Genomic DNA, 54,429 nt, shown 5'->3' on the forward strand with positions numbered 1-54,429 from the left:
GCAGCCCACAAAGCTCAGGGGGACGCGGCCCCTCCACCGACAGCCCGCCTGGTGCTGCGAACATCAGGCGGGCGTCCCGGAAGACACCCCACAGTAGACCTCTTCCGTCAAACAAGGGGGACCATGCGCAGCAGGGTGGAGGGGTCGCTGGCTCCGCGGACAGCCCCCCTCCACCGCCTCCGGCGGTCCCCCTCCCCCTGCGGGGGAGGACTGCGCCACCCCCTCTCGCTTCGCGAGCTCCCCCAAGGGGGGGACCATCTGCGGGGCGGGTCTTCCGTACGGACGCCGCAGGCGCTCGATTGAACCGCGGAGGACGCGGAGAAGAGCGCAGAGATCGCAGAGGCCTCTGCGCCCTCCGCGAAATCCTCCGCGATCTCTGCGGTCAAATGCGGCGGCTCCACCGTCCTCACGCTGCGGGGGAGGACGGTGGAGGATTGGGCCCCGCTACCGCCGCTTCGGGGCCGGGCAGCTCCAGGCGCCGCCGGCGTCCTTGCGGGCGACCGAGGGGTACGGGCAGAGCTGCTGGGTGGCGCCGCCGGCGCCGGTGGCGGTGAGCCCGCCGGGCGCCTTGCCGTCGACGACCCAGGCGTCCAGCGTCGCCAGCCAGTCGACGTTGGCCGGCGCCGCCCCGCCGCCGCAGTGGAGCATCCCGGGGACCAGGTACATCCGGTAGAACTCGCCTACGTCGCCCATCGTGCGACGGACGTCCTCGTAGTAGACGATCGACGAGGCGGCCGGGATCGCGGGGTCGTTCCAGCCATGGTACTGGATCAGCTTGCCGCCGCGCCGCTTGAACGCCGCCAGGTTCGGATCGTCGGAGTCGATGATCGGGCTCATCTTGGCCTTCGCCCGGTCGAACTGCGCCCCCAGGTCCAGCGTCAGGAAGTCGAACGCGGGGTCCCCGAAGGCGAAGTACTTGAAGGCGTTGGAAGCGAACTGGTAGCCGGCCGCCTGCCAGTTCCGGTCCTGGCTGGGCCCGGTGATCCAGGCCTGCCAGCCGCCGGTCAGCGCCTCGGCCCCCGGCGAGATCCCGGGCAGCGCGATCCGCCCCGTGCGCGGGTCCTTCCGGCCGGCGTAGATCTCGCGGGCCGCGCGCACCTGCGGCGCGGTGAGGCAGCCTCCCGCCTGACCGGCCTTGCACTGGAGCACCCCGGGATCGAACCGGCACGCGGCGGGATCGCGGACGAAGGCCTCGCCCCCGCAGTCCTTCAGCGCGCGCGCCTGCAGCAGCTCCAGGGCCGGCTTGTCCAGGTAGGCCCCGGGCCGGGCCAGCGCCTGCTGCTGGGCCGCGCCGTTGCCGAACAGGAGGCTCATGTAGTTGGCCGGCGCGCCCGCCACGATGCCGTCGAAGTCGGCGGGGAACCGCTGGGCCTCCATCAGCGCCTCGCGGCCGCCGTCGGAACAGCCCATGAAGTACGAGAGCCTGGGCCCGCCCGCCTTCTGCGCCTTGATCAGCGCCTTGGCGGCGTCGGTGGTCTCCTTCAGCGAGCGCCAGCCGTAGTCCACCAGCTTCTCGGGATGGCCCAGCGCCCAGGACGCCGAGGTGCCGATGGCGCGGTGGCCGTTGTCGGTGCCCGCGACCGCATAGCCCGACTGCGCCACGCGGCGCAGGTAGCCCGAGTTGATCGAGCCCGCGAAGCCGCCGTTGCCCAGCTGGACGAACTTGCCGTTCCACGACGCGCCCGCCGGGATCCAGACCTCGATGCCGATCTCGGAGTCGCGGGTCGGGCGGCTGACCACCGAGACCTTGCACAGCTCGGCCCCGCCCGCCGTCTCCACGCTCGCCGCCGTCACCTCGGCGTGCGCCAGCTTCACGTCCTTGAGGTCCGCGCAGGCCGTCTCGGCGCTCGCCAGCCCCGGCGCCGCCATCAACGCCACGCCCGCGGCCGCCGCCATCGGAACCGTCTTCATCCCAGCCCTCCTCGTGTTTTGCGGGATTTCAGCATGGTTGGGGGCGGGGCGGGAGGTGGGAAGTTTGGCGAGGGGCGGGCGTTTCGACCAGACGTGGGGGTCCGAAGCCCTGACCCGTATCTCAGCGCGTCAGCCGGCGGTGAAATGCGCTGCCGCCTCTGGGGCAGCGTCTTGAAGGTCGTCCCCCGCGCCGGGGCCGCCGCTTGCCCTCTCCACCACCCGCTCTTCGGCGGGCGGTCCCCCTCTCCCGCGAGCGGGAGAGGAAGGGGGGCGCGGTGTTGGTCCCCATGCGCCAGCATGGTGGAGGGGTCTTGAGCGCCGAGCCTAGCCCCCCTCCACCGCCTTCGGCGGTCCCCCTCCCCCTGTGGGGGAGGACTGCTGGGTGAGCATCGCGACGCCCCTAATGAAAAGGAGCCCCCGTTGGCGCGGGGGCTCCCTCGAGGCGTCGCCGGGGCGGCGGCGCTAGTTGCGGAACACGGCCGCGGAGGCGCCGCGGTCGTCGGGCATCTCGCGGTACTGCTGCAGCTCGTTGCGGCCCACCACCATGTGGTGCACCTCGTCCGGGCCGTCGGCGATCCGCAGGGTGCGGGTGTTGGCGTACATCCGGGCGAGCGGCGTGTGCTGCGACACGCCCAGGGCGCCGTGCATCTGGATGGCCTGGTCGATGATCTGGCACACCTTCTCGGGCACCATCGCCTTGACCATGTGGATCCAGACGCGGGCCTCGCGGTTGCCCAGGACGTCCATCGCCTTGGCAGCCTTGAGCACCATCAGGCGCATGGCCTCGATCTCGATGCGGGCGCGGCTGACGCGCTCGATGTTGCCGCCGAGCTGGATGATCGGCTTGCCGAACGCCACCCGGCTCATGCCGCGGGTCACCATCAGGTCCAGCGCCTTCTCGGCCGAGCCGATGGCGCGCATGCAGTGGTGGATCCGGCCGGGGCCCAGGCGCAGCTGGCTGATCTCGAAGCCGCGGCCTTCGCCGAGCAGCATGTTCGAGGCCGGGACGCGGGCGTTGTTGAACCGGATGTGCATGTGGCCGTGCGGCGCGTCGGGGTCGCCGAACACCTGCTGGCCCTGGACGATCTCGACGCCCGGGCAGGGCAGCGGCACCAGGATCTGCGACTGCTGGAGGTGCGGCGGATCGTGGTCGCCGCCGGTCCGGACCATGCAGATCATGACCTTGCAGCGCGGGCTGCCGGCGCCCGAGATGTAGTGCTTCTCGCCGTTGATGATGTACTCGTCGCCCACGCGGACGGCGCGGGTGTCGATGTTCTTGGCGTCCGAGCTGGCGGTGTTGAGCTCGGTCATGCAGTAGGCCGACCGGATCTTCCCTTCGAGGAGGGGCTCCAGCCACTGCTTCTTCTGCTCGGGCGTGCCGACGCGCTCCAGCACCTCCATGTTGCCGGTGTCGGGGGCGGCGCAGTTCATGATCTCTGAGGCGAGGCGCACCTTGCCCAGCTCGACGGCGATGTAGGCGTAGTCGAGGTTGGAGAGGCCTTCACCCGTCTCGGCGTTGGGCAGGAAGAAGTTCCACAGGCCCGCGGCCTTGGCCTTCTCCTTGGCGGCTTCCAGCACTTCGAGCTGGCCCGGCGCGTACTGCCAGATGTCGGGACGGCCCTCGCCCAGGCGGTGCCACTCCTCGGAGGCCGGCTCGGCCACCTCGCGGATGAACTCCTTCACCTTGTTGTAGAGCGGGAGCGCCTTGTCGGACATCCGCAGGTCGTTGAGCTCGTCCTGCGGCGAGAGGCCGAAGCTGGACTGGGCCTGGGCGGCGGCGCCGGCGGGCCGGTCGGCGGTCATGGTCATGGGTCGCTCCCAACAGTTTTTCTCTGGCGTCCTTTGTCGCGCACTTTCGGGAGAATTCAAACAACTGTTTTAGGGATAGGCGCGGCGGCGCGCGGCGCCTGATCCGGCAAGGCGGAGTCCATGGGTCCCGGTCTTCGCCTGCGGCGAAACCGGGATGACATTGGGATAGGGGAGCGCTCACCTTTCGGCTGTCATCCCGGTTTCCGCGTCGGCGGAACACCGGGACCCATACGCGCCCGATGGCCGGCGTCGTGGCGCGGCGGTGGTGTTCGGGTGGTTCTGAAACGCGGAGTCTATGGATCCCGGTCTTCGCCTGCGGCGAAACCGGGATGACAGCCGTGGGAACTGGAAAAGAGACCTGTCATCCCGGCCGGACCCCGGCCTAAGCCGGGGGGAGAGCCGGGACCCATACGCGCCCGATGGCCGGCGTCGTAGCGCGGCGGTGGTGTTCGGGTGGTTCTGAAATGCGGAGTCTATGGGTCCCGGTCTTCGCCTGCGGCGAAACCGGGATGACAGCCGCTATTTCACCGGGACGTGGTCGACGTGGGGGCAGACGGCGGCGAGGAGGGCGGCGTTGTCGGCGCCTTCGGCCTTCTTCGGCGTGTCCTTGCGCCAGGTCGACTTGATGTCGAGCGGCTGGTTCGGCTTGTACGCGCCCAGGGTGATCATGTTCTTCTTCGCGCAGTCGATGGCGACCACGCTGCCGACGCCGTCGGGCTTGCCGGGGCCGGAGGGGCCGATCTTGGCGTCGGGCTTGGAGATCGCCTGCATCACGACGATGCGGCCGGTCTCGCGGTCCTTGTACGAGTAGTCGCCGTCATAGGACCACTGGATGCCGTTCGCGGCGTCCACGTACTTGGTCCACTTCTCGGCCGAAGCGGCGCCGGCGATGGCCAGGGGGGCGACGAGGCCCAGGGCGGTGGCGAGCGCAAGGGCGCGGCGCATTCTGTCTCTCCAAACGGTCGTTCGAGCGGTTCAGCCCGACCCTAGCGGCGGATTTTGGGCGCCTCCACACATTTCACGCGGGCGGCGCGGTCTGCCGCAGGCGTTCAGGCCGCCTTCCGCTTGGCCACGGCGTAGGCCTTCTCGGTCTCGCCGATGTAGTCGCGGGTGATGGGCAGCACGTCGACCCGCTTGGCCAGCTGGATCTGCCAGATGAACTGGCGCCGCGCCCGGAAGCTCTGCTCGGCGATCCCGAGGTAGAACTCGAACATCCGGCAGAAGCGCTCGTCGTAGAGCTGGGCGATGTCGGCGCGCGCCGCCGCGAAGCGCTCGCGCCAGTGGCGGATCGTCTCGGCGTAGTGCAGCCGCAGGATCTCGACGTCGGTCACGATCAGGCCCGCCCGCTCGATGGCCGGCAGCACCTCGGACAGGGCCGGGGAATAGCCGCCGGGGAAGATGTACTTGTCGATCCAGGCGTTGGTGGTGCCGGGCTCGGGCCGGCCGATGGCGTGCACCAGGCCGACGCCGTCGTCCTTCATCAGCCGCGCCACGCCGTCGAAGTACTCCTGATAGTTCGGCCGGCCGACGGCCTCGAACATGGCGACCGACAGCACCCGGTCGTAGGTCCCCTTCAGGTCGCGGTAGTCGGTGAGCGAGAAGCGGGCCTTGTGCGCCAGGCCGAGCGCCTCGGCGCGTTCCTTGGCGACCTTGAGCTGCTCGACCGAGAGCGTGATCGCGTCCACCTCGACGTCGCAGTCCTCGACGAGCTGCAGGGCGAGGCCGCCCCAGCCGCAGCCGATCTCGACGACGCTCATGCCCGGCTGGGCCTGCAGCTTGGCGGCGATGTGCCGCTTCTTGGCGAGCTGGGCCTCCTCCAGCGTCATGTCGGGCCGCTCGAAGTAGGCGCAGCTGTACTGCATGTCCTCGTCGAGGAAGCGCCGGTAGAGGTCGTAGGAGAGGTCGTAGTGGTGGGCGACGTTCCGGCGCGCCGCGACGCGGTCGTTGGCCTCGCGCAGCGTGCGCTTCAGCCAGCGGCGGAAGGGGTTGCGGCCCTTCTTCTTGCGGTTCTCGGCGTTGGCCCCGATGAGGTCGATGAAGTCGTCGATGGACCCCTGCTCGAGCACCAGGCCGCCGTCCATGTAGGCCTCGCCCACGCCGAGGCCCGGCTTGGCGGCGATGCGGGCGGCCCACGCCGCGGTGGTGATCCGCGCCGTCAGGGGCGGCCCGGAGCCGTCGCCCAGCTTCAGCGTGCGCCCGCCGGGCAGCTTGAGGGTCAGGTCGCCGGTGCGGACGACCTTCTCGAGCATGGCCTGCAGTCCCATCTACGCCTCCCCGCGTCACTTTGCGGCGAGAGTAGGTCGGCCTCCGCGAAAGCCAAGACCGCATGCGAATCCGGGGCCCCGTCTTGACTCGCGGCGGCGAGGTTCCTAACTGCCCCCCGACGTTGGCACTCAGGGGCTGGGACTGCTAACAGCCACGTCCTGCCCGGTCCGACGTCGCAGATTTGAACCCGTTCCGTACGGAAGAGAGAGAACAGACATGGCGTTTCGTCCCCTGGGAGATCGCGTCCTCGTCAAGCGCGTCGAGGAAGAAGAGAAGACCAAGGGCGGGATCATCATTCCCGACACCGCGAAGGAAAAGCCGCAGGAAGGCGAAGTGATCGCCGTCGGCCCCGGCAACCGCGATGAGGACGGCGACTACATCGCGCTGGACGTGAAGGTTGGCGACCGCATCCTGTTCGGCAAGTGGTCCGGCACCGAGGTCAAGCTCGACGGCCAGGACCTGCTGATCATGAAGGAAAGCGACATCCTGGGCGTGCTCGAGTCCGACAAGGTCGCGAAGGCCGCCTAAGCGCCGCACCGTCACAAGCATTCAAGGAAGAGAGACAGCATCATGGCTGCCAAAGACGTCTATTTCGCCTCCGACGCGCGCGACCGCATGCTGCGCGGCGTCAACACCCTCGCCAACGCGGTGAAGGTGACCCTGGGCCCCAAGGGCCGCAACGTCGTCATCGAGAAGTCCTTCGGCGCTCCGCGCTCGACCAAGGACGGCGTGTCGGTCGCCAAGGAGATCGAACTTTCCGACAAGTTCGAGAACCTGGGCGCCCAGCTGATCCGTGAAGTCGCCTCGAAGACCAACGACAAGGCCGGCGACGGCACCACCACCGCCACGGTGCTCGCCCAGGCGATCGTCACCGAGGGCCTGAAGTCGGTGGCCGCCGGCATGAACCCGATGGACCTGAAGCGCGGCGTCGACAAGGCGGTCGCCAAGGTCATCGAGGAGATCAAGTCCAGCGCCCGCAAGGTGTCGGCGAACAGCGAGATCGCCCAGGTGGGCACCATCTCGGCCAACGGCGACGTCGAAGTGGGCGAGATGATCGCCCGCGCGATGGAGAAGGTCGGCAACGAGGGCGTGATCACGGTCGAGGAGGCCAAGACGGCCGAGACCGAGCTCGACGTCGTCGAGGGCATGCAGTTCGACCGCGGCTACCTGTCGCCGTACTTCATCACCAACGCCGAGAAGATGGAGGCCGACCTCGAAGAGCCGCTGATCCTGCTCTTCGAAAAGAAGCTCTCCTCGCTGCAGCCCCTGCTGCCGGTCCTCGAGGCCGTGGTGCAGTCGGGCCGTCCGCTGCTGATCATCGCGGAAGACGTGGAAGGCGAAGCGCTGGCGACCCTGGTGGTCAACAAGCTGCGCGGCGGCCTGCGCGTCGCGGCGGTGAAGGCTCCGGGCTTCGGCGACCGCCGCAAGGCCATGCTCGAGGACATCGCGACCCTGACCGGCGGCACGCTGATCAGCGAAGACCTGGGCATCAAGCTCGAGTCGGTCACCCTCGACATGCTGGGCAAGGCCAAGAAGGTCACCATCACCAAGGACGACACCACGATCGTCGACGGCTCGGGCGACAAGGCCGACATCGAAGGCCGCGTGGCCCAGATCAAGAAGCAGATCGAGGACACCACGTCGGACTACGACAAGGAGAAGCTGCAGGAGCGCCTCGCCAAGCTCGCGGGCGGCGTCGCGGTGGTCCGCGTCGGCGGCTCGACCGAAGTCGAGGTGAAGGAGAAGAAGGACCGCGTCGACGACGCCCTGAACGCGACCCGCGCGGCCGTGGAAGAAGGCATCGTCCCCGGCGGCGGCGTCGCGCTGCTGAAGGCCTCGAAGGTCCTCGACGGCTTCAAGGGCGACAACGACGACCAGGAAGCCGGCGTGGCCATCGTGCGCCGCGCGCTGCAGGCTCCGATCCGCCAGATCGCCGAGAACGCCGGCGTGGAAGGCTCGATCGTGGTCGGCAAGGTGCTCGAGAACCCCTCGCCCACCTTCGGCTTCAACGCCCAGACCGAAGAGTACCAGGACCTGGTGCAGGCCGGCGTCATCGACCCCGCGAAGGTCGTGCGCACCGCCCTGCAGGACGCCGCCTCGGTGGCCGGCCTGCTGATCACCACGGAAGCCGCCATCGTCGAAGCGCCCAAGAAGTCGGCCCCGGCCGGCGGCATGCCGGGCGGGGGCATGGGCGGCATGGGCGACATGGACTTCTAAGTCCTGCCCCGGGCTTGACCCGGGGACTGCGCTCAGCTGAACGCGTCGGAGAGGGCGGGACCGCAGGGTCCCGCCCTTTTTCGTTCGGCGCTGGACCGGTGAGCGCTTCGCGCCCGTCCTCGAGTGACCTGGCCCGGCAGGCTCCCATCGACCATGAGATCGACGCCTTCCGGGAGGCGGTCGAGGACGGCCCTAGCCCTCCCGCCGCCCGTCCTTGATCGCGGCGTTGCCGATCCAGCTCGCGAAGCCGGTGACGATGGCCGCGAGCACGCCCGGCACGAGCCCGTGCACCTGGAAGCCCTGCAGCAGCACCGCCACGAGCCCGATCATCATCGCGTTCACGATCAGCAGGAACAGGCCCAGCGTGAGGAGCGTCAGGGGCAGCGTCAGGATGACCACGATGGGCCGCACCAGGGCGTTGACGATCCCGAGCAGCAGCGCCGCCGCGATCAGGCTTCCCGTGCTGGTCACCACCACCCCGGGAACGATCCTGGACGCCACCCAGAGCCCCAGGGCCGCGAACACGGCCCGCAGCACAAACCTCGCCAGCATCCGGGCGTCTCCTCTCCTCCGGCCGACCTTGGCCTTGGGCCGAGCCTAGAACAGTTCGGGGCGGATTGAACCGTCGCCGCGACGGGGACGCCGGGCGCTCGGAGAACAAGGGTCCGTTCATGATTCACGGGCAATGTGCGGCGGCCTGTCGCACTGGGGGGTGATCGGCGGGCGCAAGCAGGGGAAGGCGCAGCGTGGTCGGCGTCGCCGCAAGGCTGTTGGACGAGCGTCTGGACGCGGTGGCCGTCACCGCGCGCCGGATCTTCGGCGTCCGCATGGCCATGGGCGCCGGCGCCGCGGCGCTCACGACCTGGCTGTTCGGCCTGACCACGGCGGCCTTCTGGCTGGCGGGCTTCCTGGCCGCCGAGCTCGTCACCCGCATCGCCACCCGCCCGCTCAACGCCGGCGGGGCCCTGTCGCGGCGGGACCGGGCCGTCTACGCGCTGTCGATGGTGGCCTCGAGCACCGTCTGGTCGACGCTCGCCGTACTCTACTGGTCCACGGGCATCGAGCCCTATCGCCTGGCAGCCATGGCGGTGCTGGCCGGCCTGATGGTCCACGCCCAGGGCTTCTCGTTCCGGTCCCCGGTGGCGCTGGGCGCCCTGGGCCTGGTGCCCGCCGTCCTCTGGTTCCTGCTCCCCGTCGGCTTCGGCGGCTATGCCGGGGAGTCGATCGCCACGCTCGGCGTCGGGCTCCTGATGCTGCTGTCGTACGTGGTGGCGAGCGCCCGCGCCAACATCCGGTGCGCCGCGGAGCTGGCGTCGGCCCAGCGGTCCGCCGAGGCCGCCAACGAGGCCAAGTCCGCCTTCCTCGCCATGATGAGCCATGAGCTGCGCACGCCCCTGAACGGCGTCCTCGGCATGGCGCGCGCGCTCCAGCGCACCCCGCTCGACCATCGCCAGCAGAGCTACGTCGATACCATCCTGCGGTCCGGCGACGGGCTGCTCGCGATCCTCAACGACGTGCTGGACATCTCGAAGATCGAGGCCGGCCGGATGGACCTCGAGGTGGCGGGCTTCGACCTCCGCGCGCTGGCCGAGCAGTCGATCGAGCTGTGGTCCGAGACCGCCCGGGCGAAGGGCCTCGTGCTGCGGTGCGAGGTGGGACCCGACGTGTCGCCGCTCGTCACCGGCGACGAGACGCGGGTGCGCCAGATCGTGCTGAACCTGATCTCGAACGCGCTGAAGTTCACCGAGGCGGGAGAGGTCGTGCTGACGCTGCGCGCCGCGCCCTCGGCCGACGGCGACGGCGGCGTCGAGATCCTGGTGCGCGACACCGGCATCGGCATGTCCGCCGACCAGGTGGCGGCGCTCTTCCGACCGTACGCGCAGGCCGACGCCTCCACGGCGCGCCGGTACGGCGGCACCGGGCTGGGCCTGGCCATCTGCCGCAAGCTGGCGTCGATGATGGGCGGCGAGATCGCCGTCGAGACCGCGCCGGGGGCCGGCTCGACCTTCCGGGTGTTCCTGCCGCTTCCGCCGTCCCGTTCGCCCATGCCCGAGGAGGCGGCCCCCGCCGACCTGCCGACGCTGCGCATCCTCGTGGCCGAGGACAACCCCATCAACCAGGCCGTGGCGCGCGCCATCCTCGAGGCGGCGGGCGCCACGGTGGAGGTCGCGCCCGACGGGGCCCAGGCGCTGGAGCGGCTGAGGGTGGAGACCTTCGACGTCGTCCTGATGGACGTGCACATGCCGGTCATGGACGGCGTCGAGGCGGTGGGCCGCCTGCGCAGCGGCCAGGCCGGGCGCGCGGACGTCCCGGTGATCGCCCTCACGGCCGACGCCACGTCGGGCGAGGAAGGCCGCCTGAAGGCGCTGGGCTTCGACGCCCTGCAGCACAAGCCGGTCCAGCCGGCCGCCCTGATCGTCGCGATCGGCGAGGTCATCGAGGCCCGCCTCGCCAGCGCCGCCGCCGACGCCGAGGCGGCCGCGTAGCGGGCGGGGTCCTGGCTGCGATCTCAAGCGCTGTCATCCCGGTTTCCGCGGAGCGGAACACCGGGACCCATAGACTCCGCATCTCCGGGTGAAGCGCGGCGGCGCCGCCCGCGGGCCGCCACGGCCATCGGGCGCGTTCGAGGTGCTGGCGCGGCGGCGCGGCCCGGGGTTTGCCTGAGGCGCGGAGTCTATGGGTCCCGGTCTTCGCCTGCGGCGAAACCGGGATGACAAAGGGGGGGGGGAGGACTGTCCGTGTTCTTCCGTGGACCCGTTCACGCCCCCATCCCCCACGGCTGTCATCCCGGTTTCGCGAAAGCGAAGACCGGGACCCATACGCGCCCGCGTTCGAGGTCCTGGCGCGGCGGCGCGGCCCGGGGTTTGCCTGAGGCGCGGAGTCTATGGGTCCCGGTCTTCGCCTGCGGCGAAACCGGGATGACAAAAGGGGGAGGTCCTTCCGCGTTCTTCCGTGGACCCGTTCACGCCCCCATCCCCTAACGCTGTCATCCCGGTTTCGCGAAAGCGAAGACCGGGACCCATACGCGCCCACGTTCGAGGTCCTGGCGCGGCGGCGCGGCCCGGGGTTTGCCTGAGCCGCGGAGTCTATGGGTCCCGGTCTTCGCCTGCGGCGAAACCGGGATGACAGGGTTGGTGGCGGAGTGACGAGCGCGATAGCGCCGGACTAGGCTCTTGCGGGTTCCGGGGCGGGGACGGTCTGCTTCAGGCGGCCGCCCAGGCGGATGGGTTCGATCCGGCGCGCGAGGCCCGTGGCGGGGTCCGTCTCGACGAAGACGCCGCAGACCGTCGCCGGCCCCTCGGCCGGCTTGTAGCGGCCGCCAGAGATGCGGGTGGTGAAGCGCCGCAGCGGCTCTTCCTTCTGGTTGCCGATCACGCTGTCGTAGTCGGCGCAGGCGCCCGCGTCGGTCTGGTAGGCGGTTCCGCCCGGCAGCACCTGGGCGTCGGCGGTCGGCACGTGACTGTGGGTCCCCACCACCAGGCTGGCGCGGCCGTCGCAGAAGTGGCCCATGGCCATCTTCTCGGACGTGGCCTCGGCGTGGATGTCCACCACCACCGCGTCGGCGACGGCGCCCAGCGGACAGGCCTCGAGCTCCTTGTCGACGGCGGCGAAGGGATCGTCGAGCGCGTCCATGAAGACGCGGCCCAGCAGGTTCACCACCAGGATCCGGCGCCCCGCGTCGGTCTCGAAGAGCTGGGCCCCACGGCCCGGGGCCGCGGCGAGGGCGGGATAGTTCAGGGGCCGGATCAGGCGGGGCTCGCGGACGATGTAGGTCAGCGCCTCCTTCTGATCCCAGGAATGATTGCCCAGCGTCAGGCAGTCGGCGCCCGACTCGAACAGCTCCTTGGCGGTGCTCTCGGTGATGCCGAAGCCGGCGGCGGCGTTCTCGGCGTTGACGATCACGAACTCGAGCTCGAGCTGGCGGCGCAGCCCCGGCAGGTGCTCGGCCAGGCCCTCGCGGCCCGACCGGCCGACCACGTCTCCGAAAAAGGCGAACCTCATCACCTCTCTCTAGCGACGCGAAGGAAGCCCGTCTCCGTCAGAATGGCGTCGAGGGGTTCGTCGTGCGGCTCCATGGGCACCTGCGGCAGTTCCTGTCCGGCGTAGGCCACGCCGATCACCAGAACGGGCCGGGCGGCGCGCAGTTCGGCGATGGTCCGGTCGTAGCACCCCGCCCCCTGCCCCAGCCGCCCGCCCCTGCGGTCGAAGGCCAGGACCGGCGTGAACACGATGTCCGGCGAGACCCGCGGCGCGGCCGGCGCGGGCGCGAGGATGCCGAACGCGTCGGAGACCAGGGGATCGCCCGGCGCATGGCGGCGGAATTCCAGCGGCGCATTCCTGGCGACCGCGACCGGCAGGGCGACGGCGGCGCCGGCGATGCGGATCCCGCCCGGGTCGATCTCGGAGCCCACCGGATGGTAGAGGCCCACGACGCCGGCGTGCGGCAGGTCGGGGGGAACATGGGACGCCAGCCGCCCGGCCGCGTCCGGCGCCTCGGCGGCGAGGCGGCGGCGCAGGACCCGCATGCGGGCGCGGAGGTCGGTCTTGGACGTCACCCGCCGCTTCTAGCGCAGATGCCGCGCCCTATCGCCTGTGAAGGTCCGGGCGGCGCGAGGCGCGGCGGAGCCGGCCGGATCGCCGGAGGCGCGCGAGGGCTCGGGGAGGATGGGTGGCGGCGCCGCGGGAGCCGTGAAGGACTGTTCAATTCCCTCGACCTGGATAGACCAGGTGGGCGCCGTGTGCCTGAGACCACGATCCCGGGCAGGGACAGCTCCCGTTGAGTGAATTAAGGTCGCTGGAATTTGGTTGCCTTCGACGCGAGCCGCAGCAAGACCCGCCGAGGCGTAACGTAGGACGCCGGGCCCCAGGGCTCAAGCGTCGCCGGGGGACGGAATGACATCCGAGCGCATGCAGGCCCTGCTGGACGAGGCCGTGACCCGGGGCGCGGCGCCCGGGCTGGTGGCGGGGGTGCTGCGCGACGGCGAAGCCCGGTTCTGGGCGGCCGGGGCGCGCGGCGTGGCCGATCCCACGCCGATGGACCCCGACGCGGTCTTCTGGATCGCCTCGTGCACCAAGGCGATCACCTCGGCGGCGGCGCTGCGGCTGGTCGAACAGGGGGCGCTGGACCTGGACGAGCCGGTGGGCGTGCGCATACCCGCCCTCGCCGAGCCCCAGGTGCTGGACGGGACGGGCCCCGACGGACGGCCGCGGCTGCGCGCGGCGCGGCGGCCTTTGACGCTGCGGTCCCTGCTGAGCCACACGTCGGGGCTGGCGTACGACTTCTTCAGCGCCGAGCTCGCCGGCTACTTCGCGGCCACGGGCGGAAGCCTCGCCGGATCGCTGGCGTCGGGGCCGCCCCTGGTGTTCGAGCCGGGCGAGGGCTGGCAGTACGGCATCGGCATCGACGTGGCCGGGTGGCTGATCGAGCACGCCACGGGCCAGACCCTGGCGGCGCACCTGGACGAGGCGTTCTTCCGCCCGCTGGGCATGACCTCGTCCAGCTTCGAGCCGGGGCCGGACCTGACGTCGCGCATGGCCGGCATGCATCGCCGCGGCGCCGACGGCGGCTTCGAGCCGGCCGACCGCTTCCCCTCCGCGCCGGTCCTGCACGGCGGCGGCGGGCTGAACTCCACGGCGGGCGACTACCTCAGGTTCCTGGCCGCCGTGATCGCGGACGACGGCGGCGGCGTGCTGGGACCGGCGGCGCTGCGGGGGCTGCGCGAGCCGGCGGCCCATGCGGGACAGGCAGGCTGCCTGGCGACCACCATGCCGCCGCTCAGCCACGACTTCCGGCCGATGCCCGGGACGCCGCTGTCTTGGACCCTGGGGTTCCTGCGCAACGACGCCGACGTGCCGGGCGCGCGGCGGGCGGGCAGCCTGGCCTGGGGCGGGCTGGCCAACTGCTACTACTGGGCGGACCCGGCGAGCGGCGTGGCCGGGGTCCTCTTCGGCCAGTTCCTGCCCTTCGCCGACCCCGGCATGCTGGCCACGTTCGAGGCGGTCGAGCGGGCCGCCTACGAAGCCTGAGGACGCAGGCGGCGCGAAGGGGCTTGGGCGATCCGCGCGGCGGGCTTACATCGGGCGCCTTGAGCACCGCGACCACCACTGCCGAGCAGAGCCTGGCGCGCCAGGCGAACGAGATCGCCCGCGATCTGACGCGGGCGAACCCGCGCGTCTACTGGACGGACCTGGCGGTGACGGCGCTGGTCACCTGGCTGAGCTTCCTCGTCGCCGCCACGGCCGCCTCGCCCGGCTGGGCGCTGGCCGCCGGCGCGGTCTGCGTGCTGGCCCTCTACCGCGGCATCAGCTTCATCCACGAGCTGACCCACCTGCGGCGCGACGACATCCCCGGCTTCCACTTCGCGTGGAACGTGCTGATCGGCGTGCCCTGGCTCACGCCCTCCCTGCTGTACGAGGGCGTCCACATCCTGCACCACGCCAAGGACCGCTACGGGACCGCGCGGGACCCGGAGTACCATCCGCTCGCCCGGCGACCGGTGGGCGAGCTCCTGGTGTTCCTGGGGATCGCCCTGCTGGCGCCGGTCGGGACCCTGCTCCGGTTCGGCGTGCTGGCGCCGCTCGGCTTCCTGATCCCGCCCGTGCGGCGGTTCGCCGTCGCGCGCGCCTCGGGCATGGTCATCAACCCCGGCTTCGCCCGCGAGGACTTCGACCGCGCGCGCTCGCCCGCCTGGCTGGCGCAGGAGATCGGGGCGTGGCTCTGGAGCTGGTCCGTGGCGGGACTCGCGATCGCCGGGCTGCTCCCCTGGCGGGTGGTGGCCACGGCGGCGCTGATCTTCTCGCTGATGACCTTCCTGAACCAGCTGCGCACCGCGGTGGCGCACCGCTGGGACAACGACGGCGAGGTCATGGCGCCCCTGGACCAGTTCCTGGACTCGGTGAACGTGCCGCCGCCCGCGCTGCTGCCGTTCCTCTGGGCCCCGGTGGGCCTGCGCTACCACGCCCTGCACCACCTGATGCCGCGCCTGCCGTACCACAACCTCGGGATCGCCCACCGGCGCCTGGTCGACGCCCTGCCGGCCGACCACGACTACCGCCGCGCGGAGGAGCCCGAACTGTTCCCGGCCCTGGGCAAGCTTGTCGCGCGCATGCGCCGACCGCGAACGACGCGCGGCGCCTGATCGGACTCAGGTGTCCGCGGCCGCCAGGCGTTCGATCTTCTCGGCCGCGGTCTCCAGGGCCGAGACCGCCTTGGCCTCCATGCGGGCGCGGTCGGACTGCAGGCGGGTGACCTCCATCTGCATGGCCGCGAGCCGGCCGCGGACGTCGTAGAGCTCGTCGGCCAGCAGGAGGGCGCCCATCAGGAACAGTCGGGTGTCGCCGAGCTGTCCCATGTCCTGGCTGACCTGGCGCACCTGGTGGTCGAACATGCGCGCCAGTTCCTGGAGATGGCCCTCCTGACCGTCCTCGCAGCCCACCGCATAGGGCCGGCCGTTCACCTCGATGTTGAGCTGAGCCATGGTTTCAGACCTCCGGAGCCTGGCCGTTGAGGGCCGCGCGGATTTCCTGGATGGCGCGGCCGAGCGCCGCGGACGCCTGGGCGCCGGCCTCCTCCAGCTCGCGCTCCCGGGCGCGGGCCGCGTCGAGTTCCGACGCGAGCTTGGCGCGATCCTGGTCGAAGAGGCCGCCGGCGTCGGCGCTGGCCGCCTTCAGCCGCTGGCCCAGCCGCTGTTCCAGGACGTGAAGGGCGTTCTCGAGGCGTTTGGCCGCCAGGTCGAGGGCGCTGTCGCCGCCGTGCATGCGATCCTCCGAAGCCGTGGGCTCTCTATACCCGCGACGGTGAGTCTCGCGAAATCGCGGGGCGGTTTCTTGACCGACCGGCGCGCGCGTGCGAGGCGGCGCCACATTCCTTAACGCCAGAGATTCCGATGCCCGCGCCGATCCAGCTCATGGCGAACGCCATCCGCGTGCTCTCGATGGACGCCGTCGAGCAGGCCAACAGCGGCCACCCCGGGATGCCGATGGGCATGGCCGACGTCGCCACGGTGCTCTGGACGAAGTTCATGAAGTACGACGCGAGCCGGACCGACTGGCCCGACCGCGACCGCTTCGTGCTCTCGGCAGGCCACGGCTCGATGCTGCTCTACAGCCTGCTGCACCTGGCCGGCGTGAAGGGCGTGCCGATGCAGAGCCTGCGCGACTTCCGCCAACTGGGCTCGAACACCCCGGGCCACCCCGAGTTCGGCCACACGCCGGGCGTCGAGACCACCACCGGCCCCCTGGGCCAGGGCCTGGCCACCGCCGTCGGCATGGCCATGGCCGAGCGCAAGATGGCCGCCCGCTTCGGCGCCGACCTCGTGGACCACCGCACCTGGGTGGTGGCGGGCGACGGCTGCCTGATGGAGGGGATCAGCCACGAGGCGATCAGCCTGGCCGGCCGCCTGAAGCTCTCCAAGCTGACGGTGCTCTGGGACGACAACGACATCACCATCGACGGCCACGTGGGCCTCTCGGACGCCACCGACCAGCTGGCGCGGTTCAAGGCCGCGGGCTGGGCGACGAAGCGGATCGACGGCCATGACGAGGGGCAGATCCGCCGGGCGCTGGCGTGGGCGGTGAAGCAGGACCGGCCCAGCCTGATCGCCTGCAAGACCATCATCGGCAAGGGCTCGCCCACCTTCGCCGGCACGCACGACGTGCACGGCAAGGCGCTGGGCAAGGACGAGGTCGCCAAGACCCGCGAGGCCCTGGGCTGGAGCCACGAGCCCTTCACCCTGCCCGACGAGGCGGCGCGCGCCTGGAAGGCCGCCGGCCGCCGGGGCGGCAAGGTCCGCAAGGCCTGGCAGGCGCGGCTGGAGGCGTCGCCGCACCGGGCCGAGTTCGAGCGGGCGATGGCGGGGGAACTGCCGAAGCACGCCTTCGAGCGCCTCGACGCCTTCCTCGCCGAGACCGCGCCCGGCAAGCCCGCGGCCGCCACCCGCCAGCACTCGGGCACGGTGCTGGAGAAGATCTTCGGCGAGATCCCCGAGCTGGTGGGCGGATCGGCCGACCTGACCGGCTCGAACAACACCTTCGTCAAGAACACGCCGGTGTTCGACGGGCCCGACTACGCCGGCCGCTACGTGAACTACGGCGTGCGCGAGTTCGGCATGGGCACGGCCATGAACGGCCTGGCGCTGCACGGCGGGGTGATCCCTTACGGCGGCACCTTCCTGGTGTTCACCGACTACGCGCGGCCGGCGATCCGGCTGGCGGCGCTGATGGGCGTGCGGGTGATCCACGTGGGCACCCACGACTCGATCGGCCTGGGCGAGGACGGGCCGACGCACCAGCCGGTGGAGCACCTGGCGTCGCTGCGCGCCATGCCCAACCTGAACGTCTTCCGCCCGGCCGACCTGATCGAGACGGCCGAGTGCTGGAAGCTGGCGCTGGAGAGCCGGACCGCGCCGTCGGTGATGGCCCTTTCGCGCCAGAAGACCGCCGCCGTGCGGGACATGGCGGGCGAGAACCTGTCGGCGCGCGGCGCCTACCAGCTGGCGGGCGCGGGCCATCCGGCCCAGGTGACGATCTTCGCCACGGGCACGGAAGTGCCGGTCGCGCTGGCGGCCCGCGACCTGCTGGAGGCCGAAGGGATCGGCGCGCGCGTCGTCTCGGTCCCCTGCTTCGAGCTCTTCGAGGCGCAGCCGACCGACTACCAGGCGGCCGTGATCGGCGAGACCCCGGTGCGGGTCGCCGTCGAGGCCGGCGTGCGCATGGGCTGGGACCGCTTCATCGGCGCGGACGGCGCGTTCGTCGGCATGACCGGCTTCGGCGCCAGCGCGCCGGACAAGGCGCTCTACGAGCACTTCGGCATCACGCCCCAGGCCGTGGCGGCCGCGGCCAAGGCGAAGCTCTGACCATGCGTCTCGGCACGCCCAACTCGCCCACCGCCGTGCGCGTCATGCTCCTGGGCTCGGGCGAGCTCGGCAAGGAGGTGGTGATCGAGCTGCAGCGGCTGGGGTGCGAGGTGATCGCCGTCGACCGCTACGAGGGCGCGCCCGCCCAGCAGGTGGCCCACCGCAGCCACGTGATCGCCATGACAGACGCCGGGGCGCTGCGGGCGCTGGTCGAGCGGGAGCGGCCGCACCTGATCGTCCCCGAGATCGAGGCCATCGCCACCGACGAGCTGGCGCGCATCGAGGCCGACGGGCTGGCGACGGTGATCCCCACCGCGCGCGCCGCCCAGCTCACCATGAACCGCGAGGGCATCCGAAGGCTCGCCGCCGAGGACCTGGGCCTGCCGACCAGCGCCTACGCCTTCGCGTCCACCGAGGCCGAGCTGGCGAAGGCGGCGGCCGAGGTGACGGGCTTTCCCTGCTTCGTGAAGCCGGTGATGAGCTCGTCGGGCAAGGGCCAGTCGTACGTGGAAAGCGCCGACGGGATCGCCGCGGCCTGGCGCTACGCCCTGGAGGGCGGACGGGTCGAGCAGCCGCGGGTGATCGTGGAGGGCCGCGTCGACTTCGACTTCGAGATCACCCAGCTCACCGTGCGCAGCCTGCGGGACGGCGCCGTCGAGACCAGTTTCTGCGCGCCCATCGGCCACCGGCAGGTGAAGGGCGACTACGTCGAGAGCTGGCAGCCGCAGGCGATGAGCGCGGCCGCGCTCGCGAAGTCGCGGCAGATCGCCCGGGCCGTGACCGATGCCCTGGGCGGCCAGGGCCTGTTCGGCGTCGAGCTGTTCGTGAAGGGCGACGACGTGTGGTTCTCGGAGGTCTCGCCACGGCCGCACGACACCGGCCTGGTGACGCTCGTCACCCAGTACCAGAGCGAATTCTGCATCCACGCGCGCGCCATCCTGGGCCTGCCGGTGGACGTGACCCAGCGCGAGCCGGGGGCCAGCGCGGTGATCTACGGCGGCATGGACGCCCGGGGGATCGCCTTCGACGGCGTGGCCGAGGCGCTCTCCGTGCCCGGCGCGGACGTCCGCCTCTTCGGCAAGCCCGAGAGCTTCGAGCGCCGCCGCATGGGCGTGGCGCTGGCGCGCGCCGAAGATGTGGATCAGGCCCGCGAGCGGGCCCGCGAGGCGGCGGGCCGGGTGAAGCCCGTCCAACCATGAACGAGCCGGTCCCGCTTCCGCAGGCGGGCGGCTGCGCCTGCGGCGGCCTGCGGTACGCCCTCAACGCCGCCCCTCTGCTGGCGTACGCCTGCCACTGCCACGGCTGCCAGACGCGATCGGGCGCGGCCTTCAGCCTGAGCCTGGTGGTCCGCTCGGCGGACATCGGCATGACGGGCGCCCACGAGATCATCCCGCGCCGCACGCGCTCCGCTCGCGAGGTGGATGACATCGCCTGCCCGGCCTGCCGGACGCCCGTCCTCGCCAGCGCACGTGTGGCGCCCGAGTTCATGAGCCTGCGCGCCGGGACGCTGGATGATGCGGGTTGGGTACGACCTGTCGCCCAGACCTGCGTCGCGGACGCGATCCCGTGGGCGGTCATACCCGACCTCCGGATCGTGCCCTGGGCCGACTTCGACTTCGTCGCTCAGGGCGCCGAATGGCAGGCCAGCGCGCCGTTGTTCGCCAGGCGGTGAGCCCCGCGCCCGTTGGTGGGCGGGCGCGGGACCGTCACGAGCGTCAGGCGAGAGCCGTCCGCCGCCGCGCACGCAGCATCGCGCCCGCCCCGCCGAAGCCGAGGATGAGGAGCGCCCAGGTGGTGGGCTCGGGCACGGCCGTGCCGACGTAGATGTCGTCGAGGCCGATCAGGTCGCGGCCGTTCGAGGGGTTGGCGACGTTGGTGATGGTGATCGAGGTGATCAGGACGTCGGTGAGGCCGAAGAACAGGACGCCGCCGCCCGAGACCGAGCCCGGAAGGCCGAAATCCGTGACCGACCCGTCGCTGGAGGTGACCGAAATCGAGCCGAAGTTCGTCTCGACCCCAGTGAAGTACGCGCCGAACGAGCGCACGGCGCGGTCGAAGGAGAAGGTGAGCGTCGCCAGGTCGCTGAACTCGGACGTGAACCGCAGGAACCGGCTGCCGCCTGCGGTGGTGTTGTAGCCCAGGTTGGTCGTGTTCTCGTCGGTGACGCCGCTGAACGTCGGATCCGCGCCTGACAGCGAGGCGGTGACGCCCGAGCCCAGGTCGAGCGGGCTGGAGTAGCCCAGGGACACACCCTCGAAGTCGATGACCGGGCCGAGCGCGCCTGCGCTCGCCAGGAACGACGCCTGCGCGGCGGCCGAGTTCGGGCGGGCGTCCCCGGCGCCGGCGCCGTCGTCTTCGCCGTAGTACGTCGTTGCGTTCGCCGCCGTCCCCAGCAGGGACAGGCAGACGAGCGGGATGAGGTAGGCGCGCATGGTGAACTCCTCTGACTGGATGAACACCGTTCATTAACCTTTGCCGTGCGGCTTTGCACCTAAAAATAGAGTTGGCGCGGTCAGACTTTGGCATAGCCTGTTTTTTGAGCAGGCAATATTCGAAGAAAGATAGGCGCTTAGAACGATTCGCCGCGCACGGGATTAGCTCAACTCTGGATAGGAATTCTACGGTCGGCGTGTGGAGATGCCGGCGATCCGCCAGACCCGCCGCCCGGCGTCGGCGCCGGGAACGTCGTTGGCGCGGCGCAGGACGGCCTCGCCCTTCTCGTGCACCTCGGCGCCCGTGCGAAGCCGGCCATAGATGACCACCGGCACGCGCACGTAGACCGAGCCCGCCGCGCCTTCCGGCGCACCCGGCGCGCCGACCTGGGCGTCGTACTGCGCATAACGCTCGAAGCTGGCGGCGAAGGCCTGGGCGGTCGGGTAGCCCGAGGCCCTGCCGCCGTCGCGCCAGAGCGCCCACGCCTCGGCGTAGGCCTTCTGGCCGAGGTGGGCGTAGTAGGTCTGCACCACGTCGGCCGCGCCCTGCGGGCTGTCCGGCGCGAACGGCGCCTCGGAGATCGGCGTGCGGTCGTCAGGAAGGCCGCCGGGGGTCCCGGGCGCCGGCGGCTCCACCGGCGGCCAGTCCGTCCCGACCCGGGTGCAGGCGACGCCCGGATCGGTGGCCACGTCCTCCGCGGGCTTCAGCCGGGAAAGCCGTCCGTCGTCCGGGCCCTTCGTCCACCACTGCAGCCCCTCGCCGGCATAGCGGGCGCCGCTGGCCGAGATCGCCGTGGCCAGGCGATACGTCCGCCCGTCGAGCGTCACGGTCGCGGCGTTTCCGTCGTAGGCGGCGGTCAAGGCGCGGCCGTCCTCGCAGCGATAGGCCACCGGCGCGGCGGGCGCCTCGGCCCGGACCTGCGCCTGCGCCTGGGCGGGCGGCGGCGGCTCCGGCTCCGGGGTGCGGCTGCAGGCGAAGGTGAGCGCCAGCGTGGGGACGAGGACGGCGGCGGGCGCGACGTGACGGAGCTTCAGCGGCATGGGCCCGGAACGCGCTTCGCCCGAAATCGTCGCGTCGATCCGCCTCGCGTCCCAGGCGTCAGGGGTTGACTCGGACGCGCCCCGCCTCAAGAACCCGCCCACGAAAAAACCCCGAAGGAGCCCCGCCTCATGGCTGTCCGCGTCGCCATCAACGGTTTCGGTCGCATCGGCCGCCTGGTCCTGCGTTCGATCGTGGAGCATGGCCGCAAGGATATCCAGGTGGTCGCGATCAACGACCTGGGCCCGGTCGAGACCAACGCCCACCTGCTGCGCTACGACAGCGTGCACGGCCGCTTCCCGGCCGAGGTGAAGGTCGAGGGCGACACGATCGTGATCGCCGGCTACGCGCCGATCAAGGTCACCGCCATCCGCGACCCGAAGGACCTGCCGCACAAGGACCTGGGCGTCGACATCGCGCTCGAGTGCACCGGCATCTTCACCGCCAAGGACAAGGCTTCGGCCCACCTCGACGCGGGCGCCAAGCGCGTGATCATCTCGGCGCCGGGCGACGGCGTGGACAAGACCATCGTCTACGGCGTGAACCACGCCGCCCTCACGAAGGACGACGTGATCATCTCCAACGCGTCGTGCACCACCAACTGCCTCGCGCCGGTGGCCCACGTGCTGCAGGAGCTGTGCGGGATCGAGCGTGGCTACATGACCACGATCCACTCCTACACCGGCGACCAGCCCACGCTGGATACGATGCACAAGGACCTGTACCGCGCCCGCGCCGCGGCCATGTCGATGATCCCCACCTCGACCGGCGCCGCCAAGGCCCTGGGCCTGGTGATCCCGGCCCTGGCCGGCAAGCTGGACGGCTCGTCGATCCGCGTGCCGACCCCGAACGTCTCGGTGGTCGACCTGAAGTTCGTGCCCACCCGCGCCACCACCGTCGCCGACATCAACGCGGCGCTGGAAGCGGCCGCCAACGGCCCGCTGAAGGGCGTGCTGGCGGTGACCAAGGACCCGCTGGTCTCGATCGACTTCAACCACAATCCGGCGTCCTCGACCGTGGCCCTGCCGCAGACCCAGATCGTCGACGGCGGCCTCTGCCGCGTCCTCAGCTGGTACGACAACGAGTGGGGCTTCTCGACCCGCATGAGCGACACCGCCGTCCACATGGCGTCGCTGATCTAGGCGGGCGATCCCGGCGCTGCGTCCCCTTCGCCGTCATCCCGGCCGGAGCGCAGCGCAGAGCCGGGACCCAGCAAGTCCGGGCTGCGGCTGCTGGGTCCCGGATCGGCCTGCGGCCGTCCGGGATGACGAGCTTTGGGGAAGGCCATTGAGCCAGAACTTCAAGACCCTCGACGACGCGGACCTCTCCGGCAAGCGCGCCCTGGTCCGCGTGGACTTCAACGTGCCCATGCAGGACGGTGCGGTGACCGACGACACCCGCCTGCGGGCCGCGCTGCCGACCATAGACAAGCTGCGGCAGGGCGGGGCCAGGACCATCCTGCTCGCCCACTTCGATCGGCCGAAGGGCAAGCGCGTCCCCGAGATGAGCCTGAAGCCGGTGGTCGGGCCGCTCGCGAAGCTGGTCGGCGCGCCGGTCGCCTTCGCCGACGACTGCGTGGGCGACGACGCCGCCAGGGCCGTGGCGGCCATGAAGGACGGCGACGTCCTGCTGCTGGAGAACGTCCGCTACCACGCCGGCGAGGAGAAGAACGACGCCGAGTTCGCGGCGGCCCTGGCGGCCAACGGCGACCTCTTCGTCAACGACGCCTTCTCGGCCGCGCATCGGGCGCACGCCTCGACGGAGGGCCTCGCCCGCCGCCTGCCCGCCTACGCCGGCGAGCAGATGCGCAAGGAGCTGGACGCCCTGGACGCCGCGCTGGGCAATCCGCAGCGGCCGGTGCTGGGCATCGTCGGCGGCGCGAAGGTGTCGACCAAGCTCGACCTCCTGAACAACCTCGTCGGCAAGCTGGACTACCTGGCCATCGGCGGCGGCATGGCCAACACCTTCTGCTACGCGCAGGGCGCCGAGATCGGCGGCTCGCTCTGCGAGAAGGACATGGCCGACACCGCCCGCGAGATCCTGACGAAGGCGCAGGCCTCGGGATGCCGCATCATCCTGCCGACGGACGTGGTGGTGGCCCGGGAGCTGACGGCGGGCGCGCCCAGCCGCACCATCGCGCTGTCGGACGGGGTCCCCGCCGACGAGAAGATCTTCGACGTGGGCCCGCAGACGCTTCAGCGCGTGCTGGAGGCCATGGGCGAGGCCAGGACGCTGATCTGGAACGGCCCCTTCGGCGTCTTCGAGGTGGAACCGTTCGACAAGGCCACGGTTGAAGCGGCGAAGACCGCCGCGAAGCTCGCCGTGTCCGGGAAGCTTGTGGCGGTGGCCGGCGGCGGTGATACCGTGGCGGCCCTCAACGCGGCCGGCGTCGCGGGCGACTTCACGTTCGTCTCAACGGCGGGCGGCGCGTTTCTTGAATGGATGGAAGGCAAGGAGCTGCCCGGCGTGGCGGCTCTGGCCCGATAAAAGACAGCTGGGGACCCGATGGCCAGGATTACGCTTCGACAGCTTCTCGATCACGCCGCCGAGCACGGCTACGGCGTGCCCGCGTTCAACATCAACAACATGGAACAGGCGCTGGCGATCATGGAGGCCGCGGAGGCCACCAACTCGCCCGTGATCATGCAGGCCTCGCGCGGGGCGCGGTCCTACGCCAACGACATCGTGCTGAAGCACCTGATCGACGCGATGGCCGAGATGTACCCGGACATCCCGATCTGCATGCACCAGGATCACGGCAACAACGAAGCCACCTGCGCCACGGCGATCCAGTACGGCTTCACCTCGGTGATGATGGACGGCTCGCTGAAGGCCGACGGCAAGACGCCCGCCGACTACGACTACAACGTCAAGGTGACCCGCAACGTCGTGGACATGGCCCACTGGGTCGGCGCCTCGGTGGAGGGCGAACTGGGCGTTCTGGGCTCGCTCGAGACCGGCATGGGCGAGAAGGAGGACGGCCACGGCTTCGAGGGCAAGCTGGGCCACGACCAGCTCCTGACCGATCCCGACCAGGCCGTGGAGTTCGTGAAGGCCACCGAGGTCGACGCCCTGGCCATCGCCATGGGCACCAGCCACGGGGCCTACAAGTTCACGCGCCAGCCGGACGGCGACGTCCTCGCCATGCACGTGATCGAAGAGATCCACCGCCGCCTGCCGAACACCCACCTGGTGATGCACGGCTCCAGCTCGGTGCCGCAGGACCTGCAGGACCTGATCAACAAGTACGGCGGCCAGATGCCCCAGACCTGGGGCGTCCCGGTCGAGGAGATCCAGCGCGGCATCAAGCACGGCGTGCGCAAGATCAACATCGACACCGACAACCGCATGGCCATCACCGCGGCGATCCGCCAGGTCTTCACCGAGAAGCCCGGCGAGTTCGACCCGCGCGGCTATCTGAAGCCGGCGAAGGAGGCGATGCGCAAGGTGTGCATCCAGCGCTTCGAGGAGTTCGGCACGGCGGGCCACGCCGACAAGATCAAGCCGATCCCGCTCTCGGCCATGGCCAAGCGCTATCAGGCCGGCGAGCTCGCGCCGAAGATCGGCGTGACGAAGGTCGCCGCCGAGTAACGGAGCCAGCTGCGCCGTTCGCGCGTTAGCGTCGCCATGACGGCGACCGCTTCCGGCGAGGGCGACTACGCGCGCGGCCTGGCGAGGGCCGCCGCCGGGGCGCTGATCTTCGGCTTCCCGCTGCTGATGACCATGGAGATGTGGGAGCTGGGCTTCCACATGGACCGGGTGCGCCTGGCGCTCTTCGTCGTGGTGACCGCCGCCGTCGTCTTCGGCCTGGCCCGCTTCGCCGGCTTCCGGAACGAGACGTCGCTCGCCGACGACGCCCTGGACACCCTGGCGGCGTTGTTGGTGGGCTTCGTGGTCTCCGCGCTGCTGCTGTGGGTGTTCGGCCTGCTCGGGCCGCAGGCCGGCTTGCGCGAGGCGGTGGGCATGATCGCCGTGCAGGCCGCGCCCGCCAGCATGGGCGCGGTCCTGGCCAACAAGCAGCTGCAGCAGGGCGCCGTGCGCACGCCGGCGGAGGATCGGGCGGGCTACGCGGGCGAGCTGTTCCTGATGACCGCCGGGGCGCTGTTCCTCGCCTTCAACGTCGCGCCGACGGAAGAGATGATCCTCATCGGGTTCAAGATGAGCCCCTGGCACGCGGCGGCGCTGGTCCTCTTGTCGCTGACGACGCTGCACGCCCTGGTGTTCACCGTCGGGTTCGCGGGACAGCACGGCCACGAAAGCCATCTCCGCGCCTTCCTCCATTTCACGCTCGCCGGCTACGGCCTCGCGCTGCTGGTGAGCGTCTACGTGCTGTGGACCTTCGGCCGCTTCGAGAGCGGGCTCAGCGAGGCGGTCCGCGCCGTCGTCGTCCTGGGCTTCCCCTCGGCCGTCGGGGCCGCGATCGCCCGGCTGGTGGTGTGAGATGGCGACACGCCGGCCGACGTCGAAACCCGCCGCGAAACCCGCGGCGAAGCGGACCGCGGCGAAGCGGACCCCGGCCCTCGAATGGGCCGCCGCCGCCCTGGGCCTCGTCGCCACGGCCGGGGTGCTCGGCTATTCGGTGTGGGAGGGCCTGACGGACCATGCCGACCCGCCCCGGCTGAGCCTGTCGGCAGGCGCCCCCGAATCCACGCCGGCGGGCTTCGCCGTGCCGGTCACGGTGCGCAACGACAGCTACGCCACCGCGGCCGACGTCGAGGTGCGCGCCGTGCTCGAGGCCGGCGGACGGGTGGTCGAGGAGCGCCGCGCCTCGTTCGCCTATGTCCCGGGGCGCGGCGAAGCCCGGGGCGGCGTGCTCTTCCGGGCCGACCCCTCCGGCGGCCGCGTCAGCCTCGAGGCCGAGGGCTGGCAGGACCCCTGAGGCGCGGCGCCTTGATCCGCATCAAAACCGGCGGCGCAGGCAGGGCCTAGGCTGGCCGCATGTCCGTCGCGCCCGAACTTCCGACCCGCAGCCCGTACGAAGCCTTCGGCGGCGAGGCCGGCATCCGCCGCCTGGTGGACGCCTTCTACGACGTGATGGACGGCGACCCGGCGGCCGCGGGGATCCGGGCCATGCACGGCGACGACCTCGGCGCGATCCGCCAGCGCCTCGCCGACTGGCTGGTCGGCTGGATGGGCGGGCCTCCGGTCTACGGACAGCGCCACCCCGGCCGCCCCTGCATCATGTCGGCCCACGCGCCCTACGCCATCGGCGCCGAGGAGGCCGGGCAATGGATGGCCTGCATGCGCAAGGCGATGCTGCTGGAGCCGCCGCCCGCCGACTGGCGCGCGCCGCTCGAGGAGGCCTTCCGGCGCATGTGCGAGAGCCTGCGCAGCCACTGAGGCGCGAGGCTCCGAGCCTCACGCCTCGATCGGGTTTCCGCGCATCTCCCGGATGAAGAAGAGGCCCACCACGGCGGTGAAGGCCGCCACGGCGATGGGATACCAGAGGCCGAAGTAGATGTTCCCCGTCGCCGCCACCATGGCGAAGGCGGTCGTCGGCAGGAAGCCGCCCAGCCAGCCGTTGCCGAGGTGGTAGGGCAGCGACATGGACGTGTAGCGGATCCGCGCCGGGAACATCTCGACCAGCGCCGCGGCGATCGGGCCGTAGACCATGGTCACGTAGAGCACGAGCAGGAACAGCAGGCCCACGACCATGGGCCTGTCGACCTTGGCCGGGTCGGCCTTGGCGGGGTAGCCAGCGGCCGTGAGGATCGTGCCGAGCTGCTTGCCGAACGCCGCCTTGCGCGCCGCGGCGTCGGCCGGCGCGGCGTCGGGCGAGGCGATCTCGACCTGCCCGACCCGGACGATGGCGCCCGAAGTCCCCGGCGGCGCGGCCGCGTTCTCGTAGCTGACGCCCGCGGTGGCGAGCGTCGACTTGGCGATGTCGCAGCCGCTCGAGAAGACCGTCTTGCCCACGGGATCGAACTGGAACGAACAGTCCGCCGGATTGGCGATCACCGTCACCGGCGCCCGCGCCGTGGCGTGGGCGAGGTCCGGATTGGCCGCCTCGGTCAGCGCCTTGAAGATCGGGAAGTAGGTGAGCGCGGCGATGACGCAGCCTGTGAGGATCACCGGCTTGCGGCCGACCTTGTCCGAGAGCCAGCCGAAGACGATGAAGAACGGCGTCCCCAGCGCCAGCGCGATGGCGACCAGGGTGTTGGTGAGCGCCCCGTCGACCTTCAGCATGCGCTCGAGGAAGAACAGCGCGTAGAACTGGCCGGTGTACCAGACCACCGCCTGGCCCGCGGTGAGCCCCGCCAGCGCCAGGATCACCAGCTTGAGGTTCGACCACTGGCCGAAGCTCTCCTTGAGCGGTCTCTTCGAGGTCTTGCCCTCGTCCACCATCTGCTGGAACACCGGGCTCTCGTTGAGCCGCAGGCGGATCCAGAGCGAGACGCCCAGCAGCAGGATCGAGACCAGGAACGGGATGCGCCAGCCCCAGGCCTTGAAAGCGTCCTCGCCGATCTGGGCGCGGACCACCAGGATCACGATCAGCGAGAGGAAGAGGCCCGCCGTCGCCGTCGTCTGGATCCAGCTGGTGTAGAGGCCGCGCTTGCCCGGCGGCGCATGCTCGGCCACGTAGGTCGCCGCCCCGCCGTACTCGCCGCCCAGCGCCAGGCCCTGCACCAGCCGCAGGGTGATCAGCAGGATCGGCGCGGCCACGCCGATCGTCTCGTAGCTGGGCAGCAGGCCCACGACGAAGGTCGACAGGCCCATCAGCAGCATGGTCACGAGGAAGGTGTTCTTGCGGCCCCACAGGTCGCCCAGGCGGCCGAAGACGATCGCCCCGAACGGCCGCACCGCGAACCCGGCGGCGAAGGCCAACAGGGCGAAGATGTAGCCGGTGACCTCGTTCACGCCCGAGAAGAAGTGGGCCGTGATGAAGCTGGCCAGCGAGCCGTAGAGGTAGAAGTCGTACCACTCGAACACGGTGCCCACGGAGGCGCCGGCGATCACGCCGACGTTCCCCCGCCGCGCCGCGGGCGCCGCCTCCCCTGCCGCCGCCATGCCGTCCCTCCCCCGCTTTCGTTGGCGGGACGGTAGGGCCTCGCCGCGCCCGCGGCCAGCCCCCAGGGGCCGCGGCGGGGACGCTGCGGATCAGCCCTCGGGCAGCTCGCCCATGGCGCTCTGCAGGTAGTTCTGCTCGCCCAGGCTCTTCACCAGGCTGAGCTGGGTCTCAAGGTAGTCGATGTGCTCCTCGGTGTCCTCGAGGATCTCGCGCAGCACCTCGCGGGAGACGAAATCGGCCTGCGCCTCGCACAGCTTGATGCCCTCGATGAGCGTCTGGCGCCCGCCCACCTCCACCGCGAGGTCGGCGGTCAGTCCCTCGACCACGGTCTCGCCGATCGAGAGCTTGTGCAGGTCCTGCAGGTTCGGCAGGCCGTCGAGGAAGAGGATGCGCTTGATGAGCTTGTCGGCGTGCTTCATCTCGCCGATCGACTCTTCATAGGTGATCTTGCCGAGGCGGGCGAAGCCCCAGTTCTCGTACATCCGCGCGTGCAGGTAATACTGGTTCACGGCGGTCAATTCATTGGTGAGGACCGCATTGAGCATGCGGATGATCCCCTTGTCGCCCTGCATTGAAACCGCCTCCGATCAAATCAACCCGCCTCGAATGCCTTTGGCTCCGGGGCGCTGTCAAAGACAATGTCTGCGAGTGATTTGCGGTTGCTGCGAAAAGCCGGGATTCGGCTGAGAATGATTTGCGATTGCTGTGTTTTCGCCCCGTCTGGGCGAGCCGGAGCGTCGCGGGGCGCCTACTCGGCGGCGTAGCGCAGCGCCTCGCGATCCTCGTGCAGGATCTCGCGCATGTCGCAGACGCAGCGCGCGCACTGCGGCCTGGAATCGCACGCCTTGAAGATTTGCGCCGGGCGCGTGGCGCCCGCGGCGATGGCGGCCCGCACGTCGCGCTCCCGGATGCCATTGCAGTTGCAGACGTACATGGGGCGCGGAGGCTCCTGGCTGACCCGTCCCATGTAGCCCATTGCGAACGCGTTTGCAAGTCATTCGCAATACCGTTCGGGAGCTTGAAGCCGCCGCGGGCCTGGGCGTGTGGAGCGCTGGGCGGCGAGGCCCTGGTCGACGGCAAGCCCTACTCGCCCGCCGGGGCGCATGATCCAGATCAAGGCGCCGGCCCCCGCGCCGAGGCACGAAAGGCGCTTGTCCCGCGCGATCGAAGAGCGAACCCGCATGAGCATCGCCAAGGCCGGTCTGGGCCATCGTCCCGCAGTCCGCCCGGTGGAGCCCGAGCCGGCCCCCACCACCGAGCAGGTCACGAAGCTCGCCGTCGCCGGCGCGATCGAGGGCGCGCAGGACGCCGAGCTCGCGGCCCTGCGCGCGATCGGCGGCGCCGGCGCCGAGGGGGTCGATGCGATCCTGGAGGGCGACGCCCCCGACGACGCGGCCGCCATGCAGCGGGCCCTGGGCGCGCCGGTGAAGGCGAGGACGCCCCGCCGCACCCGTGACGACCTGGCCGACAACTGGCGGCAGGGCGGCTATCCCTACAAGTACAAGATGCTGCGCCGCGACTACGAGGAGCAGAAGTTCGTCCTGCAGACCGAGCTCCTGAAGCTGCAGGCCTGGGTGAAGGACTCCCGCCAGCGGGTGGTGATCCTGTTCGAGGGCCGCGACGCCGCCGGCAAGGGCGGCGCCATCAAGCGCTTCATGGAGCACCTGAATCCGCGCGGCGCGCGCGTCGTGGCCCTGGAGAAGCCCAGCGAGGTCGAGCGGGGACAGTGGTACTTCCAGCGCTACGTCCAGCACCTGCCGACGGCGGGCGAGATCGTCCTCTTCGACCGCAGCTGGTACAACCGCTCGGGCGTCGAGCGCGTCATGGGATTCTGCACGCCCGCCGAGTACGAGGAGTTCCTGCGCCAGGCGCCCGAGTTCGAGCGCAACCTGGTCCGCAGCGGCATCCACCTGATCAAGTTCTGGTTCTCGGTCAGCCGCGACGAGCAGCGCCGGCGCTTCAAGGAGCGGCAGGTGCATCCGCTGAAGCAGTGGAAGCTCTCGCCGGTCGACCTGGCGTCGCTGGACAAGTGGGACGACTACACCCGCGCCAAGGAGGCGATGTTCTTCCACACCGACACCGCCGACTCGCCCTGGACGGTCGTGAAGTCGGACGACAAGAAGCGCGCCCGGCTGAACGCCATGCGCTACGTGCTGCACTCGCTGCCCTACGCGGGCAAGGACATCGACCGCATCGGCGCCGTCGACGACCTGCTGGTGGGCCGCGCGAACATCATCCACGAGCGGGGCGAGCACGACCTCGCGAGCGGCCGGTACGTCTGAGGCCTACCCGCAGGCGATTGCCCGGGTCGGACCGGCGCGGCAGAGTGGCGGCCCGCCTGGCCTCAAGGACCCGCCGCGCATGGGCAGCCGCCATCTCGTCGACACCCAGCTGCTGCCGCTGCTGGACACCATCCCGCCCCTGCAGCTGAGCGTCGAGGCGCTGCCGGCCATCCGGTCGCGGCCGGTGATGTTCCAGCCCGACCCGGCGGACGTGGCGCGCACCGATCTCGAGGTCCGGACCATCCCCGGCCCCGCCGGCGCGCCCGGCGTCGAGGTGCTGATCTACCGGCCGCGGGAGGGCGCCGGACCGCGCCCGTGCATCCTGCACATCCACGGCGGCGGCTTCGTCACCGGCGACGCGCGGGGCCAGGAGGCGGCGCATCGGCGGCTGGCGGCGCAGCTGGGCTGCGCGATCGTCTCGGTGAACTATCGCCTGGCGCCCGAGACGGTGTTCCCCGGCGCCGTGGAGGACTGCTACGCGGCGCTGTCCTGGGTGATGGCCGAGGCGGACGGGCTCGGCGTCGACCGGGCCCGCGTCGGCGTCATGGGCGAGAGCGCGGGCGGCGGCCACGCCGCGGCCCTGGCCCTGCTCGCGCGCGACCGCGGCGAGCATCGCCTGGCCTTCCAGCACCTCATCTATCCGATGATCGACGACCGGACCTGCGTGGCCGCCGATCCGCATCCGTTCGTCGGCGACTACGTCTGGACCCGCGAGGCGAACCGCTTCGGCTGGGAGAGCCTGCTGGGCCACCCGCCCGGCCGCGAAGACGTCTCGCCCTACGCCGCCCCGGCCCGGGCCCAGGACCTGGCGGGCCTTCCGCCGACCTACCTCGCCACGGCCGCCCTCGACCTCTTCCTGGAGGAGAACCTCGAGTTCGCCCGCCGCCTGACCCGCGCCGGCGTGCCCGTCGAGCTGCACGTCTATCCGGGCGCCTTCCACGGCTTCCAATGGGCGGCCGCCTCGGACGTGGCCCGCACCGCCGCCCGCGACACCGAAGCCGCCCTGGCCCGGGCCTTCGCGGGGTAGGCCACGGGCCGACCTGCGTCCGCTTCTGGCGGCGGCGCGGCTTCTCCTGTGGACAGGTCGTGCGGGGAGTCGCCAAGGCCGCGGACTTCGGCGACGAAGCGCCCGGCCCGGGGATTCCACCAAGCGAGGTCGAGACGCCATGCGGGAGAGCGCCGCCGAGTATCACAGCCGCCACGCGGGCATGCTCGCCTGGAGCGGGGCCGACGAGGGCTGGAAGCGCCGGAGCGCCGGCGACGTCGCCTACGTCCTCGAGGCGCTGGGGGCCACGCCCGACGGCTTCGCCCGGGTGCTCGCCCTCGCCGCCGACATCACCCCGGGACACGTGCCGGCAGGGCTCGTCGACGTCGCGCCCGGGTTCCGGATCGGCGTCAACCGCCTCCCGACGGACCATCCCACCGGCGAGCCGCTCGGCGTCTACGGCCGCGCGGTCGTGGTCGCCTGGACCACCAGCCCGAGGTAGCCGCCGAGATCAGGGCCGGCGCAGCGCCAGCGCCACGACCGCCGCGCCCGCCGCGATCACCAGCGCGTCCTCGATCAGGCCGCTGCGCGTCTGCCCCATCCGGGCCATGGCGCGCCTGCGCCCGCCCAGGGTGAGGTAAGCCAGCGGGGCCGCGGCGCCGACGGCCAGGATGGCGCCGGCCCGCTCACGGCCGCGCGGCGCGAGGGCCGCGCCGGCGATGCCCGCGCTGAGCGTGCGGGCGAGCAGGCCCAGGGGCGTGGTCCGGTCCGGCGCCGACCTGAGCTTGTCGCCGAGCAGCTCACCCACGCCCAGGGCCAGGGCGCCCGATCGGAACAGGGGCCGGTCGAGCAGGAACAGCCGGCCCGGCGTGCGGCCGCCGGCGAGGCGGGCGGCCGCGAGCACCGCCATCGGGGTCATCGCACGCGCGCCGGCGACGGCGCCGATCAGGGCGGAGGGGATCAGTCCGGGAAGCGCCATGCCCTCGGAACACCGCAGCCGGGCTTCGGTTCAGCGACGCTTGAGCCAGATCAACGGCCGCGGGCTCCCGGGGCGCCAGACTGCGTGTCGGATCGTCCCGAAGCGGGGACCGAGGGAGTAGGACATGATCCTGGAGCATGGCGACGTCGTCGCAGTGGTCGATGGCGCGAAGTTCGAGCTGTACCGGAACCAGGGGACCGAGATCGAGCCCGTCCTGTCGCGCCTGCCGACGCCCGTGCTCCGCGAGACCAACAAGTCCGGGGGCGCGCACCACTACACGAGCTCGGGCAATCCGTCGGGCCACCTGCTGGACGAGGACGCCCACGCCGCCGCGGTGGTCGACTGGCTCAACCAGCAGGTGCTCGGTCACAAGATTGCGCGTTTGGTGGTGATCGCCGCGCCCCGTACACTCGGCGAGATGCGACGGCACTACCACAAGGCGCTGCGCGCCGCTGTGCTCAGCGAGTTCCCGCGCGACGTGGCGGGGCGCGGCGAGCAGGCGGTGCTGCGCACGCTGAAGGAAACCTGAGGCCGACCGGCCGCTCGCGGCCGCGCTGCCAAGCCGAACGCACACACGAGGGAGCCGCGAGATGTACAAGTCCATTCTCATACCGACCGACGGATCGGAGTTTGCGGGCAAGGGCGTCGAGGCGGGCCTCGCGCTCGCCAAGGCGCTGGGCGCGCAGGCGACGGTCGTGATGGTGACGGAGTCCATCCCGACCTTCGTGGGGCTGGACGGCGGGGCCTACGCCGCCGCCTTCGCCGACTTCGACAAGGATCAGTCCGAGAGCGCCGCCAAGGCGCTGGCGGCGGTCAAGCAGCGGGCCGACGCCCTCGGCGTCACCGCCCGGACGCAGCACGTCGGCCGCTCCCAGCCGGCCGAGGCGATCCTGGCCACGGCCAAGTCCGAAGGCTGCGACCTCATCGTCATGGCGTCCCACGGCCGCCGCGGGGTTCGCCGGCTCATCCTCGGCAGCCAGACCGCCGAGGTGCTGGCGCACAGCCCCGTGCCGGTGCTGGTCGTCCCCTAGCGACGAGGCGGGCGCGATCCGACCGGTCGTACGACCTCGCCGAGAGCGTCGTAAGACTCTGGTCGAATTGACGAATTTCCGACGACGACCCTGAATGGCGCCACTCGACGCCATCCAGAGGTCCCATGCGCACCGTCCATTTCGCGCTCGCCGCCGCACTGGCCGTTTCCGCCACGCCGGCCGCCGCGGCCGTCCATTTCACCCTGACCGGCGTGGTCACGTCCGGCTCGGACAACGGCTTCGCCCTTCCCGGCTTCGACGCCCCGTTCGGCACGCCGCCGTACGGCATCAACTTCGTGACGGGCGAGACGTACGGATCCCCCATCGGCCGGACCTTCACCCTGGCGATCACTGTGGACACCTCGCGCGGCGTGCACGAGAGCTACCCCTTCAGCGAGGTCTACTACGGCTCCGATGCCGACAGCCCCGGCGTGGCGGCCTTCACGCTGAACGGGATCACCTACGAGATGGGCCGCTACAGCGACTCCACCGCCTTCGCCGGCCTGGAGAAGTACAACGGGCCTGCCGAGGACAGCCTCGGGGGAAACTTCGTCTCCACGCGGAACCGTCCGCCGATGAGCGGCCCGTTCACCCAGTTCTCCGGCAACCTGACGTTCGGGCTGGGGCTGCCCGCCGACATCTTCGGAACCCCGGACTTCGGCGAGCCGATTTCCTGGAGCGGGGTCCCGACGGGCGGATCCGGCCACCTGCAGATCGCGCTGCAGAACACCGACGGCTCTCCCGGCTCCTTTGTGACCGCGGCGGCCCGCACCGCGGACCTCTACCTGCGCTTCGACAGCCTGACGGTGACCACGGACCCGATCGCCAGTCCCGGCGGCGTTCCGGAGCCTTCGGCCTGGGCGCTGATGATCCTGGGCTTCGGCCTGGCCGGGACCGTGCTCCGCAGCAGCGTGCGCGGAGGCCGTCCGCGCGCGGTTTGACCGGCTGCAACGCATCCGCTAACGGCGAAGGCTGAGCGCCGCCCCTGAGCCCCAGCCTGTCCTTGGACCCGTCATCCGGCCCAGACGACATCGCGCGCCGGGACTGGATCCGGGCCGAGCAGGTCCGCGCGCTCTATCGCGGCAGCCCGGTGGGCGTCACCCTGGGCGGCGTGGCCGCGGTCACGCTGGCCGTCTTCCTGGCGCGCGACGGGCGCATGGCGGCCGACGCCGCGGCGATCTTCTGCGGCCTGACGGTGGTGCTGGTGGCCGCGCTCCATGTGCTGTGCGCCGCCTTCCGCCGCCGCCAGCCGCCGGACGCGGCGTGGCGCCCCTGGGCCTTCGCGTTCACGGCCGTCATCGCGCTGCAGGGGGCCACCTGGATCCCGGGCGCGGCCTGGATGACCTCGCCGACCGACGTCGCCCAGACGCTGGTCGTCCTCTTGGTGTCTGGCATGGTGGTGCTGGGCGCGCTGCCGGTCTTCAGCGCCTACCTGCCGGCCTATCTCGCGCTCGCGATCCCGGTGGTGACGCCGCAGGTGGTGCTGGGGCTCTCGCGGACCTATCCGTTCCATGAGGTGCTGTCGGTCCTGACGCTCACCTTCCTGGTGGCCGCCCCGGCGCTCGCCGTCGTCCTGGGCCGCCAGTTCCGCAGCGGCCTGGAGCTGCGCTTCGACAATCTGCGGCTGATCGAGGACCTGCGCCTCCAGCGCGAGCGGGCCGACCAGGCCAACCTCGCCAAGTCCCGATTCCTGGCCGCCGCGAGCCACGACCTGCGCCAGCCGGCCCACGCGCTCGGCCTCTTCGCCGGCGCCCTGGCCGAGCTCCGGCTGTCGCCGCCGGCCCGGCGGCTCGCGGACCACATCACCGGCTCGGTGCGCGCCCTGGACACCCTGTTCGCCGTGCTGCTCGACGTCTCCAAGCTGGACGCCGGCGTCGTGGAGGCGCGGCGCGAGGTCCTGCGTCTCGATCCCCTGCTGGCCCGGCTCGTGACGGACTACGCCGAGCAGGCCGCCGCCAAGGGCGTCGCGCTGCGCCGGGCGCGCACGTCGCTGGTCGTGGTCAGCGACCCGGTGCTGCTGGAACAGGTACTGCGGAACCTGATCTCCAACGCCGTCAAGTACACCGACGCGGGCGGCGTGGTGGTGGGCGCGCGACGGCGCGGCGGGCGGGTGGCGGTCGAGGTCTGGGACACCGGCCGAGGCGTGGCGCCCGACCAGGCCGAGGCGATCTTCGAGGAATTCTACCAGGTCGACAATCCCGAGCGGGACCGCGACAAGGGGCTCGGCCTGGGCCTCGCCATCGTGCGTCGGATCACGCCGCTGATCGGCGCCGACCTGGACTTCGCCTCGGCGCCCGGGCGGGGAAGCGTCTTCCGGCTGCTTCTCCCGCGGGGCGCGCCCGAGGACCTCCCGGCGCCGGTGGCCGCCGCCCCCGCCGCGGGGGCCCTGCGGACCGGCTTCATCGTGGTGGTCGACGACGAGGACGCGATCCGGCGGGCCATGGCCGCCCTGCTCGCCCGGTGGGGCCATCGCGTGCTGACCGCGGGCTCGGCCGACGAGGCCCTGGCGCATCTCGGACGCGGCGACGGCCAGGGGGTTCCCGACCTGATCATCTGCGACGACCGCCTCCGCGGCGGCGAGACGGGCGCGGGCGCCCTGCGGCGGCTGCGCGCCGCCTGCGGCGCGGACACGCCGGCCCTTCTGGTCACAGGCGACGCCACCGCCGCCGCCGGCGAGGGCTCCGCCGACCTCGTGCTGCACAAGCCGGTCCCGCACGCCGTCCTGCGCGCCGCCATCGGCCAGCTGATGCGCGACCGCCCGGCCTGAGCCGCGTCAGGCCCCGGCCTTGCGCACCGCCTCGGCCCGGTTGGCGACGCCCAGCACCCGGAAGATGGTCGTCAGGTGCGCCTTCACCGTCGCCTCGGTGACCCCCAGCCGGTAGGCGATCTCCTTGTTCGACGCGCCCTCCAGGATCAGCCCCAGCACCGCGCGCTGGCGCTCGGTCAGGGTGTCCGCGGCGGCCGGCGCGGCGTCGCCGCCGGCCCGGGCCATGAACGGCGGCACGTAGACCTCGCCCGACAGCACCAGCCGGATCGCCGCGGCCAGGGTGGAGGCGTTGGCCGCCTTGGCCACGTAGCCCAGGGCGCCCAGCGCCAGGGCGGCGCGCACGTCGGCCGGCGCGTCCGACGACGAGACCACCATCAGCGGGATCGCGGGGTGGGCCGCCACGAACGCCGCCACGGCCGAGACCCCCGTCGCATCCGGCATGCTCAGGTCCATCAGGGTCAGGGCGATGTCCCGGTGGGCGGCCGCATGGGCCAGGGCGGACGCGCAATCCCCCGCCTCCAGCACCGTCGCGCCGGGCTCCACGCCGCGCAGCACGGCCGCCAGGCCCTCCCGCACCACCGCATGATCGTCGACGACCAGGAACTTCACGCCGCCACCCCCGCGCAGGCCTTCGCTCGTACGTCGCATACGTAGGGTGAATTTGGGGTTGGCGCAGCCGCCACGCCGGCATTCCCCGACAGCTCTTGCAAAGCTTGTCGCCCGGACCAATCTCAAGGCTGCGGGACCGGGCCCCTCTGACGATCGATGGCGATCGTGATGTCGGACCGCATAGGCTCGCCTAGGGGTCCGTGGACGCAACTCTCCCCCAAGGGGTCATCAGGCCCTGGCGCGCCTCTCAAGGAGGAGCGGATGAGTAATTCTCGGCCACTTTCGGAGCACGGCCCGGCCCGCGAAGGCGCCGCCACGCAGGGAGGCAGGCGATGAGAGACCTGCTGCTGCATGTGGCGAGCTATCCCGACCCGACGCCCGCTGAAGCGATCGACGATGCGGTTCGGTTCGCCGGGGCGACAGGCGCAAGCCTGACGACGCTGGCGGTCCAGGTCGACCTGAGGGCGCCCAGCAACTACCTGGCGAGCCGGCTGATCAACCTCGGCGGGGTCATCGCCGAACAGGAGGCGAAGAGCCTGGCCGCATGCCAGAAGGCGATCCGGAAGGCCGACGAAGCGCGGAGCCTGCATGGAGTCAGGGGCTGCAGCCTGTTGGCCAAGGTGGACCTCTACGCTGTGGGCCAGCACGTCGCCGTTCAGGCCCGGACCCGCGACCTCTGCCTTGTGCCGATGGTCGATGGGGCCGACGGCCAGCGGTCGGTGGCCGAAGCCGTGGTCTTCGGCTCGGGGCGTCCGGTGCTGCTCTTCCGACCCGGACGCGCGAGCCTCCCGGATGGCGCCCTGGGGACCGTCGTCGTCGCGTGGGACGGAAGCCGGACGGCGGCCCGCGCGCTGGCCGATGCGCTGCCGCTGCTTCCAAAGGCCAAGGAGGTGCGCCTGCTCACGGTCATCAACGAGAAGTCCGAGGCGACGCCGGGCATCGCGGCCGGGGCGGTCCGCCACCTCCAGACGCACGACATCGACGCCATCGCCGATGAGGTGGACGCCGCGGGCCGCAAGGTGGGCCGCGTGTTCTGCGACTATGCCGCCGAGCATCGAGCGGGCCTGGTTGTGATGGGCGCCTACGGCCGCTCGCGCACGAGCGAGTTCATCCTTGGGGGGGCCACCGAGTACATGCTCCACGACCCCGGCACGCCGCTCCTGCTGTCCCACTAGCCGGCGAGGCGGCGGCGCCGCGCAAGGGCCGGCGGATGGTTCGCGAAGCGCGGCCCGCCGTTGACTCCGCCCCGCCCGTCTGTATAACCGCGCCTCCTCGTCCCCGGGCCCGTCTCGGGGGCGCGAACACGCTTTCAATCAAGAAGAAATACAAAGGCGCGAGACGATGTACGCGGTGATCAAGACCGGCGGCAAGCAGTACCGGGTCCAGCCCGGCGACCTGCTCGTTGTCGAAAAGCTGGACGGCGAGCCCGGCGCCAAGGTGGCGTTCGGCGATGTGCTGATGCTGGGCGACGGCGAGGCCGTGACCGTGGGTTCGCCCACCGTCGAGGGCGCCTCGGTTGCCGCCACGCTGATCGAGACCCGCAAGGGCGACAAGGTGAAGATCTTCAAGAAGATCCGCCGCCAGGGCTATCGCCGCACGCGCGGCCATCGCCAGCCCGAGAGCGTCCTGCGCGTCACCGGCATCACCGCCGGCGGCAAGGAGACCAAGTGGGACGGCGAAGTCAGCCTGGTCACCAAGGCCGAGCTCGACGCCCGCGCCCGCGGCCTGGACTTCGCCACGCTGAACAAGCCGAAGAAGGCCGTGGCGGAAGCCGCTGCGCCGGCTCCGGCCGCCGCCAAGCCCGCGCCGAAGGCGAAGGCCGCCAAGGCCGCCCCGCCGGCCGAGGTCGTCGAGGAAGCCGCCGCCGCCGCCCAGGTGAACGCGCCGGTGGAAGCCGAGGCGAAGCCCGCCAAGAAGCCCGCCGCCAAGAAGGCGGCCGCCAAGAAGGACGAGGGCGCGGCCGAGTAATCGGGCGCCCGCAAGTTAAGGACAGGAGCACACCATGGCTCACAAGAAATCCGGCGGCTCCTCGCGCAACGGGCGCGACTCGGCGGGCCGCCGTCTCGGCGTGAAGAAGTTCGGCGGCGAAGCGATCAACGCCGGCGGCATCATCGTGCGCCAGCGCGGCACCAAGTTCTGGCCGGGCGAGAACGTGGGCATGGGCAAGGACCATACCCTCTTTGCGCTCGTGGACGGCGCGGTGCGCTTCGTCACCAAGGCCAAGAACCGTTGTTACGCGACGGTGGTGCCGGCCGAGAAGGTGATCGCAGCCGAATAGGCGGAACCCCTCTTTCTCCGGTTCCGCCCCACCACAAGAGGCGGACCGGACAGACGACCTTCGCGGGGAGTCCGGTCAGCCGGGCTCCCCGCAGTCGTTTTGGGCCCCGACAAGAGGGCCGGGAGGTTTGAAGATGTGCGCACTCGACATCAGGCCCGCGATCGCGACGGATCGGCTGGTGCTGCGTGGACCCGTGGCGGCCGACGCGCCGCAGATCGCCGAGCTCGCCGCCGACGGGGGCGTGGCGGCCATGACGGCGAAGATGCCGCACCCGTACGGCCTGGCCGACGCCGAGGCCTTCGTGGCGCGCTGCCAGGCGGCCGATGCGAACGCGACGCCGACCTTCGCCATCCAGCACCGCGAGTTCGGGGTGATCGGAGCTCTGGGCTTCGACGCCCGCGCCGACGGCCGCCCGGAAGTGGGCTACTGGCTGGGCCGCCCCTTCTGGGGGCGCGGCTACGCCACCGAGGCGCTGAAGGCGGCGCTGGTCTGGGCGAAGGCCGGCTGGGGCAGGAACGCCGTCTGGGCCGGCCACTTCGCCGACAACCGGGCCTCGGCCAGCGTCCTGATCAAGGCGGGCTTCCTCTACACCGGCGACGTGGAGCGGCCGTACAGCGTCGCCCGCGGCGACGTCGCGCCGACCCGCATGATGGTCTGGCTCGCCTGATCGTCAGCCCCTGGCTTGCCGCCCGTCGCGCGATCCTTCCCCAGAGGCGCGCGGGCGGCCGGCCGGATGAGGGACCATGGCTCCCCCCGCTCGTCTCCCCTCCCCGGCGGGCGGCGGGTCGAGCGGTCCCTCATCCGGCCTTTTCCGTGCTAAGGCCCGCCGCCATGACCGCCGCCGCGTCCCGCAAGTCACGAACCCGCGGCCTGCCGCCGCCGTACCAGGCCGCGGCGGTCGTCGCCGGGGCCCTGGCGCTGGCGGCCGCCGGCCGGGCGAGCTTCGACCTGGGGCCGGTTCCCATCACCCTGCAGACCTACGCTCTCTTCGTCGTGGCGGGGCTGTTCGGCGGACGGCTCGGGCTCCTGGCCGTGCTGGCCTGGCTGGCCGCCGCGGCCTTCGGGCTCCCGGTCCTGGCGAACGGCGCGGGCGGCTGGCGCGCGGTGACCGGGTCCACCATGGGCTTCCTGGCCGGCATGGCCGCGGCGGCGTGGGTCGTGGGCGAGGGCGCGGCCAGGGCCAAGGGCTGGATCGCGCTCACGCTCCTGGTGCTGGCGGGTCACGCCATCGTCCTGGCCGTGGGCTGGGCGGGCCTGGCCACCTTCATGGACCCGATGCCCGCGTTCACCGTCGGCATCCTGCCCCTGCTGCCGGGCGCGGCGATCAAGTCGCTGGCGGTCGCCGCGACCCTCCGGCTGCTGCCGCGGTGATCCTGCGCCGGCGGAGCATCGCGCCCGAGCCGCCGAAGCCCAGGATCATCAACGCCCACGCGGCCGGCTCCGGGATGCCCGGCGGCGGCGCATCGTTCGTGACGCTCACCGAATAGACCGACACCTGGGCCCAGCCGTAGAGGTCCTGCGGCGCGCGCTCGGAGATCCGCACCTGGCCGCCCCCGATCGGCGTGAGGCTCGCGTAGGTGAACGGCGTGCGGAAGTCCGCCGGGATCCCGGCGTTGGCCACCGTGAGCGCCAGGAAGTTGTCGGTCATGAAGGGCGCCGCTCCGCGCAGCCGCAGGGCGTGCCCCTCGAGCGAGGAGTACATCTGGCCGCCGCCCTGGGTGTGGCCGACCCAGCAGAACGGCGTCGTGCCCGCAAGGGCGTCGCACCGGAAGTCGAAGCCGACCCCGCCGATGGTCACGGCGACGCCCATGGGGCCGGCGTCGGATGGGAAGTTGTAGGCGTACTGCGACCCCGCCGGTCCGAAGCTGGAGGCGCCGAGGGCGTCGTCCAGCTGGAAGCGGGCGCTGAAGTCGGCGCCGGGCGTGAAGCGGCCGTCGAAGCCGAAGGGCTGTCCCGGGAGCAACGACCCCAGCTTGCGGTGTAGGTGATGGTGGTCACAGAGGCGTCGGCGGCGCCGGCGACGGCCCCGAGCATCAGGGCGACAAGGGCGGCTGCGAAGCGTCTCATGCGTGGTCCTCCCAGCGGACGACGCCCGACCATGCGCTCGTGCCCGCGGCGCGCCTTGCGATGGATCAACGGCCGCGCCCGGCGATCGCGGGCGGTTCATGCTCGGCGGGATGCGCTCCAGGCGCGGTTTTGTGCTATCGGCCCCGGCGATGAAGTTCCTCGATCAGGTCAAGGTGTACGTCCGCTCGGGCAACGGCGGGGCCGGCGCGGTCTCTTTCCGCCGCGAGAAGTACATCGAGTACGGCGGTCCCGACGGCGGCGACGGCGGCAAGGGCGGCGACATCTGGATCGAGGCCGTCGACGGCCTGAACACGCTGATCGACTACCGCTACCAGCAGCACTTCAAGGCCGGCACGGGCGTCCACGGGATGGGCCGCAGCCGCCACGGCGCCGCCGGGGCCGACGTGGTCCTGAAGGTGCCGGTGGGCACCGAGGTGCTCGACGACGACAAGCAGCTCATCGCCGACCTCTCGCAGCCCGGGCAGCGGATGCAGCTCCTCAGGGGCGGCAACGGCGGCTTCGGCAACGAGCGCTTCAAGGGCCCCATCAACCAGGCCCCGCGCCACGCCAACCCCGGCCAGGAAGGCCAGGAGATGGCGATCTGGCTGCGCCTGAAGCTGATCGCCGACGTGGGGCTGGTCGGACTGCCCAACGCCGGCAAGTCCACCTTCCTGGCCGCCTCCAGCGCGGCCAAGCCCAAGATCGCCGACTACCCCTTCACGACCCTGGCGCCGAACCTGGGCATGGTGGACATCTCGGAGGGCGAGCGCTTCATCCTCGCGGACATCCCGGGCCTGATCGAGGGGGCCAGCGAGGGCGCCGGCATCGGGACGCGGTTCCTGGGGCACGTCGAGCGCACCGCGGTGCTGATCCACCTGGTCGACGCGACGCAGGAGGACGTGGCCGGCGCCTGGAAGACGGTCCGCCACGAGCTGGTCGCCTATGGCGAGGGGCTGGAGGACAAGCCCGAGATCGTCGCGCTGAACAAGATCGACGCGCTCGACGCCGAGACCATCGCCCAGAAAGCCGCCGAGCTCGAGGCCGCGGTGGGCGCCAGGGTGCGCCGGGTGTCGGGCGTGGCGAAGATCGGCGTGACCGAGCTGCTGCGCGAGGCCTACGCCCTCGTGCGCGAGCGCAAGGCCGAGGCCGCCGCCGAGGCCGCGGGACCCCAGGAATGGCGGCCCTGATGCGCGAACTGGCCACCGCCCGGCGCATCGTCGTCAAGGTCGGGTCCGCGCTCCTCGTGGGTCCGGACGGCGCGGCGCATGCCGCTTGGCTGGCCGACTTCGCCGCCGACGTGGCGCGCCTGAAGGCCCGGGGCCAGCAGGTCCTGATCGTCTCGTCCGGCGCCGTGGCGCTCGGCCGGCGCCGCCTGGGCCTCGGCCGGCGCGCCCTCAGCCTGCCCGAGAAGCAGGCCGCCGCGGCCGCCGGGCAGTCGGCGCTGATGCGCGCCTGGGAGGAGGCCCTGGACCCCCTCGGCCTCGCCTGCGCGCAGGTGCTCCTGACCCGCGACGACACCGAGGTTCGCCGCCGCTGGCTCAACGCCCGCGCCACCGTCGAGACCCTGCTGGGCCTCAACGTGATCCCGGTGATCAACGAGAACGACACCGTGGTGACCGAGGAGATCCGCGTCGGCGACAACGACCGCCTGTCGGCCCGGGTGGCCCAGCTCGTGGGCGCCGAGGCGCTGGTGCTGCTCTCCGACGTGGAGGGCCTGCACACGGCCGATCCCCGGCGCGATCCCGCCGCGACCCTGATCCCCCGCATCGCGCGCCTGACGCCCGAGATCGAGGCGATGGCCGGCGGCGCCAACGCCGCTGCGGGCGTCGGCACCGGCGGCATGGCGACGAAGCTCGAGGCGGCCCGCATCGCCAGCCACGCCGGCTGCGCCACGATCATCACCCTGGGCGAGCGCCCCAGCCCGCTGTCGGCGGTCGAGGCCGGCGCGAAGGCCACCGTGATCGAGCCCGAGACCACGCCCCGGGCGGCCTACAAGGCCTGGATCGCGGGCTCGCTGGCCCCGGCGGGCTCCGTCACCGTGGACGCCGGCGCCGCCGACGCCGTGCGGCGCGGCAAGAGCCTGCTGGCCGCCGGGGTCCGCGGCATCGACGGCCGCTTCGAGAAGGGCGACGCCGTGGTGATCCGCGACGCGGCCGGGGTGGAGATCGCCCGCGGCCTGTCGCGCTATCCCGCCGACCACGCGGCCAAAATCTGCGGGCTCAAGTCGGACGCCATCGAGGCGGTGCTGGGCTACACCTCGGGGCCGCTGGTGCATGCCGACGACCTCGCGCTTTCCGCGGGCGCGGTGACGGCCTAGGTTAGGCTCAAGGCGAGCAAAAGGGGGAGCCGTGGACGACGGCGCGACAGGCAGGGAGGCGCAGGCGGTCCGCCCGATCGGTTCGGGGACGGGCCGGCTGGACGCGCTCGCGCCCGGCCAGGCGATCCCCTTCGCCGGCGACCGCGTGGCCTATGTGAGCCCCGACCTCGCCGCGGCCTTCCGCTCCGGCGACCGCCTGGTGGTCGTCCAGGACACCGGCGACCTGCTGCACATCCCCGCGGCGGAGCAGGCGGCCGCGGACGCCGCCGTCGGCCGTGCGGCCGCGGCCTTCGCGCGGATGGGCGAGACGCCCGACGCCGCCATCACCGCCTTCTTCGAGGCCTTCGCCCGCCGGCTCGAGGACGAGGCCGTCTGGTCCGCCATCGCCGCCGCCAACGCGGCGGACGTCGATCGGGCGCGCGCCCGCGGGCGCTCGACCACCCGCCTCGCCGCCACCGACGCCATGCGCCGCGACATGATCGCGGGCCTACGCGCCTGGCGCGACGCCGAGCCGCCCCGCGGCCGGGTCATCGAGACAGTCCGCCACGCGGGCTGGAGCGTCGAGCAGCTGGTCGCGCCGCTGGGCGTGGTCGGCTTCGTGTTCGAGGGCCGGCCCAACGTCTTCGCCGACGCCACCGGCGTGATCCGCGCCGGCAACACCGTGGTCTTCCGCATCGGCTCGGACGCCCTGGGCACGGCGCGGGCCATCGTGGCCCAGGCGCTGGATCCCGCGCTGGCCAAGGCGGGGCTGCCCGAGGGCGCCGCCGTGCTGGTGGACTCCGCCGCCCACGCCGCGGGCTGGGCGATGTTCGCCGACAGCCGCCTTTCGCTGGCCGTCGCGCGCGGCTCGGGCGCGGCCGTGGCGCAGCTGGGCGCCATCGCGCGCCAGGCCGGAACGCCGGTCAGCCTGCACGGCACGGGCGGCGCCTGGATCGTCGCCGACGCCACCGCCGATCCGGATCGCTTCCACGCCGCGGTGTTCCACTCGCTGGACCGCAAGGTCTGCAACACCCTCAACACCTGCTGCATCGCCCGCGACGCCGCCGACGCCCTCCTGCCGGTCTTCCTCGAGGCGCTGGAGCGCGCCGGCGAGCGCCGCAGGGGCGTGAAGCTGCACGTGGCCGAGGCCGACTGGGCCCGGCTGCCCGAACGCTGGCGCACGGCCCGCGCCACGGTGGTCCGCGCCGAGGGTCCCGTGGAAGAGCCGCTGGCCGAGCCCCTGTCGGACGCCGACCTCGGCCGCGAATGGGAGTGGGAAGAGACGCCCGAGGTCACGCTGAAGGTGGTCGACGACGTCGCCCACGCCGTGGCCCTGTTCAACACCTTCAGCCCGCGCTTCGCGGCCGCCCTGATCTCCGCGGACGCGGCGGCGCACGACCGCTTCTACGCCACCATCGACGCCCCCTTCGTGGGGGACGGCTTCACCCGCTGGGTCGACGGCCAGTACGCGCTGAACCGGCCCGAGCTCGGGCTCTCGAACTGGGAGAACGGCCGGCTGTTCGCCCGCGGCGGCGTCCTGGCCGGCGACGGCGTCTTCACCGTCAGGTCCCGGGTCCGGCAGGCGGATCCGCACCTCGACCGCGGGGGCGCGCCGACCCCGCCGCGCGCCCGGTAAGCCCCGCGCATGTGGTTCGCAGGCCCGGCGCGCCGCGCGCCCCTCGCCGGCCGTCCGCAGGCGCTCCGCCTGGGCTTCACCCTGTCGCGGGGCATGAAGGTCGGGCTCTACGGCGGTTCCTTCAACCCGGCCCACGACGGCCACGCCCACGTGGCCGAGACGGCCAAGCGGCGCCTGGGGCTCGACCGCGTGATCTGGCTCGTGTCGCCCCAGAACCCGCTGAAGCGCGGGCAGGACACCGCAGACCTCGCCGACCGCATCGCCGGGGTCGAGGCGCTCACGCGCGGGCCCGGCATGGTGGTGACCGCCGCCGAGGCCCGGCTGGGCTCCACCTACACGGTCGACACGATCCGCACGCTGAAGGCGCGCTTTCCCGGCGTCCGGTTCGTCTGGATCATGGGCGCGGACAGCCTGGCCTCGTTCCATCGCTGGAAGGGCTGGACGGACATCATGCGCGAGGTCCCCGTCGCCGTCGTCTCGCGGCCCTGGATCTCGCTGAAGAGCCGCTTCTCGCCCGCGGCCCAGCGCTTCGGCCGCTACCGCCGCGCGCCGCAGAGCGCGATCCGCCTGCCGGGCAGCCCGACGCCGGCCTGGGTGTTCCTGTTCGGCCGCTTCAACTTCCAGTCCTCGACGGCGCTGCGGGCGCGGGCGCGGGCGCAGCCGCCGCACAAGAGCTAGGCGGGAACCGGCGCGCGCCGCCCCGGCTTGAATGGGTGTTGCGTGGGCCCTGCCCGGCCGCCCCGGCCTGTGGTAGGATCACCGAAGCGTGGACACCAAAGGAGCAACCCGCTGAACCGTAACCCTGCGCCGTCGACGGCGCACGAGGCCCCGGCAAGCGCCGAAGCCTCCATCAACGATCCGGGCCGGATCACCGCGATCGAGGACCTCATCCTCTCGCGGCTGGACGAGGACAAGGCCCAGGACGTCGTCTTTATCGACCTCAAGGGCAAGAGCCCCGTTGCGGACGGGCTCATCGTCGCCTCGGGCCGTTCGCAGCGGCACGTGGGCGCGATGGCCGACCATCTGCTGCGCGCCCTGAAGGAGGCCGGGTACGGCAAGTGCCGGGTCGAGGGCATGCCGCATGCGGACTGGGTCCTGATCGACGCCGGCGACGTGATCGTCCACCTGTTCCGGCCCGAGGTCCGCTCGTTCTACAACATCGAGAAGATCTGGTCGGTCGAGCCGCCGGCGAACCGCGCCGCCGTCTGAGACTCGGGGCGTCTTCCGGAACCGGAGACCCGGTCCCCGGGTCGAGACGCGCTCAGTCTCCTCGTTCGATATCAGCGGTTCCAATATCTCCCGACCGTCCCGGCGAATGCCGGGACCCAGTTCTTCGTGCCCGATCGTGACGGGAAGGGCTCGGCCCCTTTAGAGCCTGCTTCGGAGCCATTCATCTGGATCCCGGCATTCGCCGGGATGGTCGGGCATCGGGAAGTTACCCTAAGCGGGTAGCCGCGCGCCGCGAAGGTCGGCGTCCTGCAGGACGGCGTCGGTGATGGTCGCGCCGTCCAGCCGGGCGTAGCGCAGCCGGGCGCCGGTGAGGTTCGCGGGCGTCGAGCGCCCCGGCCCCAGCGGCAGGGGGCCGAGGTTGGCCTTCGCCAGGTTCACGCGGGTGAGGTCCGACCGCATCAGGCGGCAACCGCGCAGGTCGGCGCCCTCGAGGATCGCGCCGCGCAGGTCGCAGCCCTCGAGATTGGCGCCCTGCAGCTCGACGCCCGTCAGGTCCAGACCGGCGAGGTTCGCGCCCCTGGCGCTCAGGGCGCTCAGCTTCAGCCCCCGCAGCGCCTCGCCGGCGGGGCGCAGGTCGGCCCCGTCGAGCTGAGTCGGCGCGCCATCGGCGCCGCCCGACGCCACCCAGGCGGAATGCGCCCGCGCCTGTTCGACCAGCTTCGCGCACCGGGCGATCACGTCGCGCGTCGGCGCCTCGACGGCGCCGTCCAGCTTCGCATTGCGCACCCCGGCCAGGTCTGCGGCGTGGAGGTCGGCGCCCGCGAACTGCGCGCCCTCCAGCTGCGCGCCGGAAAGCAAGGCCGACGCGAGCAGCGCCCCGGCGAAGTTCGCGCCCTTCAGGTTGGCGTCGGCGATCACGGCGCCGCGCAGCGAGGCGTCCGCGAAGTCGGCCTCGGCGGCATAGAGGCCGTCCAGGCGCGAGCGGTCCAGGGTGGCGCCGGACAGGTTCGCCCCGTCGATCTCGCCGCCGCGCCCCTCCTCCACCACCGCGGGCAGCCCCTTGGTGGGATGCGGCCGGCCGATCACGCCCGGTCGCAGGTCGGCCTCGGTCAGGTCGGCCCCCGCGAGGTTGGCGCCTTGCAGGCAGGCGCCGCGCAGGTCGGCCCGCCGCAGGTTGGCGGCCCGCAGGTTGGCGGCGCGCAGGTCGCAGCCCGCCAGGATCGCGCCCTCGAGGTTGGCGCCGGCCAGCTCGGCGCCGTCGAAGACCGAGCCGGTGAAGTCCGCCCCCGCCAGCTGGCGCCCGGCCAGGTTCAGCCCCCGGAAGTCGACGTAGCTGAGGTGCGCGCGCTTGCCGCCCTTGCCGGCCACGAAGCGGGCGTGGCCATCGAGCAGGATCGCAAGCTCGCCTTCGCTCAGGCGGCGGCGGCCCGGCAGGAACGGCTCCTGGCTTGGCGTCGCGAGCCGCATGGCGGTCAGATCACATCGTCCAGACCGCGGGCGCCCTGCCGGTGCGCCACGGCGCTGAAGTCGGCCTGCTTGACCATGGCCCCGGTGAAGTTCGATCGGCTGATGTCGGCGTCGGTGAAGACCGCGTGGCGGACGTCGGCGTTCGACAGGTCGGCGCCCTTGAGCTGCGCCCCGGCCAGGTTGCACGGCAGGACGCGGTCCGCCCCCAGCAGCAGGGGGCCCATCTGGGCGTCGCGCAGGTCCGCCCCCGAGAGCTTCGCGCCCACCAGGCGCGCGCCCCGCAGGTCGGCGCGCCGCAGGGTGCAGTTGCGCAGGTCCGCGCCCTCCAGGTGCGCGCCCTGAAGCTGCACGCCCTCCATGTCCAGGCCGTAGAACACCGCCCCCTTCGCCGACAGGGCCGTCAGGTTGTAGCCCTTGATCGATCCCAGGGCGCGAAGGTCGGCGTTGTCGAACGACGACGGCTTGCCCTCGCCGCCGCCGGTCTCGCACCAGCGGGCGTGGTCCTTGATCATCTGGTCGTACGGCAGATCGCTCAGCGGGCGCCCCACCGGGACGTCCGTCAGGGCGCCCGCCATGTTCGCGTTGGAGACGTTCCAGGCCACGGTGCGCGCGCCCACCAGGATGGCGTCCGTGAGGTCGGCCCCGGCGAGGTCGGCGCCCGACAGGTCCGCGCCCGACAGGTTGGCCCCCGACAGGGTCGCCTGCTTCAGGTTCGCACGGATGAGCTTGGCGTCCTTCAGCACCGCGTCGGTGAAGTCGGCGCGGACGGCCATGGCGCCCGACAGGCGCGAGCGCTCGAGGTTGGCGCCGGCCAGGATCGCGCCCTGCAGCTCGCCGAGGTTGGGCGCGCCCGTCTCCAGCTTGCGCAGGCCGAACTGGCGGTCGGCGGCCGCCAGGGTGCCCTCCCGCAGGTCCGCCTCGAACAGGTCGGCGCCCGTGAGGTCCACGTTGCGCATGCACGAGCCGCGCAGGTCCGCCCGCCGCAGCGAAGCCTCCCGCAGGTCGGACCCGGTGAGGTCGGCGCAGAAGAGGGTGGCGTTGTCCAGGCGCGCCCCGCGCAGCTGGCAATCGGTCAGGATCGCGCCCGTGAAGTCGGCGTCGCACAGGTTGCGGCCGCGGAGATCGACGCCGGAGAGGTCCTTGAAGGCGAACACCGCCCGGGCGCCGCCGGGCTTGGCGCTCCAGAGCCGGTCATGGCGCGCACAGACGACGTCGACCTCCGCCTGCGAGAGGCGGGACTGGACGAGGCTGCGTGCGCTGTTGGTCGACATCCGGCCGGCTGACGAGAAAGACTGCGTGAACCTTGTTAGGCCAGGTCGATTAACGGCGACTTTCCGTAGGTTTTGCCGGGCGATAGCTCGCGTAGAGGGACGCCGCCTCGGCGCCCAGCAACCCCAGGTTTGCAGTCACGCCGGCGGCCTGCAACCGACGCGCGCCGTCGCCGGCGGCGAACACCGACGGATCGGGGCAGGCGTAGGCCACGCGGGCGACGCCCGCGGCGACCAGCCGCTCGCTGCAGGACAGGCCGCCCGCCGATCGCTTCGCACAGGGCTCGAGGGTGACGTAGACCGTGGCGCCGCGCGCGCGCTCGCCGGCCTGGTCGAGGGCGACCTCCTCGCCGTGCGGCCGCCCGCCCTCGCCGGTGACCCCCTCGCCGACCACCACGCCGTCGCGGACGATGACGCAGCCGACCGCGGGGTTGTCGCCCGTGCGGCCGACCTGGGCCTTGGCGAGCGCGATGGCGCGGCGCATGGCGTCTTCGTCGGTCATGCGGCCATCATGACCCGCGATCGCGCCGGCGCGAAAGGCCGCTGTGGTCAGACCGGCGGCAGCGCCGTGGCGCGGGCCTCGTCGAGGTAGCGTGCGGCGGTCGGCTTCAGGCCTGCGTCCAGGTCGATCACCAGCGGATTGCCGGTGGGGATCTCCACGCCCACGATGTCGTCGTTCGACACGCCGAACAGAAGCTTGACGATGGCCCGCAGCGAGTTGCCGTGCGCCGCCACCAGCAGGGTCTCGCCGCGCTTCAGGCAGGGGACGATGTCGGCGTCCCAATAGGGCTGCACGCGGTCGAGCGTGGTCTTCAGGCTCTCGGTCACCGGCAGGCTGGCGCCGGCGTACCGGCGGTCGCGGGAGAAGTCGAACTCGCCGCCCGGCGCGAGGTCCGGCGGCGGGATGTCGTAGCTGCGCCGCCAGATCTTCACCTGGTCGGCCCCGTGCTTGGCGGCGGTCTCGGTCTTGTTGAGGCCGGTGAGGCCGCCGTAGTGCCGCTCGTTCAGCCGCCAGTCCTTCACCTCGGGCACGAACGTCTGGCCGGCGGCGTGCAGCGCGAGCCACGAGGTGCGGATCGCGCGGGTCAGGACGGACGTGAACACGCGGTCGATCGACAGGCCCGCGGCCTTGATCAGTTCGCCGCCCTTCTTCGCCTCGGCCTCGCCCTGGGCGGTGAGGTCGACGTCGACCCAGCCGGTGAAGCGGTCTTCCAGGTTCCACTGGCTCTGTCCGTGACGCAGCAGGATCAGGGTGGGCAAGGCGGCGGCTCCTCTGGTTGCGGACGGTGGGGCTAGATCGGCGGCCCTACCCCGTCAACCCGGCGCGGGCTATAGCGGGGCCATGTTCGACCGCTTCTACCTGGGCCTGCTTGCGCTCGCCGCCGCCGCCGCGGTGGCCCTGGCGCTGGTCTGGCCGCAGGGGCTGGGCGACCGCTCCCCGGCCCCCTTCGGCCACGATCCGGTGCTGCGCAGCCCCGAGATGCAGGCCCGCATGATGCGCGAGACCGAGGCCGCCCAGAAGCGGGTCGACCAGGCGCGCGAGGCGGTGCGCAACATCCAGAACCAGGCGATCGCGCCCTCGCAATGACCGAGAAGGACACCATCGCTGTCGGGCGCCGGGTGCTCGAGACCGAGGCCGAGGCCCTGACCCGCCTGGCGCGCGAGCTCGACGGAAGCTTCGCGGCCGCGGTCGAGATGCTGTTCGGCGCGAGGGGCCGGATCGTCTGCACCGGGATCGGCAAGTCGGGCCACGTGGCGCGCAAGATCGCCGCCACCCTGGCCTCCACCGGCTCGGCGGCGATCTTCGTGCACCCCAGCGAGGCCAGCCACGGCGACCTCGGCATGATCGGCCAGGACGACGTGATCCTGGCGCTGTCGAAGACCGGCGAGACCCGCGAGCTCGCCGACGTGATCGCCTATGCGGCGCGGTTCCATATCCCCCTGATCGGCATGACCACTTCGGCCGACAGCGCGCTGGGCCTGGCCGCCGACATCGTGCTGCGCCTGCCCGACGCGCCGGAGGCCGCGGACGCGGTCAATGCGCCCACCACCTCCACGACGCTCCAGATCGCGCTGGGCGACGCGCTGGCGGTGGCGCTGCTCGAGCGGCGGGGCTTCCGGCCGCAGGACTTCAAGGTCTTCCACCCCGGCGGCAAGCTGGGCGCCCTCCTGCGCACGGCGGCCGACCTCATGCACGGCCGCGAGGAGCTGCCGCTGGTGGCGCCCGAGACGCCGATGCGCGAGGCGCTCCTGGTCATGAGCGAGAAGCGCTGGGGGATCGTCGGCGTCGTCGATCCCAAGGGCGTGCTGCTGGGGGCCATCACCGACGGCGACCTGCGCCGCCACATCGAGGGCCTGCTCGACCACACCGCCGGCGAGGTGATGACGCCTGGGCCGAAGAAGGTGGCGCCCCCCGGCATGCTGGCCGGCGAGGCCCTGGCCCTGATGAGCGATCCGCCGCCCGCCGTCACGGTGCTCTTCGTGGTCGACGCCGGCAAGCCCGTGGGCATCCTGCACGTCCACGACCTGCTGCGCGCCGGGGTCATGTAGCGGCCGCTGCGGAACAGCGGGCTCCCGTTAAGGCTTCCTCAGTGGCGCTGCGGCTATCGGCCGCGCTAAACACCCAACGCCCAGCGTGCGATCCCGGAGTTCCGATGCTGCCTGCCCCCCGCGCCGACCTCGTCGCCAACACGTTCGACTACGAGAATGCGCCGCTGGTGAAGGCGACCGGCTTCCGGGAATACGACGCGCGCTGGCTGTTCGGGCCCGAGATCAACCTGCTGGGCATCCAGGCCCTGGGCCTGGGCCTGGGCACGCTGATCCACGAGATGGGCCAGACGCGCATCGTGGTCGGGCACGACTTCCGCAGCTATTCGCTCAGCATCAAGCAGGCGCTGACGATCGGACTGGTGGCGGCCGGCTGCGAGGTGCTGGACATCGGGCTCTCGGTTTCGCCGATGGCCTACTTCGCCCAGTTCGACCTCGACGCGCCGTGCGTGGCCATGGTCACCGCCAGCCATAACGAGAACGGCTGGACCGGCGTGAAGATGGGCGCCCAGCGGCCGCTCACCTTCGGCCCCGACGAGATGGGCCGGCTGAAGGAGATCGTGCTCGGCGGCAAGTGGGCCCAGCGCCCGGGCGGCTCGGTCGCGCATATCGGAGGCGTCGCCGAGCGCTACATCGCCGACGCGGCCTCGCGCGCGAGCCTGAGCCGGCCGCTCAAGGTGATCGCCGCCTGCGGCAACGGCACCGCCGGCGCCTTCGCCCCGCAGGCCCTGCGGCGCATGGGCGTGGCCGAGGTGGTCGAGATGGATTGCGACCTCGACTGGACCTTCCCGAAGTACAATCCGAACCCCGAGGACCACCACATGCTCTCCGAGATGGCCAAGGCCGTCCGCGAGCACGGCGCCGACGTCGCCCTCGGCTTCGACGGCGACGGCGACCGCTGCGGCGTGGTCGACGACGAGGGCGAGGAGATTTTCGCCGACAAGATCGGCCTGATGCTGGCCCGCGACCTGTCGGCGCTGCACAAGGACGCCACCTTCATCGTCGACGTGAAGTCCACGGGGCTCTTCGCCACCGATCCCGTGCTGAAGGCCAACGGCGCCAAGACCGTCTACTGGAAGACCGGCCACAGCTACATCAAGCGCAAGACCGCCGAACTCGGCGCGCTGGCCGGCTTCGAGAAGAGCGGCCACTTCTTCATGAACCCGCCGATCGGCCGCGGCTACGATGACGGCCTCGTGGCCGCCGCCGCGATCCTGTCGATGCTGGACCGCAACCCGGACAAGAAGCTCAGCGACCTGAAGAAGGCGCTGCCGGTCGCCTGGACGTCGCTCACCATGAGCCCGCACTGCGCCGACGAGGAGAAGTACGGGGTCGTCGACGACGTGGTCGCCGAGTACAGCGCGTTCGCCAAGGCCGGCGGCACGATCCTGGGACGCAGGATCGTCGACGTGATCACCGTCAACGGCGTCCGCGTGGCGCTCGAGGACGGCTCGTGGGTCCTGGTCCGCGCGTCGTCGAACAAGCCCGAGATCGTGGTCGTCGTGGAGAGCACCCGCTCTGAGGACGACATGCGCGCGCTCTTCCGCGAGGAGGTCAAGCCGCGGCTGGCGAAGCGCCCGCAGGTGGGGAAGTACAACCAGGAGATCTGAGGATCTCGTTGTGAGCGGCGCGAGTCTTGCTGACCCGCGGACCGTCTGTGCCGTTGCGGCGCCGCATCCTGCGTGGATAGAAGCGGTAGCCTCTTAGGGGAGTCTGGAATGCGCGTGGCGATGATCGGGACGGGCTATGTGGGCCTGGTGAGCGGAGCGTGCTTCGCCGACTTCGGCCATGTCGTGACCTGCATCGACAAGGACGCCTCGAAGATCGAGCAGCTGAGGTCGGGCGGCATCCCGATCTACGAGCCGGGTCTCGACGTGCTGGTGGCCAGCAACGTGAAGGCCGGCCGCCTGTTCTTCGACACCGACGCCACCCAGGCCATCCGGGAGGCGGACGCGGTCTTCATCGGGGTGGGGACGCCGTCGCGGCGCGGCGACGGCTACGCCGATCTTAGCTACGTCTATGCGGCCGCGGAGGAGATCGCCGGGCTGGTGCAGGGCTTCACCGTCGTCGTCACCAAGTCGACCGTGCCGGTGGGCACCGGCGACGAGATCGAGGCCATCTTCAAGCGGGTCGCGCCGAACGCGGACGTGGCCGTGGTCTCCAACCCGGAATTCCTGCGCGAGGGCGCGGCGATCGAGGACTTCAAGCGGCCCGACCGCGTGGTGGTCGGCACTTCGGACGAGCGCGCCCAGGCGGTGATGCGCGAGCTCTACCGTCCGCTGTACCTGAACGAGACCCCGATCCTCTTCACCAGCCGCCGGACGAGCGAGCTGATCAAGTACGCCGCCAACGCCTTCCTGGCGCTCAAGATCACCTACATCAACGAGATGGCCGACCTCTGCGAGGCGGTGGGCGCCGACGTGCAGCAGGTGGCGCGCGGCATCGGCCTGGACGGCCGCATCGGCGGCAAGTTCCTGAACGCGGGTCCCGGATACGGCGGCTCGTGCTTCC

At 71.8% G+C, this 54,429-nt stretch carries 56 protein-coding genes and 1 other RNA gene (1 of these 57 only partly in view); 35 read left to right on the top strand and 22 right to left on the bottom strand.

What is annotated here, in order from left to right; all coding sequences use genetic code 11:
- Window positions 1-444 precede the first annotated feature (444 nt).
- The 4 genes from AC2D8W_RS18965 to AC2D8W_RS18980 form a co-directional block, all read right to left on the bottom strand.
- Window positions 445-1,911: a tannase/feruloyl esterase family alpha/beta hydrolase gene (locus AC2D8W_RS18965; RefSeq protein WP_484672837.1), complete on the bottom strand. Its 1,467-nt coding sequence runs from the start codon at window positions 1,909-1,911 to the stop codon at window positions 445-447.
- A gap of 462 nt (window positions 1,912-2,373) precedes the next feature.
- Window positions 2,374-3,720 carry an acyl-CoA dehydrogenase family protein gene (locus AC2D8W_RS18970; protein ID WP_293483999.1) on the bottom strand — a complete coding sequence of 449 codons (1,347 nt, stop codon included), beginning with the start codon at window positions 3,718-3,720 and terminating at the stop codon, window positions 2,374-2,376.
- A 519-nt stretch (window positions 3,721-4,239) separates the two neighbouring features.
- Window positions 4,240-4,665, bottom strand: a complete 426-nt coding sequence (locus AC2D8W_RS18975; RefSeq protein WP_293482055.1) for a hypothetical protein — start codon at window positions 4,663-4,665, stop codon at window positions 4,240-4,242.
- Between the two features lie 104 nt (window positions 4,666-4,769).
- On the bottom strand, window positions 4,770-5,984 hold the full coding sequence (locus AC2D8W_RS18980) for an SAM-dependent methyltransferase (RefSeq protein ID WP_293482054.1): 1,215 nt from the start codon (window positions 5,982-5,984) through the stop codon (window positions 4,770-4,772).
- A 217-nt stretch (window positions 5,985-6,201) separates the two neighbouring features.
- Here AC2D8W_RS18980 and groES point away from each other — a divergent pair, with 217 nt between their 5' ends.
- Both groES and groL read left to right on the top strand, forming a co-directional pair.
- Window positions 6,202-6,513, top strand: coding sequence for a co-chaperone GroES (groES, locus tag AC2D8W_RS18985; protein ID WP_293482053.1), 312 nt, complete (start codon window positions 6,202-6,204; stop codon window positions 6,511-6,513).
- Window positions 6,514-6,555: 42 nt separating this feature from the next.
- Window positions 6,556-8,202: a chaperonin GroEL gene (groL, locus tag AC2D8W_RS18990; RefSeq protein ID WP_293482052.1), complete on the top strand. Its 1,647-nt coding sequence runs from the start codon at window positions 6,556-6,558 to the stop codon at window positions 8,200-8,202.
- Window positions 8,203-8,394: 192 nt separating this feature from the next.
- Here the strand turns inward: groL and AC2D8W_RS18995 are convergent, their stop codons facing one another.
- A complete protein-coding gene (locus AC2D8W_RS18995; RefSeq protein WP_484672957.1) occupies window positions 8,395-8,751 on the bottom strand; it encodes a phage holin family protein in 357 nt (118 codons plus the stop codon).
- A gap of 197 nt (window positions 8,752-8,948) precedes the next feature.
- Here AC2D8W_RS18995 and AC2D8W_RS19000 point away from each other — a divergent pair, with 197 nt between their 5' ends.
- Entirely contained in the window at window positions 8,949-10,688 is a 1,740-nt protein-coding gene (locus AC2D8W_RS19000) for an ATP-binding protein (RefSeq protein ID WP_484672838.1), read from the top strand.
- 679 nt (window positions 10,689-11,367) lie between these two features.
- On the opposite strand, the gene AC2D8W_RS19005 is transcribed toward AC2D8W_RS19000, so the two are convergent.
- From AC2D8W_RS19005 to ssrS, 3 genes are all read right to left on the bottom strand, one after another.
- Complete coding sequence (locus tag AC2D8W_RS19005) at window positions 11,368-12,204, bottom strand: TIGR00282 family metallophosphoesterase (RefSeq protein WP_484672839.1); 837 nt, start codon at window positions 12,202-12,204, stop codon at window positions 11,368-11,370.
- Complete coding sequence (locus AC2D8W_RS19010; protein WP_484672840.1) at window positions 12,204-12,758, bottom strand: 5-formyltetrahydrofolate cyclo-ligase; 555 nt, start codon at window positions 12,756-12,758, stop codon at window positions 12,204-12,206. The genes AC2D8W_RS19005 and AC2D8W_RS19010 overlap by 1 nt, the downstream gene beginning before the upstream one ends.
- 115 nt (window positions 12,759-12,873) lie before the next feature.
- Window positions 12,874-13,036, bottom strand: a non-coding RNA gene (gene ssrS / locus AC2D8W_RS19015) — 6S RNA.
- A 59-nt stretch (window positions 13,037-13,095) separates the two neighbouring features.
- On the opposite strand from ssrS, the gene AC2D8W_RS19020 reads away from it, so the two are divergent.
- On the top strand, window positions 13,096-14,229 hold the full coding sequence (locus AC2D8W_RS19020) for a serine hydrolase domain-containing protein (protein WP_484672841.1): 1,134 nt from the start codon (window positions 13,096-13,098) through the stop codon (window positions 14,227-14,229).
- 59 nt (window positions 14,230-14,288) lie between these two features.
- Entirely contained in the window at window positions 14,289-15,341 is a 1,053-nt protein-coding gene (locus AC2D8W_RS19025; RefSeq protein ID WP_484672842.1) for a fatty acid desaturase family protein, read from the top strand.
- Window positions 15,342-15,347: 6 nt separating this feature from the next.
- On the opposite strand, the gene AC2D8W_RS19030 is transcribed toward AC2D8W_RS19025, so the two are convergent.
- The gene (locus tag AC2D8W_RS19030) at window positions 15,348-15,680 is read right to left on the bottom strand and encodes a cell division protein ZapA (RefSeq protein ID WP_484672843.1); all 333 of its coding nucleotides are present in this window, start codon (window positions 15,678-15,680) and stop codon (window positions 15,348-15,350) included.
- A 4-nt stretch (window positions 15,681-15,684) separates the two neighbouring features.
- A complete protein-coding gene (locus tag AC2D8W_RS19035; RefSeq protein WP_484672844.1) occupies window positions 15,685-15,960 on the bottom strand; it encodes a DUF4164 family protein in 276 nt (91 codons plus the stop codon).
- 128 nt (window positions 15,961-16,088) lie between these two features.
- On the opposite strand from AC2D8W_RS19035, the gene tkt reads away from it, so the two are divergent.
- The 3 genes from tkt to AC2D8W_RS19050 are packed head-to-tail and all read left to right on the top strand — an operon-like array spanning window position 16,089 to window position 19,728.
- Window positions 16,089-18,056 carry a transketolase gene (gene tkt / locus AC2D8W_RS19040; protein WP_484672845.1) on the top strand — a complete coding sequence of 656 codons (1,968 nt, stop codon included), beginning with the start codon at window positions 16,089-16,091 and terminating at the stop codon, window positions 18,054-18,056.
- A gap of 2 nt (window positions 18,057-18,058) precedes the next feature.
- A complete protein-coding gene (gene purT, locus AC2D8W_RS19045; RefSeq protein ID WP_484672846.1) occupies window positions 18,059-19,255 on the top strand; it encodes a formate-dependent phosphoribosylglycinamide formyltransferase in 1,197 nt (398 codons plus the stop codon).
- Window positions 19,252-19,728, top strand: coding sequence for a GFA family protein (locus AC2D8W_RS19050; RefSeq protein ID WP_484672847.1), 477 nt, complete (start codon window positions 19,252-19,254; stop codon window positions 19,726-19,728). The genes purT and AC2D8W_RS19050 overlap by 4 nt, the downstream gene beginning before the upstream one ends.
- Window positions 19,729-19,771: 43 nt before the next feature.
- Here AC2D8W_RS19050 and AC2D8W_RS19055 read toward each other — a convergent pair whose 3' ends face one another.
- Both AC2D8W_RS19055 and AC2D8W_RS19060 read right to left on the bottom strand, forming a co-directional pair.
- Entirely contained in the window at window positions 19,772-20,488 is a 717-nt protein-coding gene (locus AC2D8W_RS19055; RefSeq protein WP_484672848.1) for a PEPxxWA-CTERM sorting domain-containing protein, read from the bottom strand.
- A 186-nt stretch (window positions 20,489-20,674) separates the two neighbouring features.
- A complete protein-coding gene (locus AC2D8W_RS19060) occupies window positions 20,675-21,529 on the bottom strand; it encodes an MliC family protein (RefSeq protein WP_484672849.1) in 855 nt (284 codons plus the stop codon).
- 129 nt (window positions 21,530-21,658) lie between these two features.
- Here AC2D8W_RS19060 and gap point away from each other — a divergent pair, with 129 nt between their 5' ends.
- From gap to AC2D8W_RS19090, 6 genes are all read left to right on the top strand, one after another.
- Window positions 21,659-22,669, top strand: a complete 1,011-nt coding sequence (gene gap / locus AC2D8W_RS19065; protein WP_484672850.1) for a type I glyceraldehyde-3-phosphate dehydrogenase — start codon at window positions 21,659-21,661, stop codon at window positions 22,667-22,669.
- 145 nt (window positions 22,670-22,814) lie between these two features.
- A complete protein-coding gene (locus AC2D8W_RS19070) occupies window positions 22,815-24,014 on the top strand; it encodes a phosphoglycerate kinase (RefSeq protein ID WP_484672851.1) in 1,200 nt (399 codons plus the stop codon).
- Window positions 24,015-24,032: 18 nt separating this feature from the next.
- Complete coding sequence (gene fba / locus AC2D8W_RS19075; RefSeq protein ID WP_293482262.1) at window positions 24,033-25,118, top strand: class II fructose-bisphosphate aldolase; 1,086 nt, start codon at window positions 24,033-24,035, stop codon at window positions 25,116-25,118.
- Between the two features lie 36 nt (window positions 25,119-25,154).
- Window positions 25,155-25,967, top strand: a complete 813-nt coding sequence (locus AC2D8W_RS19080; RefSeq protein WP_484672852.1) for a TIGR02587 family membrane protein — start codon at window positions 25,155-25,157, stop codon at window positions 25,965-25,967.
- A 1-nt stretch (window position 25,968) separates the two neighbouring features.
- Window positions 25,969-26,406 (top strand): hypothetical protein, encoded by a 438-nt coding sequence (locus tag AC2D8W_RS19085; protein WP_484672853.1) that lies wholly within the window; start codon window positions 25,969-25,971, stop codon window positions 26,404-26,406.
- 59 nt (window positions 26,407-26,465) lie between these two features.
- Window positions 26,466-26,867, top strand: coding sequence for a group II truncated hemoglobin (locus AC2D8W_RS19090; RefSeq protein ID WP_484672854.1), 402 nt, complete (start codon window positions 26,466-26,468; stop codon window positions 26,865-26,867).
- 18 nt (window positions 26,868-26,885) lie between these two features.
- On the opposite strand, the gene AC2D8W_RS19095 is transcribed toward AC2D8W_RS19090, so the two are convergent.
- The 3 genes from AC2D8W_RS19095 to AC2D8W_RS19105 form a co-directional block, all read right to left on the bottom strand.
- On the bottom strand, window positions 26,886-28,535 hold the full coding sequence (locus AC2D8W_RS19095; RefSeq protein ID WP_484672855.1) for an MFS transporter: 1,650 nt from the start codon (window positions 28,533-28,535) through the stop codon (window positions 26,886-26,888).
- Window positions 28,536-28,625: 90 nt separating this feature from the next.
- Window positions 28,626-29,108 (bottom strand): bacterioferritin, encoded by a 483-nt coding sequence (gene bfr / locus AC2D8W_RS19100; RefSeq protein WP_484672856.1) that lies wholly within the window; start codon window positions 29,106-29,108, stop codon window positions 28,626-28,628.
- A gap of 176 nt (window positions 29,109-29,284) precedes the next feature.
- A complete protein-coding gene (locus AC2D8W_RS19105; protein ID WP_484672958.1) occupies window positions 29,285-29,470 on the bottom strand; it encodes a (2Fe-2S)-binding protein in 186 nt (61 codons plus the stop codon).
- Between the two features lie 247 nt (window positions 29,471-29,717).
- On the opposite strand from AC2D8W_RS19105, the gene ppk2 reads away from it, so the two are divergent.
- The 3 genes from ppk2 (at window position 29,718) to AC2D8W_RS19120 (ending at window position 32,305) form a co-directional block, all read left to right on the top strand.
- Entirely contained in the window at window positions 29,718-30,818 is a 1,101-nt protein-coding gene (gene ppk2, locus AC2D8W_RS19110) for a polyphosphate kinase 2 (protein WP_484672857.1), read from the top strand.
- A gap of 79 nt (window positions 30,819-30,897) precedes the next feature.
- Complete coding sequence (locus AC2D8W_RS19115) at window positions 30,898-31,845, top strand: alpha/beta hydrolase (protein ID WP_484672858.1); 948 nt, start codon at window positions 30,898-30,900, stop codon at window positions 31,843-31,845.
- Between the two features lie 139 nt (window positions 31,846-31,984).
- Window positions 31,985-32,305 (top strand): hypothetical protein, encoded by a 321-nt coding sequence (locus AC2D8W_RS19120; RefSeq protein WP_484672859.1) that lies wholly within the window; start codon window positions 31,985-31,987, stop codon window positions 32,303-32,305.
- A 9-nt stretch (window positions 32,306-32,314) separates the two neighbouring features.
- Here the strand turns inward: AC2D8W_RS19120 and AC2D8W_RS19125 are convergent, their stop codons facing one another.
- Complete coding sequence (locus AC2D8W_RS19125; protein ID WP_484672860.1) at window positions 32,315-32,782, bottom strand: hypothetical protein; 468 nt, start codon at window positions 32,780-32,782, stop codon at window positions 32,315-32,317.
- A 124-nt stretch (window positions 32,783-32,906) separates the two neighbouring features.
- Between AC2D8W_RS19125 and AC2D8W_RS19130 the strand changes: the two genes are divergently transcribed.
- The 4 genes from AC2D8W_RS19130 to AC2D8W_RS19145 all read left to right on the top strand — a co-directional run bounded on the left by AC2D8W_RS19130 (window position 32,907) and on the right by AC2D8W_RS19145 (window position 36,580).
- Complete coding sequence (locus AC2D8W_RS19130) at window positions 32,907-33,311, top strand: host attachment protein (protein WP_484672861.1); 405 nt, start codon at window positions 32,907-32,909, stop codon at window positions 33,309-33,311.
- A 61-nt stretch (window positions 33,312-33,372) separates the two neighbouring features.
- Window positions 33,373-33,813 carry a universal stress protein gene (locus tag AC2D8W_RS19135; protein ID WP_484672862.1) on the top strand — a complete coding sequence of 147 codons (441 nt, stop codon included), beginning with the start codon at window positions 33,373-33,375 and terminating at the stop codon, window positions 33,811-33,813.
- Between the two features lie 125 nt (window positions 33,814-33,938).
- Window positions 33,939-34,754 (top strand): PEPxxWA-CTERM sorting domain-containing protein, encoded by an 816-nt coding sequence (locus AC2D8W_RS19140; protein WP_484672863.1) that lies wholly within the window; start codon window positions 33,939-33,941, stop codon window positions 34,752-34,754.
- A 62-nt stretch (window positions 34,755-34,816) separates the two neighbouring features.
- The gene (locus AC2D8W_RS19145; RefSeq protein ID WP_484672864.1) at window positions 34,817-36,580 is read left to right on the top strand and encodes an ATP-binding response regulator; all 1,764 of its coding nucleotides are present in this window, start codon (window positions 34,817-34,819) and stop codon (window positions 36,578-36,580) included.
- Window positions 36,581-36,586: 6 nt separating this feature from the next.
- Here AC2D8W_RS19145 and AC2D8W_RS19150 read toward each other — a convergent pair whose 3' ends face one another.
- Entirely contained in the window at window positions 36,587-37,228 is a 642-nt protein-coding gene (locus tag AC2D8W_RS19150) for a response regulator transcription factor (RefSeq protein WP_484672865.1), read from the bottom strand.
- 293 nt (window positions 37,229-37,521) lie between these two features.
- Between AC2D8W_RS19150 and AC2D8W_RS19155 the strand changes: the two genes are divergently transcribed.
- From AC2D8W_RS19155 to AC2D8W_RS19175, 5 genes are all read left to right on the top strand, one after another.
- The gene (locus tag AC2D8W_RS19155; RefSeq protein ID WP_484672866.1) at window positions 37,522-38,364 is read left to right on the top strand and encodes a universal stress protein; all 843 of its coding nucleotides are present in this window, start codon (window positions 37,522-37,524) and stop codon (window positions 38,362-38,364) included.
- A 166-nt stretch (window positions 38,365-38,530) separates the two neighbouring features.
- Window positions 38,531-39,157 carry a 50S ribosomal protein L21 gene (gene rplU, locus AC2D8W_RS19160; protein WP_484672867.1) on the top strand — a complete coding sequence of 209 codons (627 nt, stop codon included), beginning with the start codon at window positions 38,531-38,533 and terminating at the stop codon, window positions 39,155-39,157.
- Between the two features lie 34 nt (window positions 39,158-39,191).
- Entirely contained in the window at window positions 39,192-39,467 is a 276-nt protein-coding gene (rpmA, locus tag AC2D8W_RS19165) for a 50S ribosomal protein L27 (protein WP_293484979.1), read from the top strand.
- Window positions 39,468-39,600: 133 nt separating this feature from the next.
- Window positions 39,601-40,134 carry a GNAT family N-acetyltransferase gene (locus AC2D8W_RS19170; protein ID WP_293484981.1) on the top strand — a complete coding sequence of 178 codons (534 nt, stop codon included), beginning with the start codon at window positions 39,601-39,603 and terminating at the stop codon, window positions 40,132-40,134.
- A 164-nt stretch (window positions 40,135-40,298) separates the two neighbouring features.
- Window positions 40,299-40,838 carry a biotin transporter BioY gene (locus AC2D8W_RS19175; RefSeq protein ID WP_293482461.1) on the top strand — a complete coding sequence of 180 codons (540 nt, stop codon included), beginning with the start codon at window positions 40,299-40,301 and terminating at the stop codon, window positions 40,836-40,838.
- Here AC2D8W_RS19175 and AC2D8W_RS19180 read toward each other — a convergent pair.
- On the bottom strand, window positions 40,792-41,430 hold the full coding sequence (locus AC2D8W_RS19180) for a PEPxxWA-CTERM sorting domain-containing protein (protein ID WP_484672868.1): 639 nt from the start codon (window positions 41,428-41,430) through the stop codon (window positions 40,792-40,794). The genes AC2D8W_RS19175 and AC2D8W_RS19180 overlap by 47 nt on opposite strands.
- 253 nt (window positions 41,431-41,683) lie before the next feature.
- Between AC2D8W_RS19180 and obgE the strand changes: the two genes are divergently transcribed.
- The 5 genes from obgE to rsfS all read left to right on the top strand — a co-directional run bounded on the left by obgE (window position 41,684) and on the right by rsfS (window position 46,675).
- Entirely contained in the window at window positions 41,684-42,721 is a 1,038-nt protein-coding gene (obgE, locus tag AC2D8W_RS19185) for a GTPase ObgE (RefSeq protein WP_484672869.1), read from the top strand.
- A complete protein-coding gene (proB, locus tag AC2D8W_RS19190) occupies window positions 42,709-43,851 on the top strand; it encodes a glutamate 5-kinase (protein ID WP_484672870.1) in 1,143 nt (380 codons plus the stop codon). Before obgE ends, proB begins: the two co-directional genes overlap by 13 nt.
- A gap of 31 nt (window positions 43,852-43,882) precedes the next feature.
- Window positions 43,883-45,466, top strand: a complete 1,584-nt coding sequence (locus tag AC2D8W_RS19195) for an aldehyde dehydrogenase family protein (protein WP_484672871.1) — start codon at window positions 43,883-43,885, stop codon at window positions 45,464-45,466.
- 9 nt (window positions 45,467-45,475) lie between these two features.
- Complete coding sequence (locus AC2D8W_RS19200) at window positions 45,476-46,144, top strand: nicotinate-nucleotide adenylyltransferase (protein WP_293482465.1); 669 nt, start codon at window positions 45,476-45,478, stop codon at window positions 46,142-46,144.
- A gap of 69 nt (window positions 46,145-46,213) precedes the next feature.
- Window positions 46,214-46,675 (top strand): ribosome silencing factor, encoded by a 462-nt coding sequence (gene rsfS / locus AC2D8W_RS19205; protein WP_484672872.1) that lies wholly within the window; start codon window positions 46,214-46,216, stop codon window positions 46,673-46,675.
- A gap of 231 nt (window positions 46,676-46,906) precedes the next feature.
- Here the strand turns inward: rsfS and AC2D8W_RS19210 are convergent, their stop codons facing one another.
- The 4 genes from AC2D8W_RS19210 to gpmA are packed head-to-tail and all read right to left on the bottom strand — an operon-like array spanning window position 46,907 to window position 50,631.
- Window positions 46,907-48,103 (bottom strand): pentapeptide repeat-containing protein, encoded by a 1,197-nt coding sequence (locus AC2D8W_RS19210; protein ID WP_484672873.1) that lies wholly within the window; start codon window positions 48,101-48,103, stop codon window positions 46,907-46,909.
- A 5-nt stretch (window positions 48,104-48,108) separates the two neighbouring features.
- Entirely contained in the window at window positions 48,109-49,374 is a 1,266-nt protein-coding gene (locus AC2D8W_RS19215; RefSeq protein WP_484672874.1) for a pentapeptide repeat-containing protein, read from the bottom strand.
- A gap of 49 nt (window positions 49,375-49,423) precedes the next feature.
- Window positions 49,424-49,873, bottom strand: a complete 450-nt coding sequence (locus AC2D8W_RS19220) for a deaminase (RefSeq protein WP_484672875.1) — start codon at window positions 49,871-49,873, stop codon at window positions 49,424-49,426.
- A gap of 47 nt (window positions 49,874-49,920) precedes the next feature.
- Entirely contained in the window at window positions 49,921-50,631 is a 711-nt protein-coding gene (gpmA, locus tag AC2D8W_RS19225; RefSeq protein ID WP_484672876.1) for a 2,3-diphosphoglycerate-dependent phosphoglycerate mutase, read from the bottom strand.
- 82 nt (window positions 50,632-50,713) lie between these two features.
- Between gpmA and AC2D8W_RS19230 the strand changes: the two genes are divergently transcribed.
- From AC2D8W_RS19230 to AC2D8W_RS19245, 4 genes are all read left to right on the top strand, one after another.
- Window positions 50,714-50,959 carry a hypothetical protein gene (locus AC2D8W_RS19230; RefSeq protein ID WP_484672877.1) on the top strand — a complete coding sequence of 82 codons (246 nt, stop codon included), beginning with the start codon at window positions 50,714-50,716 and terminating at the stop codon, window positions 50,957-50,959.
- Window positions 50,956-51,921: a KpsF/GutQ family sugar-phosphate isomerase gene (locus tag AC2D8W_RS19235; protein WP_484672878.1), complete on the top strand. Its 966-nt coding sequence runs from the start codon at window positions 50,956-50,958 to the stop codon at window positions 51,919-51,921. The genes AC2D8W_RS19230 and AC2D8W_RS19235 overlap by 4 nt, the downstream gene beginning before the upstream one ends.
- Window positions 51,922-52,025: 104 nt before the next feature.
- Complete coding sequence (locus AC2D8W_RS19240; RefSeq protein ID WP_484672879.1) at window positions 52,026-53,528, top strand: phosphomannomutase/phosphoglucomutase; 1,503 nt, start codon at window positions 52,026-52,028, stop codon at window positions 53,526-53,528.
- 108 nt (window positions 53,529-53,636) lie between these two features.
- Window positions 53,637-54,429, top strand: partial view of a UDP-glucose dehydrogenase family protein gene (locus tag AC2D8W_RS19245; RefSeq protein WP_484672880.1) — the 5' portion only. Its footprint extends 506 nt past the window's final position; only the first 793 of its 1,299 coding nucleotides appear in the window; the start codon lies at window positions 53,637-53,639; its stop codon lies off the right edge, out of view.

It is taken from the genome of Phenylobacterium sp. T106 (assembly GCF_057219735.1).

Coding starts and splice junctions, on each gene's coding strand:
- AC2D8W_RS18965 (WP_484672837.1), bottom strand. CDS start 1,911: ATGAAGACGGTTCCGATGGCGGCGGCCGCGGGCGTGGCGTTGATGGCG.
- AC2D8W_RS18970 (WP_293483999.1), bottom strand. CDS start 3,720: ATGACCATGACCGCCGACCGGCCCGCCGGCGCCGCCGCCCAGGCCCAG.
- AC2D8W_RS18975 (WP_293482055.1), bottom strand. CDS start 4,665: ATGCGCCGCGCCCTTGCGCTCGCCACCGCCCTGGGCCTCGTCGCCCCC.
- AC2D8W_RS18980 (WP_293482054.1), bottom strand. CDS start 5,984: ATGGGACTGCAGGCCATGCTCGAGAAGGTCGTCCGCACCGGCGACCTG.
- groES (WP_293482053.1), top strand. CDS start 6,202: ATGGCGTTTCGTCCCCTGGGAGATCGCGTCCTCGTCAAGCGCGTCGAG.
- groL (WP_293482052.1), top strand. CDS start 6,556: ATGGCTGCCAAAGACGTCTATTTCGCCTCCGACGCGCGCGACCGCATG.
- AC2D8W_RS19005 (WP_484672839.1), bottom strand. CDS start 12,204: ATGAGGTTCGCCTTTTTCGGAGACGTGGTCGGCCGGTCGGGCCGCGAG.
- AC2D8W_RS19020 (WP_484672841.1), top strand. CDS start 13,096: ATGACATCCGAGCGCATGCAGGCCCTGCTGGACGAGGCCGTGACCCGG.
- AC2D8W_RS19030 (WP_484672843.1), bottom strand. CDS start 15,680: ATGGCTCAGCTCAACATCGAGGTGAACGGCCGGCCCTATGCGGTGGGC.
- AC2D8W_RS19035 (WP_484672844.1), bottom strand. CDS start 15,960: ATGCACGGCGGCGACAGCGCCCTCGACCTGGCGGCCAAACGCCTCGAG.
- tkt (WP_484672845.1), top strand. CDS start 16,089: ATGCCCGCGCCGATCCAGCTCATGGCGAACGCCATCCGCGTGCTCTCG.
- purT (WP_484672846.1), top strand. CDS start 18,059: ATGCGTCTCGGCACGCCCAACTCGCCCACCGCCGTGCGCGTCATGCTC.
- AC2D8W_RS19050 (WP_484672847.1), top strand. CDS start 19,252: ATGAACGAGCCGGTCCCGCTTCCGCAGGCGGGCGGCTGCGCCTGCGGC.
- AC2D8W_RS19055 (WP_484672848.1), bottom strand. CDS start 20,488: ATGCGCGCCTACCTCATCCCGCTCGTCTGCCTGTCCCTGCTGGGGACG.
- AC2D8W_RS19060 (WP_484672849.1), bottom strand. CDS start 21,529: ATGCCGCTGAAGCTCCGTCACGTCGCGCCCGCCGCCGTCCTCGTCCCC.
- gap (WP_484672850.1), top strand. CDS start 21,659: ATGGCTGTCCGCGTCGCCATCAACGGTTTCGGTCGCATCGGCCGCCTG.
- fba (WP_293482262.1), top strand. CDS start 24,033: ATGGCCAGGATTACGCTTCGACAGCTTCTCGATCACGCCGCCGAGCAC.
- AC2D8W_RS19080 (WP_484672852.1), top strand. CDS start 25,155: ATGACGGCGACCGCTTCCGGCGAGGGCGACTACGCGCGCGGCCTGGCG.
- AC2D8W_RS19085 (WP_484672853.1), top strand. CDS start 25,969: ATGGCGACACGCCGGCCGACGTCGAAACCCGCCGCGAAACCCGCGGCG.
- AC2D8W_RS19090 (WP_484672854.1), top strand. CDS start 26,466: ATGTCCGTCGCGCCCGAACTTCCGACCCGCAGCCCGTACGAAGCCTTC.
- AC2D8W_RS19095 (WP_484672855.1), bottom strand. CDS start 28,535: ATGGCGGCGGCAGGGGAGGCGGCGCCCGCGGCGCGGCGGGGGAACGTC.
- bfr (WP_484672856.1), bottom strand. CDS start 29,108: ATGCAGGGCGACAAGGGGATCATCCGCATGCTCAATGCGGTCCTCACC.
- AC2D8W_RS19105 (WP_484672958.1), bottom strand. CDS start 29,470: ATGTACGTCTGCAACTGCAATGGCATCCGGGAGCGCGACGTGCGGGCC.
- ppk2 (WP_484672857.1), top strand. CDS start 29,718: ATGAGCATCGCCAAGGCCGGTCTGGGCCATCGTCCCGCAGTCCGCCCG.
- AC2D8W_RS19115 (WP_484672858.1), top strand. CDS start 30,898: ATGGGCAGCCGCCATCTCGTCGACACCCAGCTGCTGCCGCTGCTGGAC.
- AC2D8W_RS19120 (WP_484672859.1), top strand. CDS start 31,985: ATGCGGGAGAGCGCCGCCGAGTATCACAGCCGCCACGCGGGCATGCTC.
- AC2D8W_RS19125 (WP_484672860.1), bottom strand. CDS start 32,782: ATGGCGCTTCCCGGACTGATCCCCTCCGCCCTGATCGGCGCCGTCGCC.
- AC2D8W_RS19130 (WP_484672861.1), top strand. CDS start 32,907: ATGATCCTGGAGCATGGCGACGTCGTCGCAGTGGTCGATGGCGCGAAG.
- AC2D8W_RS19135 (WP_484672862.1), top strand. CDS start 33,373: ATGTACAAGTCCATTCTCATACCGACCGACGGATCGGAGTTTGCGGGC.
- AC2D8W_RS19140 (WP_484672863.1), top strand. CDS start 33,939: ATGCGCACCGTCCATTTCGCGCTCGCCGCCGCACTGGCCGTTTCCGCC.
- AC2D8W_RS19150 (WP_484672865.1), bottom strand. CDS start 37,228: ATGCGACGTACGAGCGAAGGCCTGCGCGGGGGTGGCGGCGTGAAGTTC.
- AC2D8W_RS19155 (WP_484672866.1), top strand. CDS start 37,522: ATGAGAGACCTGCTGCTGCATGTGGCGAGCTATCCCGACCCGACGCCC.
- rplU (WP_484672867.1), top strand. CDS start 38,531: ATGTACGCGGTGATCAAGACCGGCGGCAAGCAGTACCGGGTCCAGCCC.
- rpmA (WP_293484979.1), top strand. CDS start 39,192: ATGGCTCACAAGAAATCCGGCGGCTCCTCGCGCAACGGGCGCGACTCG.
- AC2D8W_RS19170 (WP_293484981.1), top strand. CDS start 39,601: ATGTGCGCACTCGACATCAGGCCCGCGATCGCGACGGATCGGCTGGTG.
- AC2D8W_RS19175 (WP_293482461.1), top strand. CDS start 40,299: ATGACCGCCGCCGCGTCCCGCAAGTCACGAACCCGCGGCCTGCCGCCG.
- obgE (WP_484672869.1), top strand. CDS start 41,684: ATGAAGTTCCTCGATCAGGTCAAGGTGTACGTCCGCTCGGGCAACGGC.
- proB (WP_484672870.1), top strand. CDS start 42,709: ATGGCGGCCCTGATGCGCGAACTGGCCACCGCCCGGCGCATCGTCGTC.
- AC2D8W_RS19200 (WP_293482465.1), top strand. CDS start 45,476: ATGTGGTTCGCAGGCCCGGCGCGCCGCGCGCCCCTCGCCGGCCGTCCG.
- AC2D8W_RS19210 (WP_484672873.1), bottom strand. CDS start 48,103: ATGCGGCTCGCGACGCCAAGCCAGGAGCCGTTCCTGCCGGGCCGCCGC.
- AC2D8W_RS19215 (WP_484672874.1), bottom strand. CDS start 49,374: ATGTCGACCAACAGCGCACGCAGCCTCGTCCAGTCCCGCCTCTCGCAG.
- AC2D8W_RS19220 (WP_484672875.1), bottom strand. CDS start 49,873: ATGACCGACGAAGACGCCATGCGCCGCGCCATCGCGCTCGCCAAGGCC.
- AC2D8W_RS19230 (WP_484672877.1), top strand. CDS start 50,714: ATGTTCGACCGCTTCTACCTGGGCCTGCTTGCGCTCGCCGCCGCCGCC.
- AC2D8W_RS19235 (WP_484672878.1), top strand. CDS start 50,956: ATGACCGAGAAGGACACCATCGCTGTCGGGCGCCGGGTGCTCGAGACC.
- AC2D8W_RS19240 (WP_484672879.1), top strand. CDS start 52,026: ATGCTGCCTGCCCCCCGCGCCGACCTCGTCGCCAACACGTTCGACTAC.